Below are 57671 nucleotides of genomic sequence, written 5' to 3'. Positions count from 1 at the left end.
ACAACAACGGTGAGTCCGTTGAGTAATAATGCGGGAATTTGATAGCACAGGGATTTGCCGCCACCGGTGGGCATAACGACCAGGCAGTCGCGACCAGAGAGCACGGTGTCGATAATTTCTTCCTGGCCTGGGCGAAACTGTTGGTAGCCAAAGGTTTCCTGCAAAACCTGTTTAGCGCCCATTTCCAGATTCAACACTTCCGCCTGCGCCACATTAACCCCATTAACCTGAAATAAAAACAGGCGCTATTTTCAGCGCCTGAGAAAGAAACTGCAATGATTAAAATACTCTCAATATCTGTCAGAAGATATCGTTAAGCATTACACCCACGCCAACACGGGTCTGATTGAAGTTGTAGTCAATCAGCGATTCTCCGTAACCACTGTAGACCTGGGTGTAGAGACGAACATGCTTCGTAATAGGATAGCTTGCCCCTAACTCTGCGCCGCCGTAGCCGGTGTTCCAGTTGTACTGACCTTTTACGCTGATAACGGCGTCGCCCAGGTGATACCCCATTTTCAGCTGATAATAGCCCATGTATTTGGTGATGTCGGGGTTATCATCGGTACTGCCAATGACGTACCACGGCTTTACTTCCACCAGCCAGTTGCCGTTTTCTGCCATCAGGCGGGTATACAGGCGGTTCCAGCTACGTGAAGTGGGGTCGGAGCGCCCGTTGGAATCATGGTTATAACCCATTTCGACATCACGTAGCGTCCACCCGGCAAAGCGATAGTCGGTGGCGAAACCAAGGAACAACTGCGGCTCGTAGTTGGTTTCGCGAAACGGTGAAGATTCTTCACTGTTCGAAAGCTGCCACCAGGATTTCTGCGTATAGGAACCGCCAAGAACCGAGTTCGGACCCAATATTCCTCGCCAAAGGGGAAACGCCAGGCTTAGCTGAAACTTCACCTCATCTTTGCGCGCATTGTCCGACCAGCTATAGCTGCTGATCGCCTCTTTGTTCATGTCGCTGGTATTGGTGTAGATAAGGTAGTTGGTGTCATAAGGGTAAAGCGTGAAAGGGTTGTCATGCTCTTGCAGCATATTAGCGATGATACTGCCCCGAACTGCTGGTGCATCATGAATCTCTTTTACTGTCGCTTCCTGCGCATACGCGGTCAACGGCAGCATGACTGCTGGTAGTAACCATCCCAGAATCGCCCGCATCGGTAATGTTCTCCTGAACCAAAATATTGATGAATTGTATAATTTTCTGACAAGCATTCTACATACTTAGCTCGTTCCTCGTTAGTTATCCCGTCCTAAAGTAGAAAACAACAAATAATAAGCATAATATCAACATTTCATTAACCAATAAGGTATTAAGATCGTATGTCTGCTGTACTGACCGCTGAAGAAGCCCTGAAGTTAGTGGGTGAAATGTTTGTTTATCATATGCCGTTTAACCGTGCGCTGGGGCTGGAACTGGAACGCTATGAAAAAGAATTTGCGCAATTAGCGTTTAATAATCAACCGATGATGGTCGGTAACTGGGCGCAAAGCATTCTGCATGGCGGAGTGATCGCCTCAGCACTCGACGTCGCCGCCGGACTGGTGTGTGTAGGCAGCACGTTGACCCGTCACGAAACGATCAGTGAGGACGAACTGCGTCAGCGAATGTCACGTATGGGCACCATCGATTTACGCGTTGATTACCTGCGCCCGGGGAGAGGGAATCGCTTTACCGCCACCAGCAGCCTGCTGCGGGCAGGTAATAAAGTAGCCGTTGCGCGTGTTGAACTGCATAACGAAGAACAGCTCTATATCGCCAGCGCAACCGCCACTTATATGGTGGGGTAAGCGCTTAAAAAAAGGTAAACTGCTGTTACATTTCTGCAATGAGTTTTCCCGATGGATGCTAAACAAACGCGGCAGGGCGTGTTACTCGCTCTGGCTGCCTATTTTATTTGGGGTATCGCTCCCGCCTACTTCAAACTGATTTACTATGTCCCGGCGGATGAGATCCTGACGCACCGCGTCATCTGGTCATTTTTCTTTATGGTGGTGCTGATGAGCATCAGCCGCCAGTGGTCGGGTGTTAAAACGCTGCTACAAACGCCAAAGAAGATCTTCCTGCTGGCGCTCTCTGCGGTGCTCATCGGCGGAAACTGGCTGCTGTTCATTTGGGCGGTCAATAATCACCATATGCTGGAAGCCAGTCTCGGCTATTTTATTAACCCGCTGGTGAATATCGTGCTGGGGATGCTTTTCCTCGGCGAGCGCTTTCGTCGCATGCAGTGGTTGGCGGTACTGTTAGCCGCCTGCGGCGTACTGGTACAGCTGTGGACCTTCGGCTCATTGCCGATAATCGCGCTGGGACTGGCGTTCAGCTTTGCTTTTTATGGTCTGGTGCGTAAGAAGATTGCCGTTGAAGCGCAAACCGGCATGTTGATTGAAACCCTGTGGCTCTTACCCGTTGCCGCTATCTACCTGTTTGGCATTGCGGATAGCCCAACCAGCCATATGGGGCAAAACCCGATGTCACTCAATCTGCTACTGATTGCCGCCGGTATCGTGACCACCATTCCGCTGCTGTGCTTTACCGGCGCAGCGACACGTCTGCGTCTTTCAACACTGGGTTTCTTCCAGTATATCGGACCCACGTTGATGTTCCTGCTGGCGATCACCTTTTACGGTGAAGTGCCGGGAGCGGATAAAATGGTGACGTTCGCCTTTATCTGGGTGGCGCTGGCGATTTTCGTGATGGATGCGATTTATACGCAACGCAGAACGCGTATGGGGATGTGAAGGCTTTTTGCCTGATGGCGCTACGCTTATCAGGCCTACGGGACCTGTAGGCCTGATAAGACACCGCCATTAAAGCCAGTTCTTACGTTTAAAGTACAGATACGGCGCCAGACCTGCGAGCATCATAAAGACAATCGCGCCAGGATAACCGAAGCTCCAGTGCAGTTCCGGCATAAATTCAAAGTTCATGCCGTAGCTGGAAGCCACCAGCGTCGGCGGCAGAAATACCACCGAGACCACCGAGAAGATCTTGATGATGCGGTTCTGCTCAATATTGATAAAGCCCATCGCCGCCTGCATCAGGAAGTTAACCTTCTGGAACAGCGATTCGTTATGCGGCAGCAGAGACTCGATATCGCGCAGGATCTCACGCGCCTGCTCCAGTTGACCACCCGGCAGACGCGCTTTACGCACCAGAAAGTTCAGTGCGCGCTGGGTATCCATCAGACACAGGCGTACCTTCCAGCCGATATCTTCCTGTTCCGCCAGCGTGGAAAGCGCTTCGTCGTATTCATCGCCCTGACGCCCTTCCATGATCACACGGCTGAGTTTTTCCAGGTCGCTATAGATGTTTTCAATCTCATCCGCCAACTGTTCAATTTTGGTTTCGAACAGATCGAGTAGCAGCTCGTAGGCGTTACCATCCACCATCGCCTGGTTACGCGCACGCATGCGATACAGACGAAACGCCGGCAGTTCGCGTTCGCGCAGGGTAAACAGGCGGCCTTCGCGAATGGTAAATGCGACGGTTGAGTTACCCGCGTGATCGTCGGCGTCTTCATAGAAGAAGAAGGAGTGAATGTGCAGTCCATCCTCGTCTTCAAAAAAACGTGCGGATGCTTCGATGTCTTCCAGTTCAGGGCGCGTGGCCAGATTCTGGCCCAAGTCCTTTTGCACACGGTTTCGTTCTTCGTCATCCGGCTCGACTAAATCGACCCAAACCGAACTGGCCAGGTGCTCGATCTCGTCTGCCTCAAGGCGAGTTAAACGATTGTTTTCCAGTTGAAATGCGCTCAGCATGACCGGGACTCCCAATGCAAAAAATTATCGGACAGTTCGGAGGGCACACAGAAACAAATTGGGTTTCAGACCATTAAACAGCCTGACTCAGCGCGACGGGAAAAAACAGAAGGTCGCTGACAACCGCGAAGGCTATCAGCAAAAAGGGATAGCCTTAGGAGTTGATCCTGGATGACAGGATAATGAGCCAGTATCTACTGGGTGTGTCCAAGGCGAATGTCCTCTTAGCGTAATCGTGCGCGCATGTTACGCCAGCAAAATTTTGACGTCAACACGCAACGGATGGCGAAAAAGTAATAATTTCCCCTTATACAGAAAGGTTAGCAGAGGGGAATTATTTATCTATGATTTCAGAATATTAACCGACAGATAGCCGAATGGCGGCTTCGCCTTATCCGGCCTACAAATCAAAATGTTACCCGGTCAGTAGATCTGATACGCGCAACGACATCAGGCGATCACACCGTTTCCAGTCTGGCGTAAGCCGCCACCAGCCATTTAATGCCCTGCCCCTGGAACGCGACCTGCAAACGACTGTGCTCACCGCTACCTTCGAGGTTGACGATGGTGCCCTCGCCGAACTTCGCGTGGCGTACCCGCTGGCCAAGTTTGTAGCCGGTATCGTTTTCCGCCATTGGCGTGCCCATCCGCTGATGGCTCACCGGACGGCTAACCGTGGCGCGCAGACGCACCTCTTCAACGCACGCTTCCGGCAGTTCGCCGATAAAGCGCGACGGACGATGGTAAACCTCTTTACCGTACAAACGACGCGTTTCGGCGTAGGTGAGCGTCAGTTTCTGCATCGCGCGGGTGACGCCGACATAGGCCAGGCGACGTTCTTCTTCGAGACGGCCGCCTTCATCCAGCGACATCTGGCTCGGGAACATGCCTTCTTCCATACCCACGATAAATACCTGCGGGAACTCCAGCCCTTTCGCCGAGTGCAGGGTCATCAGCTGTACCGCGTCCTGCCAGGTATCCGCTTGCCCTTCGCCTGCTTCCAGCGCGGCGTGGGAGAGGAACGCCTGCAGCGGCATTAAGTCTTCGTCTTCTTCGTTGTAGCTGAACTGGCGCGTTGCCGTCACCAGTTCGTCTAAGTTTTCGATACGCGTCTGACCCTTCTCGCCTTTTTCCTGCTCGTACATCATGCGCAGGCCGGAATCTTTAATCACCCGGTCAGTCTGCACGTGCAGCGGCATATCAGCGGTCTCTTGCGCCAGCGCGTCAATCAGTTCCATAAAGCGCTGTAAGGCGCTGGCGGCGCGACCGGCCAGGGCTTTTTCCTGCAGCAGTTCACGACAGGCCTGCCACAGCGTTAGCTGGCGGTCACGGGAAGTCTGGCGCACGACATCTAAAGTACGATCGCCAATCCCGCGCGTTGGCGTATTCACCACACGCTCAAACGCGGCATCGTCATTGCGGTTAGCGATCAGACGCAGGTAGGAGAGCGCGTCTTTAATTTCCTGACGTTCAAAGAAGCGCATACCGCCATAGATACGATACGGCATGCTGGCCTGTAGTAAGGCTTCTTCCAACACGCGTGACTGGGCGTTGCTACGATACAGAATCGCGCACTGTTCCAGCGCGCCGCCGTTGTCCTGCCAGGTTTTGATGCGATTGACCACGAAGCGCGCTTCATCAAGTTCGTTGAAGGCGCAATACAGCGAGATCGGCTCGCCGTCGACGCCGTCGGTCCACAGTTTTTTACCCAGGCGCCCGTTGTTATTTTCAATCAGGGCGTTAGCTGCGCTAAGAATATTGTTGGTCGAACGGTAGTTCTGCTCCAGACGAATGGTTTCTGCGCCCGGGAAATCATTGAGGAAGCGCTGAATGTTCTCCACCTGCGCGCCGCGCCAGCCGTAGATCGACTGGTCATCATCGCCCACGATCATCACCTTGCCGGTGTCGCCCGCCAGCAGACGGATCCAGGCGTACTGAATGTTGTTGGTATCCTGGAATTCGTCCACCAGGATATTGGTAAAGCGTTCGCGGTAGTGCTGCAGAATGTGCGGCTTGTTGAGCCACAGTTCATGGGCGCGCAGCAGCAGTTCGGCGAAATCCACCAGCCCCGCGCGATCGCAGGCTTCCTGATAAGCCTGATAGACCTTCTGCCAGGTCTGTTCGACCGGGTTGCCGTAGCTTTGCAGATGGTGCGGGCGCAGCCCTTCATCTTTCTGGCTGTTGATAAACCACATTGCCTGACGCGGCGGCCACTGCTTTTCGTCAAGGTTCATCGCTTTGATCAGGCGCTTGAGCAGACGCAGTTGGTCCTCGCTGTCGAGGATCTGGAAATCCTGCGGCAGGTTGGCATCCATATGGTGCGCGCGCAACAGACGGTGCGCCAGGCCGTGAAAGGTCCCCACCCACATTCCGCCCTGGCTGGTTCCCATGATCTGACCAATACGGTGGCGCATTTCCGCCGCCGCTTTGTTGGTAAAGGTCACCGCCATAATGGAGTACGGCGAGTTGTTCTCTACCGTCAGTAACCAGGCGATACGATGCACCAGTACGCGAGTTTTACCACTCCCCGCGCCTGCCAGAACCAGCATGTTGCTGCGTGGCGCGGCCACCGCTTCACGCTGTTTATCATTAAGGCTGTCGAGCAGGTAAGAAACGTCCATTGGCACCGCCGCGTAAAAGTAGGTAAGGCGGAGAAGCGTAGCGCCATCCGCCAAAAAAGCTGGGTATATATACAGAGTTCTGCTGGTGATTATATCAGCGAGGTCAGAGATGCCAACTGTGAAATTTCAATATGCGGCAGCAAACGGCTGTCTGCGGTTTGCATCAGGTCGGCATTTTCCGGTTTGATCCAACAAGCCTGCATACCACAACGAATAGCGCCTGCAACGTCTGTCGTCAGATCATCACCCACATGCAGAATTTCACCTACCGGCATTTTCAGTTTTTCCGCCGCCAGCGCGTACATGTCGCTGAACGGTTTTGAGCGCCCGTCGGGACCGGCGCGCAGCACAAACTCAAAATAATCACCCAGACCAAACAGTTCCGGCTGCGCGTTACCATTGGTGATCGCCACCAGCGGCCATTTGCGGGCCAGCGCCTTCAGCGTGTCATGCGTCGCCTGCGGAACATCAATGCGGCTACGCCATTTGGCGAAATTCATCATCGCCGCATTCGCCCCCATCAAGGCTTCTGCCGCTGACAGACCTGCCTCCAGCATAGCGCGCTCTACGGCGCGGTGGCGCCATTGGGTAACGTCGTGGTAGATTTCCGGCTCGGCGTCACGAACGGCCTGACGTAAGCGCTGCAGGTCGCTATTTTGCAGCGAATTCAACGCCGGATGATAATTCTGTACAAACGCGAGCGCTTCCTGCTCGGTGCGTGTGATAACGGGACGGTTATCGTAAAGGGTGTCATCAAGGTCAAAGGTGAGCGCAGAAATACGCCCCAAAGGCCGGTAAAAACGCATTATTTCCCCCGTTTGGCGCGCGGATGCGCCGCATCGTACACTGAAGCCAGGTGTTGAAAATCAAGATGGGTATAGATTTGAGTAGTGGAGAGATTGGCATGACCCAATAACTCCTGCACTCCGCGCAGATCGCCGCTCGACTCCAGCATATGCGTCGCAAAAGAGTGGCGCAATTTGTGGGGATGGACGTGGCTGTTCAGCCCCTGTTTGATACCCCATTCCGCAAAGCGTTTCTGCACGTTACGCGCAGAGATGCGCTTGCCCAGTTTAGACAGGAACAACGCATCGTCATCCCCGCCAAATAAACCGCGCAGATCCAGCCAGTGCTCAATCCACGCCACCGCATTGCGGCCGATCGGCAGACGACGTTCTTTACTCCCCTTGCCCATCACCCACACTTCGCCGGTGTCGAGATCGAGATGTTTAATATCCAGCCCAACCAGTTCAGATAAACGCAGTCCCGCGCCGTACATCACTTCCAGCATCGCCCGGTCGCGCACGGCAAGGGGATCGTTGAGATCGATATCCAGCAGACGATTAACATCATCGACGTCGATATTTTTAGGTAAGTGGCGTGGCGCTTTCGGCGCGGAAACGCTTTTTGCCGGGTTGGCTTTCAGCTCGCCCTGATTAACCAGCCAGTCGAAGAAACTGCGTAGTGCGGAGAGACGCAATGCCAGACTCGCCGCTCCCAGCCCTTTTCGACGGCTGCGCACAGCAAAGCTGCGTACCATTGCAGCGTCACATTGTTGCCAGCTTTGCAGACCGGTTTCTCCGGCTAACGTGATGATGGCATCAAGCTGACGCTGATAATTGAGTAGCGTGATCGGGCTAAGCTGGCGCTCAACGCCCAGATAGCGCAAAAAGCGCGCCACATCCTGAGAAAGGGGTGAATCGGTCATACGCGTTCAATCCAGCGCTCCAGCAGCTCCGGCAACATCAGCGAGATTTCTTGCAGTAATTGTGTACCTTGCCCCTGCTGGTAATGGTTAACGTCACGGCTGCTGAACAGCATCACGCCCAGGGAACCATCTTGCCCCAGCATCGACATCGCCACCGAGCCTATCGCTTTCGCCTCCGGCATCATAACCAGCAATTCCGGACCATTGAGTGGCCCAAGATAGTGCTGCGACTGTCCCAGACGCTGAATACGCAACGGTTCAAAGGTCTGACGGCTTAATGCCAGATGCGTAAATTTGGATGGCGCGCCAAGTCGCCACCGGTCCGGAAACAGACGCACCGTCGCGCCGGCCAGCCCCAGCTCACGCGCCCAGCGATGAAATCGCATCAGCATATCGTCAAGACTGCTGGCCGACACCAGGCGACTTTGCAGATTTAGCAGACGATAGAACAGGCTTTCATTGGCGTTGGCTTGTTCCATCAATAACGCCATGTTCTCTTCAAGCACATTAATATGATTACGTGCCCGCGCCATATGCCATTCAACTAAAGAGATCGTGCCCCGCACAGGGTGTGGGACGCGCATCGCTTCAACTGCCCGGGCATTACGGATAAAAAACTCAGGATTACGTTGCAGGTAATCGACGACCGCCCGATCGTCGAGCTCCATGAGCGTTTCCTGTAGTTCTTCCCCTGGTTGCTTCATAAGTGAATAAATCCGTCGTAGACATGTGCCGCCGGGCCAGTCATATACAGCGGATGACCCGGACCTTTCCAGGCGATATCAAGTCGACCGCCAGGTAACTCCACCCTCACCTCTTCTGCCAGCAGGCCCTGCTGAATACCTACCGCAACAGCGGCGCACGCTCCGCTGCCGCAGGCCTGCGTTTCACCCGCCCCGCGTTCATAGACGCGCAGCCGGATATGCTCGCGCTTTACCACCTGCATAAAGCCGATGTTGGCGCGTTCAGGAAAGCGTTCGTGGCTTTCCAGCACCGGTCCCAGCGTTTCCACCGTGGCCGTATCAACATCATCAACCTGAATCACGCAGTGCGGGTTCCCCATTGAAACCACGCCGCACAATATTGTCTGTTCGGCCGCGCGCATAATATAGGTCTTCTCTGCTTTGTTGGCGCGAAACGGAACCTGCGAAGGTTCAAAGTTGGGTTCCCCCATATTCACCCGCACCAGTTCGTCGTCGGTTACGGTTAACACCATACGACCATTCGCGGTACTGACGCGAATATCACGTTTATTGGTCAGCCCTTTCAGGCGAACAAAGCGAGCAAAACAACGGGCGCCATTGCCACACTGTGACACTTCACTGCCGTCGGCATTAAAAATACGGTAGTGGAAATCCAGCTCCGGATCATACGGAGGTTCAACCACCAGCAACTGATCAAACCCAACGCCGAGATGCCTGTCGGACAGGCGGCGGATCAGCTCTGGTGAGAAAAAGACATTCTGCGTTACCGCGTCGACGACCATAAAATCGTTGCCAAGGCCATGCATTTTAGAGAATTGCATCATTCACTCCGTTCACGCGGGTACAGAAATGTAAATCTATTCCTGCCGTCAGTAATTCACCTGAGAAGGGCCGTCGCTAATCCCACGATCGTTTTTCTCAGGCGTGGTGGATTGCGATTGCGGCTGAACGCTCTTGGTCGGAGGCGGCGCGGTTTTATCTGCTGGCGGGAAATAGAGCGGGCCTTTTAGCCCACACCCCGTCAGGCTGAACAGAGTTAAAATGACAGCGAGTGGCTTTAACACGTTTTTCATTATGGATTGCCTGTAAAGTTCATGCTTTCTGTTTTCTATCATCGCAGGAGAAGGCGTAAAAGCAAGAGTTAGCCTGTAATCTGCAACGCGTTTTGTTTCAGGTTATACTGCCATCATCACGAAAAACAGGATAAGAAAATGAACGACAGTGAATTTCATCGCCTTGCCGACACCCTGTGGATGACCATTGAGGAGCGTCTGGATGACTGGGACGGCGACAGCGATATCGATTGTGAGATCAACGGCGGCGTGCTGACCATCAGCTTCGAAAACGGCAGCAAAATCATTATTAACCGTCAGGAGCCGCTGCACCAGGTGTGGCTGGCAACCAAACAAGGCGGCTACCACTTTGACCTGAAAGGCGACGAGTGGATCTGCGACCGTAGCGGCGAAACGTTCTGGGATTTGCTGGAGCAGGCGGCAACGCAGCAGTCGGGTGAAGAGGTGAGCTTCCGTTGATTTTTTGCCGGATACGCTTTGCTTATCCGGCCTACAGTAGGCCCGGTAAGGCGTAGCCGCCACCGGGCGAAAAGCCTCAGGAGAAATACTGCTGCAACATCGGCGTGTCGTTATCCTGATTAGCTGGCGGGACTGGGTTGAGCGGCTGGGTACGGAACGGAATCACCTGCGCACGTCCGTCGGTTTTCACAATCTGATAGAACTGCGGCAGGTTAAAGTTGATGAAGCTGGAGCCGTAGGTAAAGCGATCGTGCGACGATGAATAGAAGCGGCTGACATCACGTACCAGCTCTTCTTTGCTTCCCTCGCAGTGGTGATACACCTCCGCACGGTTACTCTCATCCAGTATATAAATATTAAAGCCCTGCTCATCGCCCGTTTCTTCGAAAAAGAACTGAATGATCCCTTCACTGGCAAAGCCATCCACCACCGACGGGAGTTTCACGTGGTTCGTTTCAACCTGGACGGAAAGGCCGTGCAGTTTGTTGTGTGAAATCGCCCCATAGAATTCGATGGCGTTTTCCAGTTTCTGTACCGATACGTTCAGACGCTCGAAGAACAGTCCCCACGTCTGACCAGACACGCGCAGCGCTTTGAAACGCCCGGTTTCCTGGCGGGTACTGGAAAGGCGCAGCTGGATACACTCAGAAACCAGTTGCTGCACGCGGGTACGGATTAACCCACGCAGATGCTGGCTGTAGCAGAACACTTCGACGCTATCCGGCGGCGCGGCATCCTGGTGCATTTTGCCCAGAATCGTTTTTAACGCTTCAATCATCGCCTGCTCGCCGTTGAAGTGCAGCGTACGTACTTCATTCCACGAGTTGCGGTACAGCAGGTCGACGCTCCCTACCAGGCAATTTTGCTCTTCGCCAAAGCTGAAGACGTCCAACTTACGGAAATCAAAATGCACCACCTGATTACGGAATGCGGTCGTCGGGTCATATTCAAGGTTAACGATAATCGCCAGATGGCGAATTTCGCACGGACTGTAGAGCGCTTTCGGCGTTGGTGCCGGCAGGCGCAGCGGGAAGTGGTGCGATACATCGGCGACCATCTCCTGCAGCTTCGGCAAATCGACAATACCGTTGCCCTTAATAAACAAATGCGTACGCGATGTCAGCAGACCGTTGAACCAGGCCCACGCCACCAGCTTGTTAAGGTAGCGGTTATATTCCAGTGGCTGATGGCTGATGATCGAATCCATATTTGGCGCGCGGTTGTAGAGATACCAACCCGAACGGTTGGCGCGGCCCGGCGGCACATGGATAAAGGTCAGGTTCGGTTCTGAGAGGTCCGGAGATATTTGCGGGTTCACCAGCGTTACCTTACCCGGCAACGCTTCAAACGCGGCATACAGCTTACGGGTCAGCACGCCGATATCCTGCGGACTGGCGCTAACGCTGAGGTTATTGCGCCGCGCAAAGCGGATCAGATTACGATAGCTCTGCATCATCGCATCAAGCAGTTCGTTATGCGCTTCACGTACCTGATCAATCTTCCAGTTAGCGCGGTTATCCAGCATTGTCAGACGGGCTTCGTCCCAGCCCCATTCTTGCACTAACTGACTTAATACTTCACGACGCCAGCCCACGCAGGCGCGCTCGCGGCTCAGTTTCTCACACACTTTTAAGTAGAAACATCGACGCACTAAATCCAGGCGCGTCGGGTCTTCGATCGCCGTGAGATATTCGGTCACACGCTCCAGCATCATGCAGTAGGGATCGAGACCAAAAGAGACGATCTCGCCATCGTGCAGGCGCTGTTTAATGTCTTTCGCCAACAGGCGAGGATTGGGATATTCCCAGGAGTAGGCTTCCAGCAGCAGCGTCTTCAGCACCGCTTTGTACGGGGAATCGATACTTTTGTATAACTGCCAGAGGCTGGCGCCAAAGTACTCTTCGGCGGAGAGCGAACTGAGTCCGCCGAGATCCAGCCATTCGTTTGGCGTTAATACGCCCTGCGCGTAGAGCTTCATGACGTAATCGTCGTAATGCTCTTCTTCGTCGCCCGGCACCATATTCCACAGAATACGTTTGCCCGCGAGGCGCACAGCGGTGCGATAGAATTCATCAAGCAACAGGATATGCTGCGTCGAGCCACAGTCTTCACCACCAAGACTGCCGCTTTCATTGTGACGGAAACGGTTTTCATCAATCAGGAAGAAACTGACTTCCACGCCCAGCGAAGCGGCCCAGCTTTCGAGCAGGCTACATTTACGCTGCAACAGCTGGCGCTCTTCGCTATCCAGCCAGGATTGGTGGCAGACCCAGATATCGAGGTCGGAAGAACAGCTTTGCCCTACCGAAGAGGTGCTGCCCATTGAGTAGACGCCGGTGATCGGCAGTTCGCCCTTGGGAGGTTCCTGCGGTGACATACCGCGGTACAGTTCGAGTTCATTGAGGTAGTGGCGTTGGGTTTCATCAGGCGTGTAAAAGCATATGCCTTTGGGAACGTTACCATCGAGGTAACCCGGCATCAGAGGGTGGTGGTAGTGCAATAATGTCGGCAGCAGACTGTATACCTGCTGGAAAGCAGGTCCCATGGCAGCAAGCGCGCGATCCACACGCAGTTGATTTATGGCATCCAGTCTCTGTTTCAGAGTCTCAATATAGAGGTACAAGACGTATCGCCTGATGTTACTATCCGTCATGCTGTCGATTACTGCGGCGCAAGCGCTCACAATAATCGTCATCAATTCGGATAAACCGTATGTCAAAAATAACCGTTACCTGTTTTTCGCCCGTATTTTTTTGTGCGGTACAGCCGAAAAAATGGTCTAAAACGTGATCAATTTAACACCTTGCTCATTGACCGTAAAGAAAGATGCGCTACATACAAGTGTAGCACCGTTCGTTACGTGTAAATTCCTTCATACGGTCGGAAGGTTTCTCGTCATTATTCACTGCCACTGATGATGCAGCAGCTTTTCCTCTCACTTACGTTTGAGCGTAACGCTGACATCCCTTTGATAAGGATGTTAGGATGGTCAATGATTGATAATGACGGTAACAAGCATGTTAGACAATGTTTTGAGAATTGCCACACGCCAAAGCCCCCTTGCGCTCTGGCAGGCACATTATGTCAAAGACGCCTTAATGGCAAATCACCCCGGTCTGATCGTGGAACTGGTTCCTATGGTAACCCGTGGCGATGTGATCCTTGATACCCCGCTGGCAAAGGTCGGAGGGAAAGGGTTGTTTGTTAAAGAGCTGGAAGTCGCGCTGCTGGAAAAACGCGCCGATATCGCCGTGCATTCCATGAAGGATGTGCCGGTTGAATTCCCTGACGGTCTTGGACTGGTCACCATTTGCGAGCGAGAGGATCCGCGTGATGCTTTCGTCTCAAATAAGTACAACACGTTGGATGACCTTCCCGCAGGTAGTATTGTCGGGACATCCAGTTTGCGTCGCCAGTGCCAGTTGGCAAAGCGTCGCCCGGATCTCGTCATCCGTTCGCTGCGCGGCAACGTCGGTACGCGTCTCGGCAAATTGGATAACGGCGATTATGACGCCATTATTCTGGCGGTCGCCGGGTTAAAACGTTTAGGGCTTGAGTCGCGAGTCCGTACCGCACTGCCGCCGGAAGTCTCCCTGCCCGCAGTCGGGCAAGGCGCCGTCGGCATAGAGTGCCGACTGGACGATATGCGTACTCAGGCATTGTTAGCGCCGCTCAACCACGAAGAGACCGCGCTACGTGTAACAGCCGAACGCGCCATGAACACTCGCCTCGAAGGGGGATGTCAGGTGCCTATCGGCAGTTATGCCGAACTCATCAACGGTGAGATTTGGCTACGCGCGCTGGTCGGCGCGCCTGACGGATCGCAGATGGTATGCGGGGAACGTCGCGGCGCCGCGCAGGATGCTGAACAGATGGGCATCTCTCTGGCAGAAGAGCTCCTGGAGAATGGTGCGCGCGCCATTCTGGCTGAAGTTTATAACGGAGAAGCACCCGCATGAGTATTCTGGTCACCCGCCCGTCTCCCGCAGGGGAAGAGTTAGTGAGCCGTCTGCGCACACTGGGGCAGGTGGCCTGGAGTTTTCCGCTCATCGAGTTTTCCCCGGGTCGGGAACTGGCAACACTCGCCTCCCGACTGTTGGCGCTGACGGATAACGATCTGGTTTTTGCCCTCTCGCAGCACGCTGTCACCTTTGCCGATGCCGAACTTCAGCAACAAGGGAAAAGCTGGCCTTCCCTTCCGCATTATTTTGCCATTGGTCGTACAACGGCGCTGGCGCTGCATACTGTTAGCGGCTGCAATATTCACTATCCTCTGGATCGGGAAATCAGCGAAGTCTTGCTACAATTACCTGAATTACAAAATATTGCGGGAAAACGCGCGCTTATTTTACGCGGTAACGGCGGTCGGGAACTGATAGGTGAAACCCTGACGGCGCGCGGAGCCGATGTTGATTTTTGTGAATGTTATCAACGCAGTGCAAAAAATTACGATGGTGCGGAAGAAGCAATGCGCTGGCAATCTCGCGGCGTGACCACGGTGGTGGTCACCAGCGGTGAGATGTTACAACAGCTCTGGTCGCTCATTCCGCAGTGGTATCGTGAGCACTGGTTACTACGCTGTCGGCTGCTGGTCGTCAGTGAGCGTCTGGCGCACCTCGCCCGGGAACTGGGCTGGCAAGATATTAAGGTCGCTGATAACGCCGACAACGATGCGCTACTACGCGCATTACAATAACTCTCATAATGGGATGCCATAATGACGGAACAAGAAAAATCCTCCGCCGTGGTTGAAGAGACCAGGGAGGCCGTGGAAACCACAGCACAGCCAGTCAATACTGAAAAAAAGGGTAACAACAGCACGGCGCTGATTCTGAGCGCGGTGGCGATTGCTATTGCGCTGGCAGCAGGTGTGGGTCTGTATGGCTGGGGGAAACAGCAGGCAACAACGCAGACGGCAACCAGCGATGCGCTGGCGAACCAGCTGACGGCGCTGCAAAAAGCGCAAGAAAGCCAAAAAGCTGAGCTGGAAGGCATCATTAAACAGCAGGCAACGCAGCTTGATGAAGCCACTCGCCAGCAAGCCGCGCTGGTCAAACAGCTTGATGAAGTACAGCAAAAAGTCGCCACTATCTCCGGCAGCGATGCTGGGACATGGCTGCTGGCGCAGGCTGATTTTCTGGTAAAACTGGCTGGTCGTAAATTATGGAGCGATCAGGACGTTACCACCGCCGCGGCGCTGCTGAAAAGCGCCGACGCCAGTCTGGCGGATATGAACGATCCGAGCTTAATTGCCGCCCGTCGCGCGATTACTGACGACATCGCGAGCCTCTCCGCGGTAACTCAGGTCGACTATGACGGCATTATCCTGAAAGTGAATCAGCTCTCTAACCAGATTGATAACCTGCGTCTGGCCGACAACGACACCGACGATTCACCGATGGACTCCGACAGCAGCGAGCTGTCCAGCTCAATTAGTGAATGGCGCGTCAACCTGCAAAAAAGCTGGCAGAATTTTATGGACAGCTTTATCACTGTTCGCCGACGAGATGAAACCGCCGTCCCGCTGCTGGCGCCGAACCAGGACGTTTACTTACGTGAGAACATTCGTTCTCGCCTGTTAGTAGCCGCCCAGGCCGTACCGCGTCATCAGGAAGAGACATACCGCCAGGCGCTGGAAAATGTCTCCACCTGGGTACGCGCCTACTACGATACCGACGATGCAACCACCAAAGCTTTCCTGGAAGAGGTAGACCAGCTGAGCCAACAAAGCATCAGTATGGATGTGCCGGAAACACTGCAGAGCCAGGCTATTCTCGACAAATTAATGCAGACCCGCGTGCGTAATTTACTGGCGCAGCCTGTCACAGCGCCGGTTGCCGCCGCTCCTGCTCCTTCGGCAGACACCCCGGCAACCGCGCCGCAAGGAGAATAATGATGCTAAAAGTATTATTACTCTTTGTACTGTTGATTGCCGGGATCGTCGTTGGTCCAATGATTGCCGGTCATCAGGGCTACGTGCTGATCCAAACCGATAATTACAACATTGAAACCAGCGTGACGGGCCTGGTGATCATCCTGATCGTCGCGATGGTCGTCCTGTTTGCGATTGAATGGCTGCTGCGCCGAATTTTCCGCACCGGCGCGCATACCCGCGGATGGTTTGTCGGCCGTAAACGTCGCCGCGCCCGCAAGCAGACTGAACAAGCGCTGCTCAAGCTGGCAGAAGGCGATTATCAGCAGGTTGAAAAGCTGATGTCGAAAAACGCCGATCACGCTGAGCAACCGGTAGTGAATTACCTGCTGGCGGCAGAAGCGGCCCAGCAACGTGGCGATGAAGCGCGTGCGAATCAACACCTTGAGCGTGCAGCTGAACTGGCCGGGAATGATACGATCCCGGTAGAAATCGCTCGCGTTCGTCTGCAACTGGCGCGTAATGAAAATCACGCCGCGCGCCACAGCGTAGATAAGCTGCTGGAGGTGACGCCGCGTCATCCGGAAGTGCTGCGTCTGGCTGAGCAAGCCTACATTCGCACCGGCGCATGGAGTTCGTTACTGGATATCATTCCATCTATGGCTAAAGCGCATGTGGGTGATGAAGAGCACCGCGCAATGCTGGAACAACAGGCATGGGTGGGTCTGATGGATCAGGTTCGCGCCGATCAGGGCAGTGAGGGGCTACGTACGTGGTGGAAAAACCAGAACCGTAAAACCCGTCATCAGGTTGCCCTGCAGGTCGCGATGGCTGAACATCTGATTGAGTGCGACGATCACGATACGGCGCAGCAGGTCATCATTGACGGTCTGAAACGTCAGTATGACGACCGTCTGGTGCTGCCGATCCCGCGCCTGAAAACCAACAACCCGGAACAGATAGAAAAAGTGTTGCGCCAGCAGATTAAGGCCGTTGGCGATCGCCCGTTGCTGTGGAGCACGTTGGGGCAATCGTTAATGAAGCATGGCGAATGGCAGGAAGCCACGCTCGCCTTCCGTGCTGCGCTCAAACAGCGCCCGGACGCCTACGACTACGCCTGGCTTGCTGACGCGCTGGACAGGCTGCATCAGCCGGAAGAAGCCGCCACCATGCGCCGTGATGGCCTGATGTTGACGCTGCAGAACAACAATCCCCCGCAGTAATTCCCTCTTGCCCGGTGGCGCTTCGCTTACCGGGCAATTGTATACACAAAATCATTCAAGATGCATCAAGGCGGCAAGTCTGGGAATCCCCAAGAGCTTACATAAGTAAGTGACTGGGGTGAGCAGACGTAGCCAACAAAGAGGCAGCTTGAAGGATGACGTGTATATGCATAAAAAAACGCCCGCTCGGTAAGGAGCAGGCGTTAAACAGGTCTGTATGACAACATAATGGGTGCTTCACTCAACGTTATGTCCATGGTGTTTGATGAGGCCTGAGCGACATCTGTCTGTGGACGATAAGCACCGTAAACGGCTCTGCATCATTCCTGAGTTTATGAGGCCTGATGGCGAACATAAGAGATGGAATGAGCATCTACCCGTATATTATTGCACAACGCATGCCACGATTGCACTGCAAAAACTACGGATTCGAACTTTTTAAGACATCAGGTAATTCGCGGGAATAAAGGCTGAGGAGGGAAAATCAGAAAACAAAAAACCCCGCCGAAGCGGGGTTCAAAATTGGTCGGCGAGAGAGGATTCGAACCTCCGACCCACTGGTCCCAAACCAGTTGCGCTACCAAGCTGCGCTACTCGCCGTTTTACTGCTTTTTGAATTTTTAGTTCAATTCTTTAAGTCGTGGTGCGAGGGGGGGGACTCGAACCCCCACATCCTAAGGACACTAACACCTGAAGCTAGCGCGTCTACCAATTCCGCCACCTTCGCATTTCACAACTTTAAATTAATGGGGTGGCTAATGGGATTCGAACCCACGACAACTGGAATCACAATCCAGGGCTCTACCAACTGAGCTATAGCCACCACTGCAAATCTTTTACGCGGTATTAAAACCACCGCAGCTCCGGCACCTAACTAAATGGTGCGCCCGACAGGATTCGAACCTGAGACCTCTGCCTCCGGAGGGCAGCGCTCTATCCAGCTGAGCTACGGGCGCTTAGCGCCGTTGCGGGGCTGGATATTACGGAGGTCTCGGTCTTCTGTCTAGTGCTTTTTTAAAATAAATTATCGTTTGGTCATGGTTTGTGCGTTTTGTCGCTTATTCCCGCAATTTATGGGCTGTGCCATGACGATTCAGACCAAAAACCTTATAAATGAGCGTCACAGCCAGTAAGAAGATAATCCCAACAAACAGCGACATTCGGGTATCTTCATTAAAGTACATACCGATTAATACGCAAATCAGGAACGCCATCGTCAAATAATTCGCCCACGGGAACAGAATCGAGCGGAAAGGATGACTGGCGATCGCCGCTTTATGCGCCTGACGGAAACGCAACTGGCTTATCAGGATCACAAACCACGGCACCATCCCCGGCAACACACTGGCACTATAGACATAAACGAACACCCGTTGCGGATTGGGAATGATGTAGTTCAGGCACGAACCAATCAGCAGGATCGCGATAGAAATCGCTACACCGGCAACCGGCACGCCATGGCGAGAGACTTTTCCAACAACGGCTGGTAGCTGGCGATTCTTTGCCAGCGCGTAGAGCATACGCCCACAGCTGTACATGCCGCTGTTACAGCCAGACAGCGCCGCCGTCAGGACCACAAAGTTAATAATCCCTGCCGCAGCGGTAATACCAATCTTGGCAAAGGTGAGAACAAACGGGCTGCCGTTGCTGCCAATCTCGTTCCACGGGAAAATAGTGACGATAACAAAGATCGCGCCGACGTAGAAAATCAGGATACGCCACAGCACCTTCCCCACCGCGCTACGCAGCGTGACCTGGGGGTTCTTCGCCTCACCCGCAGTAATGCCGATCAGCTCTACACCCTGGTAGGAAGCCACGACAATACACAATGCCGTAAGGAAGCCCTTCCAGCCGCCGGCAAAGAAGCCGCCGTGGTCGGTCAGGTTGCCAAAGCCAATCGCCTGGCCACCGTTGCCAAAGCCGAAGAAAATGACCCCTAACCCAATAACGATCATCACAATGATGGTGGTCACTTTGATCATGGCAAACCAGAATTCAATTTCACCATACAGGCGAACCGCAGCGAGGTTTGCCAGCGCAACCAGCCCGACAGCAATCAGGGCGGGTATCCATTGCGCCATTTCCGGGAACCAGAACTGTACGTACACCCCGATGGCGGTAATCTCTGATATCCCTACCGCCATCCACATAAACCAGTATGACCAGGCGGTGAGATAGCCAAAGAAGGGACTCATGTAACGGTGCGCGTAAACCGCGAATGAACCGGCAACCGGCTCGAGGAATAACATCTCCCCCATGGAACGCATAATGAAAAAGACGAACAGCCCCGCGACAATATACGCCAGCAGGACCGAAGGCCCCGCCCATTTCAGGGTACTGGCGGCGCCCATAAACAGTCCGACGCCAATAGTGCCTCCAAGGGCAATTAATTCGATGTGACGAGCCTCCAGCCCACGCTGTAGCTCAGGTTTGTTCTCGGCCATAAATCCTCTTGATGTGTTTGCATGCTGTCCGGTATTACCGGTTCTCGTTATGGGTACATCTTGTTATTCCATAACAGGCCATACGGCACCGACCGCTTAACGGTTGGCGCCAAAAACACCACGGCACTGTAATGATTGTTGCGAATGGTTTCCTAAAATCGCTTAAATGGCAATTAAAGCATTCAAAAAATGAATAGATTGTGCGAGAAAGCAGCGATTATGTTGTGAATAAGTAGCGTGATGAGCAGATCACGCTACTTATCAGAGGAGAGAGCATCAGAGGTTGCCGGTATAGTGCCAGCGGAGATAGCGCAACAAACGAAGTTGACGGGTGATACGGCTCGGCTGTGACAGTAAGCGATACAGCCACTCCAGCCCCAGATTTTGCCAGAGTTTAGGCGCACGCTTAACGTGACCGGTAAAGACATCGTAGGTCCCCCCCACCCCCATATACAGCGCTTCAGGGTGGATCTTCCGGCAATCACGCATAAAAATTTCTTGTTTCGGCGATCCCATCGCTACCGTCACAATTTGCGCACCGCTGGCGTGGATACGTTCAAACAATGCCTGACGCTGCTCCGGCGTAAAATAACCGTCCTGGCTACCCACAATGTTCACATGCCACTGCGCACGCAATTTAGCTTCGGTTTGCGCCAGAACCTCAGGCTTGCCGCCAATCAGGAAAACCGGCGTTCCCTCCTGCCCGGCTCTCGCCATTAGCGCTTCCCAGAGATCGGCCCCCGCTACGCGTGAAATCTGAGCCTGCGGGAATTTTTTACGCACCGAACGCACCACGCTAATACCATCCGCATATTTGAACTCAGCGGCGTTAATCAGATCCCGCACTTCAGGGTTATCTTCAGCCGTCAGCATTTTCTCGGCATTGATAGCCACCAGCGTCCCAGGCCTGAGGCGTCCTTCGGCAAACAGGTAATTTAGCGCGTGTTGCATATCGCGCCAGCCAATCAGTTGTAGTCCGCGCAGCGAATAGAGTGGCGCAGTTGTGTTATCCGTCATTACGATCCTTCAATCTGTGTCCGGGGCAGCGATTTAATTCGTTTATGGATAAGTCCCGCGCTATCGAATAGCCAGAACAGCAGTTTTGCCACCAGCAGACAAACGCCAAAAATCACGAGGAAAAAGACCACTCGCGAGACAAACGAATCCAGTCCTTCACGTGCCAAAACGATCATATTGAAAATGGCGCCAAAACAGAAACTGTGCAAAATGGCCGCCTTGTAGCGATTGGTTTCGCGGTTACCTAATTCATATAGCCAGTCGAACCATTTAATGATTAACCCGACGACAATCGCGCCTAACGGTATAAACAGCGCCCCGCCCATCACCACCAGCGAACCAATTAACGTGGGTGAAATCGCCAGCCCCGAGTGGTTGTTCAACACTTCCCAGGTAAAGTAGTTCGCGGAGTTGAGAACGATACTCGGCCGCCCGGGCCACAGCCAGGTGGGGATAAAGACGTAGAAATCACGGACGATCGGCGCCAGCCCCTGGAACTCAATATTGTGGTAGTTCTGCAGCAACAGCGCCAGGTTTTCCCACGGCGAGAAAGTATCACGCGTCAGGTACAGGAACGTATAGAACGCCTCGTCACCACTCACGTTCATCCCGTAGCGTTTCAGCGCCAGCCAGAACATACCGACGATGCCCAACACGCCTGCGGCGGCCAGCATCCACAGCGAAATCCAACCGCGAATAATGCCGATAAACAGGAAGATGGCAAACGCGATAATAATATTGGCGCGCGTTCCGCCGACAATCATATAGGTCAACAAGCCAAACGCGACGGTGCTTACCAGGAAGAACAGCCACGCTTTGCTATCCTGACGCAGAAAGTAGACCACCAGCATCGCCGGAATGAAGAAGTAGAAGAAGCGCTTTAACGCCACGCCAGAGACTTCACTGGAAAAAATCTGGCTGTAGGATTGCAGTCTGAACAGCAGGAACCCATTGTGCATAAAGAAGACGCCCACGCTCACCAACGCAATCGCCATCAGAATAACCCAGGTTAAATGGGCTTCAACGCGATTGATGGTAAATAGCGGCCTGCGCGGCTTATCCTCTACGCGCTTACGTAAACGCGTTTTATACGTCACGTAGTAAACGGCATAGAAGCAAGCGGCTGACAGCAAAGCCTGCAGCAGGATCTCCGGGGGCGCTACCGCCACATCAAAACGAAACACCAGGATGCTGGTCAGCGGGAATCCGAAGAAGAACGTTAGCAAAAACAGCAACGAGAAAAAGACGTTGAAGTTAAAACGCACGCGGCGGAATTCAAACCAGGTCAGCGTGGCGATAAACAAAGTGGAGAGCAGCCAGACCACCAGCAGCCCGCTGAATTGCATCAGGCTCATTTAGTTTCTCCTGAAGCAATGCGCAGCGCGTTATGCCACGGCTGCAGATAATTCGGACTAAAGAAGGTGATCGTATTTTTATCTACCAACGCCAGTTGCCGCTGCGCTTCGCGTACGAGACCTTCATTGAGTTGATCTGTCGTAAACAGAACCGGGATATTTTGCTCTGCCATATCCTGCCAGAAAGGATTTTCACGGTTGAGCACGCACGGGATACCGGCCTGGATCAACAAACATAAGGTGCCGATCCCTTGCTGACGGGCAAAAATAAAGTAGCCCAGATCGCACTGACGCAATAGTGCCAGATAGGCATCAAACTCCAGTTTTTCACTCAATATTTGCAAATTATCCGCGCTAAATAATGCCAGACCCGCCTGACGCACCTCGTCGATATAGGCCGTATTATTGGCAGGATACCCCATTGGCACTATCACATTCACCGTGTCACCAAACTGCTGGTGAACGGCACGTAGCGCGGCAATATGCTCATTGCTGCGATCGCCAGAGTTGCCAACCAACACCGTCATCTTACCGCTGCGCTGGCTTTCACTGCTCATATTATTGAGCGAGGGATCCATCCGCGTTGGGAAATAGAGCAGTTCGCCGCGAACGTGCGGATGCTGCCCGGCGAAATAACGTAAATCGCCTCGCGTAGCAAACACGCAGCCCACGCGATTCTGCGCCATGCGACGAATCGGGTAAAACAGGCGGAATTTCAGCCCACTGGAAACTTCATATAAATCCGCGCCCCAGATGTGCCAGTAAAACTGCTCCGGTTTAATTCCCCCGCTCAGCAGCGCCAGCCACAGGCTGGTGTTGAACTGACCATGAAAGTAGAAGCGCTGTTGGCGATCCGCTTTCGCCTTCGCAATAACCGCCCGGGCCAGCGCCTTTTTTCCGTCGTAGAAACTCAGCGATAACGCCGGGCAGCTCTCACTGAACCCAGCATCCTGGCCTGCAACCATAAACGTGCGCGCGTGCTCGCTCGTCGCAGCCAGCGAATCGTTAAAAAACCGCAGCACGGTGTGGTTATGGTGAGGGATATCCGATCCCAGAACGTGAATCAGTACAGTCATGCCCGCCTACGCCAGAGTAAAAACACGCCACAACAAAGAGAAAAATAGACGATGTATGTTGCCATATACGCCTGCGCTGCGCCCAGAGCACCCTGTGCCGGGATCAGCCAGTGGGCAAACGCCGTCAATAACATGAACTGGCTAATTTCAGCCAGAATATAAAACCGCAGCGACGCTTTCGCGATCACCAGATAACCAAAAACGTAGGCGCCAACTTTCAGTACATCGCCGACCAGTTGCCAGGCAAACAGGTCGCGCATGGCGGTAAATTTTGCGGAAAAGAGCAGCCAGATCGCAAAATCACGCAATAGCCAAACGGTAAAGCTCGCGGCGGCAACCGCCGGCAGCACGAACTTCAGCGACTTAATGACCTCGCGGGTAATGTCATGCTTTTCTGTCAGCCGCGACAACGTCGGCAGCAAGTAAACGCTGAATGAGGCGGTAATAAATTGCAGATACGCATCGGAGATACTGCTGACCCCCTGCCAGATCCCCACATCATCCCAGCTGTACTGTGCCGCCAGCAGGTTTCGCATCATCACGTATGCCACAGGCAGCGTAACAGAGGTAATCAGCGCCATCAGCGTAAACTTGCTTAACTGCCCTGCCAGACCATTGTCCCACGAGGGCTTCAGGTAATGCAGCGGAATAGTTCCACGCTTAAGCAGCATAATAATGGCAGGGATAACGACCAGCGCAGGCACCAGAGCCAGGCCCAGCAAGGCGCCTTCATAGCCCCCCAGGCGATAGCAGCCATAGTAAGCCACTACGCCAACCAGGCTACCCACAATCAGCGACAGCGCGTTGCCTGCCGCATCGCGGAAGCCTTTCATTAGCGCCAGTAGCAGGTTCGCCCAGGCGATGCCCATCTGCACCAGCGCAACCAGTCGAACCAGCCCCTGATAATGCGTATGGCCAAACAACCCCTGACTGATCGGCGCGGCCGCCAGCAGAAAAACCGCCGCCATCAGCGTAGAGAATCCCAGCACCATTGCGGAAGATGTACCGACCACCATACGGAGCCGGGCCGGATCGTCATGGTGCTGCGCAACGTATTTCGTGACGCCGTTGAAAATGCCTGCTCCCGCCAACACGCCCAGCACGGTGACCATTTGGCGAAAATTACCCGCCTGGCCCACACCTGCCGGGCCAAAGGAGACGGCCAATAACTTCACCACCAGCAAACCCGCCCCAATTTTTACCAGCGTACTGGCCGCCGTCCATAAGGACGCTTTAGCAAGCGACATATCAGGAGAAGTAATTGAGTAAGGTCGAAATTACCGTTCGCTGGTTAACCGGTGACAGGTTATAGAACAGCGGTAAACGCAGCAGACGCTCGCTCTCTTTGGTGGTGTAACGATCAACACCGGCAAACTCGCCAAATTTATCGCCAGCCGGGCAATCATGTAGCGGGATATAGTGGAACACCGCCATAATTTCGGCTTCTTTGAGGAAATTAATCAACGCGGTGCGATCGTCGATATCGCGCAGCTTGATATAAAACATATGGGCATTCTGCACGCAGTTTTCCGGGACAGCAGGCAGCTCAATACGTCCGGCACGCGCCAGCGGTTCGAGGGCATCATAGTAATTCTGCCACAGCGCCAGACGCTGCTGGTTAATACGGTCGGCCGCTTCCAGTTGCGCCCACAAATAGGCAGCCTGCAGATCGGACATCAGATAGCTGGAGCCGATATCGCGCCAGGTATACTTATCTACCTGGCCACGGAAAAATTGACTACGGTTTGTCCCTTTTTCACGAATAATCTCCGCACGTTCGACTAATTTTTTATCATTAATCAGCGTCGCGCCGCCTTCACCGCCTGCGGTATAGTTTTTAGTCTCATGGAAGCTAAAACAGCCGATGTGACCAATTGTCCCCAGCGCCCGACCTTTGTAGGTCGACATCACGCCCTGAGCCGCATCTTCGACCACATACAGGTTATGTTTGCTGGCCAGCGCCATAATGGTATCCATTTCGCAGGCCACGCCCGCGTAATGTACCGGCACAATAGCGCGGGTTTTGTCGGTGATCGCCGCTTCAATCAGCGTTTCGTCAATGTTCATGGTATCCGGACGGATATCAACAAAGACGATTTTCGCCCCGCGTAAAACGAATGCGTTAGCCGTGGAGACAAATGTGTAGCTCGGCATGATGATTTCATCGCCGGGCTGAATGTCCAACAGCAATGCCGCCATCTCAAGCGATGCGGTACAAGATGGCGTCAACAGAACTTTCTCGCTGCCAAAATGCTGCTCCAGCCACTGCTGACAGCGACGGGTAAAGCCGCCGTCGCCACACAGTTTGCCGCTGTTCATCGCAGACTGCATGTAATCGAGTTCAGTTCCCACCACCGGCGGTGCATTAAATGGAATCATCGTGTCACCTGTATAACCAATACGCGGTGCTTTCCACATTCGCACCACTGTCTATGTAACGTTTAAGCGCAGCGGTGTTACCCATTTGGGTTGCCACGCGCAATATTGTTTTACCGCGGGCCTGCGCCCAGCAAAGCGCAGCCAGCATTAGTTCTTCACCCGCGCCACGCCCAGCCAGTAGGCCTATTCGCGCCTCGGTCGCATTCAGTTCGCGCAGCGAGACATAACCACGAATTTCACCTGTCGGCGTGCGTAAAACGAGGCATTGATGATCGAACGTCCCCAGCACCGCATTTTCAATCCACTGCGCATAAAAACGCGAACTGGCATCTGCGGCGTACCACGGAGCGCGAAAACGGCTTTGTGCGAATGCCTGTTCTGCCAGGCAGCGTAATGCCGGGATATCCGTAGTTTGCGCGATCTGCGCGTCAGAGTTGCCGCTGGCACACGTCACTGGCAGTACAAAATCCACTTCGCCTTCGACCAGTGAGAAACCCAACCGCTGCAAGGCATCCAATTCATGGGTATTTGCGGCAGGAATTTTTGCCTGTACCCGCGACCAGGGACGTAACGCATCCACCGTCAGAACCGGCGCGTGTTGGTCAAAACGTATAATGGCGCTATTCACGCCAAAAAACGTATTTTCCCAGCTAAGCGGCTCAATACTGGCGCGGACGAGCACGGAGCAGCTCCAGCAAATATTGGCCATAGCCCGTTTTAGCCAGCGAGCTGGCGGCACGTTTCACGCCTTCATCATCCAGCCAACCGTTACGCCAGGCGATCTCTTCCAGACAGGCTATTTTAAAACCCTGACGTTTTTCTACCGTCTGCACAAAAGTACTCGCTTCGATCAGACTGTCATGCGTACCGGTATCCAGCCAGGCGAAGCCACGTCCAAGCAATTCCACCGTCAGATGCCCATCATCAAGATACATCTGGTTGATCGACGTAATCTCCAGTTCTCCACGCTCAGAAGGTTTCACGCGTTTTGCGTATTCCACCACTTTACTGTCATAGAAATAGAGCCCTGTTACCGCCCAGTTAGATTTCGGTGCTTTCGGCTTCTCTTCCAGAGAGATAGCGCGAAAATTGTCGTCAAACTCCACAACACCAAAACGTTCAGGATCCATGACCTGGTAACCAAACACCGTCGCACCTTCTGTGCGGGCGGCTACATGACGTAGTTTTGGACTGAAGCCCTGACCAAAGAAGATATTATCCCCTAATACCAGACATGACGGTTCACCGTTAAGGAACGTTTCACCAATGATAAATGCCTGCGCTAATCCATCCGGGCTGGGTTGCTCGGCATAGTGCAATTCAATGCCGAACTCAGAGCCATCGCCTAACAAACGCTGGAAATAACCTTTATCTTCCGGCGTGGTAATAATCAGAATTTCGCGAATCCCCGCCAGCATTAGCACCGATAGCGGGTAGTAAATCATCGGCTTATCGTAAATAGGCAATAGCTGCTTCGATACGCCACGCGTAATGGGATACAGGCGAGTACCTGAACCGCCCGCCAGAATGATACCTTTCATGCGTTGTCTCCTCCGGGAGCCAAAACCAGGCTGTTAGCCCTTCAGACCTAAACGTTCACCCTGATAGCTGCCATCCTGCACGGGTTTCCACCATGCCTGATTATCCAGATACCACTGCACGGTTTTGCGCATTCCGCTTTCAAACGTTTCCTGCGGCATCCAGCCTAATTCACGCGCAATCTTCGACGCGTCAATGGCATACCGCACATCATGACCCGGGCGATCGTCAACAAAAGTGATCAAGTCTCGGTACTGTGCAATGCCTTGTGGTTTTTGCGGCGCCAGCTCTTCCAACAGGCTGCAAACCGTTTCGACAACATCCAGGTTTTTACGCTCATTGTGACCACCAATATTATAGGTTTCCCCAATCGCGCCCGTTGTCGCCACGCAATAGAGCGCCCTGGCATGATCTTCTACATACAACCAGTCGCGGATCTGTTGCCCATTGCCGTATACCGGCAGCGGTTTCCCAGCCAATGCGTTGAGGATCATCAGCGGGATGAGTTTTTCCGGGAAATGGTAGGGGCCATAGTTGTTAGAGCAGTTGGTAATGAGCGTTGGCAGGCCATAGGTTCGCAACCACGCGCGTACCAGATGATCGCTGCTGGCTTTCGACGCGGAATAAGGGCTACTCGGCGCATAAGGCGTGCTTTCAGTAAAGAAATCATCTGTCGAATGGAGATCGCCATACACCTCATCAGTTGAGATATGGTGGAAGCGAAACGCCGATTTTTTCTCGCTGGCCAATGCACTCCAGTAAGCGCGTGCCGCTTCCAACAGCGTGTAGGTGCCCACAATGTTGGTTTCGATAAAAGCAGCCGGACCATCAATGGAGCGATCGACATGGCTTTCTGCCGCCAGATGCATCACGCAGTCTGGCTGGTAGTGTTGAAACACCTCGTCGAGCGATGCCCGATCGCAGATATCCACTTTCTCAAAGGCAAAACGGTCATTCTGTGCAACCGGCGTCAGCGACATCAGGTTTCCGGCATAGGTCAGCTTATCGACCACAACCACCGCATCCTGGGTCTCTTGAATAATATGGCGTACAACCGCCGAGCCGATAAACCCCGCGCCACCGGTAACCAGAATTCGTTTCATTAGCGCCAGACCCCTTTGGTATCAACAATGTACTGCTGAAGAACCGCATCGCCTTTAATGGCTTTAAATTCATTATGGTCGACCAGCATGACCAGCACATCGGCGCTTGCCAGCGCATCGTCCAATGTCGCCAGTTGGCAAATGCCGTCCAGTTTTTTCGGCAGTTGATGGATATTCGGTTCCACCACCAGCATTTCACCTTTGTGCCAATGCGCGATGCTTTGCGCAATTCCCATCGCCGGGCTTTCACGTAAATCATCAATATTCGGTTTAAAAGCCAAACCAAAGCAGGCGATTTTCACTTCACTGGCCCGTTTGTTGGTATCTGCCAGACAGTCGGCCACAGCGGCTTTTACCCGCTCGACGACCCAATGGGGCTTACCATCATTAACTTCGCGTGCGGTACGGATCAGTTTCGCCTGCTGCGGGTTCTGCGACACGATAAACCACGGATCGACCGCGATACAGTGTCCACCAACGCCAGGTCCTGGTTGCAGAATATTGACTCGCGGATGACGGTTTGCCAGGCGAATCAGTTCCCAGACGTTAATCCCCTGATCGGCGCAAATTAGCGATAATTCATTCGCAAAGGCGATATTAACGTCGCGGAAGCTATTCTCAGTCAGCTTGCACATTTCCGCGGTGCGGGCGTTGGTCACGACACATTCGCCCTCAAGGAAGATGTTATACAACTCACTGGCACGCGCGGAGCAGACGGCGGTCATCCCGCCGATCACGCGGTCGTTTTTAATCAGTTCGACCATGACCTGGCCTGGCAGCACGCGCTCCGGACAATACGCAATATTCACATCGGCCTCTTCACCGACCTGCTGCGGGAAAGTCAGATCAGGCCGCATTTCTGCAAGCCATGCGGCCATCTGTTCAGTTGCCCCGACCGGTGACGTCGATTCAAGTATCACCAACGCGCCTTTTTTCAGCACTGGCGCAAGAGACTTCGCCGCAGCTTCAACGTAGACCATATCGGGTTCATGCTCTCCCTTGAACGGGGTAGGCACAGCAATCAGATACGCATCAGCGTCTACGGGAGTGGTGGTTGCACGAAGAAATCCGTTTTCGACCGCCGTTTTCACCACAGCGGCCAGATCGGGCTCAACGATGTGAATTTCGCCGCGATTAATGGTATCCACTGCATGTTGATTTACATCTACGCCAATTACATGTTTTTGACGGGAAGCAAAGGCAGCCGCCGTTGGCAGTCCGATATAACCCAGCCCAATGACAGAAATGGTCGTAAAACTCATAGCGATACCCGATTATTTTTTAACGCGTGTAAAATGCGGCCACACGCCAGCCCGTCACCATATGGGTTATGGGCACGGCTCATGGTCTGATATTCATTGTCGTCATGCAGCAAACGCGTGACTTCTTCTACGATACGCTGTGGGTCAGTCCCCACCAGGCGTACAGTGCCTGCGGTAATAGCTTCAGGCCGTTCCGTTGTTTCACGCATCACCAGCACAGGTTTCCCCAGGGATGGGGCTTCTTCCTGAATCCCGCCGGAATCGGTCAGGATCAGCCAGGCGTGATTCATCAGCCAGACAAACGGCATGTAGTCCTGCGGTTCAATCAGAATCACGTTTTCAACGTGCCCCAGGATGCGGTTGACCGGCTCGCTGACGTTAGGATTCAGGTGTACCGGATAGACAATCTGCACATTCTGATTAGCCGCGGCAATTTCCGCCAGCGCGTGGCAAATGTTTTCAAAGCCGCGACCGAAGCTTTCCCGACGATGACCGGTCACCAGTATCATCTTTTTGTCAGCGTTGAGGAAAGGGTAATGTTCTGCCAGTTCAGCCCGCAATGCATCACTCGCCAGTACGCGGTCGCGTACCCAGATCAACGCATCAATAACCGTATTGCCGGTGATGAAAATACGATTATCAGGAATAGCTTCCCGTAACAAATTTTGCCGCGAGTTTTCTGTTGGCGCAAAATGATACATAGCCAAATGCCCGGTCAGCGTACGGTTCGCCTCTTCCGGCCAGGGAGAGTAAAGATCGCCAGTACGTAAACCTGCCTCAACATGCCCCACCGGGATGCGCTGATAAAACGCAGCCAAACTGGTAGCAATAGTGGTCGTAGTATCACCGTGCACCAACACCACATCAGGTTTGAAATCAGCCAGAATTGGCTTTAACCCTTCAAGGATTCGGCAGGTAATTTCTGTTAGCCCCTGACCTGGCTGCATAATATTGAGATCGTAGTCAGGTACTATGGAAAAGAGGTTCAACACCTGATCGAGCATTTCCCGATGCTGCGCTGTGACGCAAACTTTTGCCTCAAAATCAGGATCTTTTGCCAACGCATGAACCAGAGGTGCCATTTTTATAGCCTCCGGTCGCGTGCCAAATACAGTCAGTACTTTCACATCGATTCTCTTCGGATTGGCAGCGAGGGCCCAGCCCCTCACTGCAACGGTATTACTAAATCGCGCGGCGACGGGTTAATGCGACGCCAGCACCGATCAGAGCTCCAACGATGCCCCACATAATCATCAGGAAGGCACGGCGTGGGCTGTCACGTTTTACCGGCTCTTCCGGCGTACGCAGATAACGATAGGTCTGAAAACGCGGATCCAGAGTTGGCCCAACGTTTAGTGTGTTAAGCATGGCTCGGTTTTGGAAGTAGTCCAGATCAAAGTCCGGACCAACGGACTGTAGGTTTTCGAGTCGCGCCTGCAGCATAGGGCGTCCGAGCAAGAACAGTTCAGAATCCGGCAATTCATCAGCAGGAACATCAGTGGAGGTACGCGAAATGTTATGCTGTTCGGCAATTTTGAGTGCCTGCTCAATGTTGTGAACACGGCGGGAGAATAGTGATTTCGCCACTTCTTCCTGGCGTTTAACCTGCGCCTTCATCTGCACGGTGCGTGCAGCCCAGGCCCCTTTTAACTCTTCATTAAGATGACGCGCCGCACGCTGACTGGCAAAGGCGACGTACTGACGCAGCAAATTGTTGGCATCAGGAGCCGTCTCCGCAATCAGCTTCACACTGTCATTGGTATTACGTAATGCATCGCCTGGCATAAACTGGATGTTACCAATCAGTTCATCCAGCATCGCCGCATCGGCTTTACTGTTACCCACCATACGCTGCTTATAGTAATCAGTCTGCTGCCAGAATTCACGACGCGTATCCCAGGAGGCGAGCTGCATGATGAATTCTTTGTAAGCTTCATCCATCACTGACGGTTGGTCCGCAGATGCAAGACTGGCCTTAATATCCAGGTTACGCAAAAACTGCTGTTGAGAGTAGTAACCGCCCAACATATTAACCGTTGGCTTGTCTGAAATCGCCGTAGCACTCCACTCCTGACGTGCAAAAAATGTATAGGCGAGAGCGACTATCGCAAAGGCAAGCGCGATACCAATAATCCACACTTTCCCTGCCCACAAGGTACGAAACAACCCACGGATGTCCAGTTCATTCTCAGCGCTCACGGCGTGTTCCCCCGGTAATGGTTGTGTCATCGTACCCTCAATTTATTTGGTTAAGTTTGGTTTACTTTCACGGTTTCTACGCAGCTTGCGTTTCAAGCGTTTGATAAATCTCGCTACCTTCCAGGCACGTTTAATACAATAGTCGTACAAAACAAATGCCAATAAAAAGAGCACCAGCATCACCCATTCAGGGACTATATGAGAATATTCAGCCAGTACGCCAATAGAGGCCAGGATCGCTGCAGCCAGCGTGATCAGAACAAATGCCTGTCGGGAGGTAAATCCGGCGCGCATGATTAAATGGTGAATATGTTGGCGGTCCGGGGAGAAAGGACTCATGCCCTTACGTAAACGACGATACATAATCGCCACCATATCCATTAACGGAATGGCGATAATCCACAGTGCGGTGACCGGGCTAATTGGATGCGTTTTCCCTTGAGTGGTCTCCAGCAGGATCCAAATTACTGTAAAGCCAATCAGCGTACTTCCCGCATCGCCCATAAAGACTTTATAGCGGCGTCCAAGAATGCCCAGATTCAGCATGATGTAAGGCAAAATGGCGGCAATCATGGCAAAACACCAGATAGCCAGGCTTGTCTGATCATCGAACCACAGGATAAGCCCCATTGCCGCAAATGAGACGCTGGATAACCCACCTAACAGACCATCAATGCCATCAACCATATTGAAGGCATTAATCGCCGCCCATACGGCAAAAAGGGTAAGGAAATAACCAAATGGACCGAGAACCATCTCCCAGGGACCAAAAATATACCCCAGGCTTAGCAGATACAGTTTACCAACCGCCATCATAATGATGCCGATAATGGCCTGAATGGTTGCGCGGATTTTTACACTGATATCATAACGGTCGTCCAGGGCACCGATCAATACCAGTACCCCAGCACAGGCCAGGTAGAGAGTAGCATGCGGGATGTAGTAATCTGCGATGAGGAACGTAAAGCAAATGCCTGCGTAAACCGAAATCCCCCCAACCAGCGGAATCAGTCCCTGATGACGTTTGCGAAAGTTGGGTTTATCCACCAATCCTATCTTTTTCGCAACCTTGCGGGCAAAGAAAAGAAACAGCGTTGTGAATAAAAAAATACTGATGAGATCAGTACTTGCTGTCAGTAAATTCACTATACATACTCTCAAAGAATATCAATATACGAAGTATAACCATCAAGGCGAATATTCAGAAGAGAAACCCGATTCCATATCAGGTGGTTCTGTATGATTATTAACCACAAAATACGAATTACTACCCTTCTTCGCCTGGCGGTATGTCATACCGGATTATTGTTATTGTGTCGTTAAGATTACATCTACAAAAGCAAAACGCCACGTAAAAACGTGGCGTTTTCAGATGATGCCAGAATCAGGAACGCTTCATCATATCGAAGAAGTCGTCGTTGGTCTTGGTCATCGCCAGCTTATTAATGAGGAATTCCATCGCGTCGATTTCACCCATCGGATGGATGATTTTGCGCAGGATCCACATTTTCTGCAGCTCTTCCTGGGTGGTGAGCAGCTCTTCTTTACGGGTACCGGAACGGTTGTAGTCGATAGCCGGGAAGACGCGTTTTTCAGCAATCTTACGAGAGAGGTGCAGTTCCATGTTGCCGGTACCTTTAAACTCTTCGTAGATAACTTCATCCATTTTAGAGCCGGTATCGATCAGCGCAGTCGCGATGATGGTCAGGCTGCCGCCCTCTTCCACGTTACGCGCAGCACCGAAGAAACGTTTCGGACGGTGCAGGGCGTTAGCGTCCACACCACCAGTCAGAACTTTACCGGAAGCCGGAACTACGGTGTTATAAGCACGCGCCAGACGGGTGATGGAGTCAAGCAGAATGATAACGTCTTTCTTGTGTTCAACCAGACGCTTCGCCTTCTCGATGACCATTTCCGCAACCTGAACGTGACGGGAGGCGGGTTCGTCAAAAGTAGACGCAACAACTTCACCTTTCACCAGACGCTGCATCTCGGTTACTTCTTCCGGACGTTCGTCAATCAGCAGCACCATCAGCACACAGTCTGGATGATTGTAAGCAATGCTCTGTGCGATGTTCTGCAGCAGCATGGTTTTACCCGCTTTCGGCGGAGCGACGATCAGACCGCGCTGACCACGACCGATCGGCGATGCCAGATCCAGTACGCGCGCCGTTAAGTCTTCAGTAGAACCGTTACCACGTTCCATACGCAGACGAGAGTTTGCGTGCAGCGGGGTTAAGTTCTCAAAGAGGATTTTGTTACGGGCGTTTTCTGGTTTGTCGTAGTTAACTTCGTTAACTTTCAACAGCGCAAAGTAGCGTTCACCTTCTTTCGGCGGGCGAATCTTACCAGAAATGGTATCACCAGTGCGGAGGTTGAAACGGCGGATTTGGCTGGGAGAAACGTAGATGTCATCAGGACCGGCGAGGTAGGAGCTGTCTGCAGAGCGGAGGAAACCAAATCCGTCCTGCAATATCTCCAGCACACCGTCACCAAAGATATCCTCGCCACTCTTTGCGTGCTGCTTCAGGATGGCAAAAATAATGTCCTGCTTGCGCATACGAGCCAGGTTTTCAAGGCCCATATTTTCGCCGAGAGTGATCAGCTCAGAAACCGGCGTATTCTTTAATTCGGTAAGATTCATAATGGTGTGAGTTCTTAAACTTGGGGTAAATCTCGAACTTAATGTTGTGAATGGTATGGCAGGGTCATCCATGCCTGTTTACGGCCATCGACTCATGTCTGTTCGCTGTCTGGTCACAGGAAAGTACGCAGAACTGAAACGACAAGACGGATTGAGTGATAAGGCCCTGAATCTGTCCACTTCTCGCGCGAGAAACTACGGGAAGTATGGGATATAACCAGATTCAAACTTAATAAGGTATGTTTAATACGAAGTCAACACTAACTTAGCACGACTCAAGTCGGGCGTCCAGTCATCCGAATCAATTCGAAGTATGGTCGCCCGATCATGAGACTTCCTTACGCCAAATTCGCGTCGAGGAATTCTTTCAACTGACCTTTGGACAGTGCGCCGACTTTAGTCGCCGCTACTTCGCCGTTTTTAAACAACAGCAGGGTCGGGATACCACGAATACCATACTTCGGCGCGGTGCCTGGGTTTTGGTCAATGTTCAGTTTAGCAACCGTCATTTTGCCCTGATATTCGTCAGCGATTTCATCCAGAATCGGAGCGATCATTTTGCACGGACCGCACCACTCTGCCCAGAAATCAACAAGGATCGCTCCGTCCGCTTTGAGTACATCCGTGTCAAAACTGTCGTCAGTCAGGTGAATAATTTTATCGCTCATATATAACTCCACAGGAATAAGCCTGGCGTGTTGGTGTAGGCTGTTGGTGTAGCATTAACCAACTAAAGGTTGACTTTATTTCACCGGATACGCTTTCGTAAAGCAATAGTAAGCTGATATTCTACCACACTATGAGCAAAACACATTTAACAGAACAGAAGTTTTCCGACTTCGCCCTGCACCCAAAGGTGATAGAAGCCCTTGAAAATAAAGGGTTTCATAACTGCACGCCCATTCAGGCCCTCGCGCTGCCGCTAACGCTGGCAGGTCGTGATGTTGCAGGGCAGGCGCAAACCGGTACCGGAAAAACGATGGCGTTCCTGACGTCAACGTTTCATTATCTTCTCTCTCATCCCGCGATTGCCGATCGCAAGGTGAACCAACCGCGTGCGTTAATTATGGCGCCAACGCGTGAGTTAGCCGTGCAAATCCACGCCGATGCCGAGCCGCTGGCACAGACCACCGGTCTGAAATTAGGCCTGGCTTATGGCGGCGACGGTTACGACAAACAGCTGAAAGTGCTGGAAAGCGGCGTCGATATTCTTATCGGCACCACCGGTCGTCTCATTGACTATGCAAAGCAGAACCACATTAACCTGGGCGCGATTCAGGTCGTGGTGCTGGATGAAGCCGATCGTATGTACGATCTGGGCTTTATTAAAGATATCCGTTGGCTGTTCCGTCGTATGCCGCCAACCACCCAACGTCTGAACATGCTGTTTTCTGCAACCCTCTCTTATCGCGTCCGCGAACTGGCGTTCGAACAAATGAATAACGCTGAGTATGTGGAAGTCGAACCAGAGCAGAAGACAGGTCACCGCATTAAAGAAGAACTCTTCTATCCTTCCAACGAAGAAAAAATGCGTTTATTGCAAACGCTGATTGAAGAAGAGTGGCCAGATCGCGCCATCGTCTTTGCTAACACCAAGCATCGTTGTGAAGATATCTGGGGCAGCCTCGCTGCGGATGGTCATCGCGTCGGCCTGCTGACCGGTGACGTGGCGCAGAAAAAACGCCTGCGTATCCTGGATGAGTTCACCCGTGGCGATCTCGACATTCTCGTTGCGACTGACGTGGCCGCGCGTGGCCTGCATATCCCAGCCGTAACGCACGTCTTTAACTATGACCTGCCGGATGACTGTGAAGATTACGTTCACCGTATCGGTCGTACGGGTCGTGCTGGCGCAAGCGGTCACTCTATCAGCCTGGCCTGCGAAGAATACGCGCTGAATTTACCTGCAATCGAGACCTATATCGGCCACTCGATTCCGGTCAGCAAGTACAACCCGGATGCGCTAATGACCGATCTGCCGAAGCCGCTGCGCCTGACGCGCCCGCGTACAGGTAATGGTCCACGTCGTACCGGTGGCGCTCCGCGTAATCGTCGTCGTTCAGGTTAAGAAAAGTTATGCCATACACAAAATCATTCAGCCTTTATCAAGGCGGCAAGAAAACGAATCCCGATGAGCTTACTGTAAGTGATTCGGGTGAGAGAACGCAGCCAACACAGATACAGGTTGAAGGATGAAGTGTATGAACTCTACCTCGTTGTATGCGGCAATCGATCTCGGCTCCAATAGTTTTCATATGCTGGTCGTACGCGAGGTGGCGGGAAGCATCCAGACGCTCACGCGTATTAAACGCAAAGTGCGTCTGGCCGCTGGACTCAATAGCGACTACGTTCTCTCCGCAGAGGCGATGGAGCGCGGTTGGCAATGTTTGCGCCTGTTTGCTGAACGCCTGCAGGATATACCTCAACCACAAATCCGCGTGGTCGCCACGGCAACATTACGCATCGCCGTAAATGCCGATGTGTTTATCACCAAAGCGCAAGATATCCTCGGCTGTCCTGTCCAGGTCATTAGCGGCGAAGAAGAAGCACGACTGATTTATCAGGGTGTAGCCCACACTACCGGCGGGGCCGATCAGCGTCTGGTCGTTGATATTGGCGGCGCCAGCACTGAACTGGTTACCGGCTCCGGCGCACAAACGACGTCCTTGTTTAGCCTGTCAATGGGCTGCGTCACCTGGCTCGAACGGTATTTTACCGATCGTAATCTGGCGCAGGAAAACTTCGACCAGGCCGAGCAGGCTGCGCGCGAAGTGCTGCGTCCGGTCGCTGACAAACTGCGTTTTCATGGCTGGAAAGTCTGCGTTGGTGCTTCTGGTACCGTCCAGGCGTTGCAGGAAATCATGATGGCGCAAGGCATGGATGAGCGTATCACGCTGGCGAAACTTCAGCAGCTAAAGCAGCGAGCCATTCATTGTGGCCGTCTGGAAGAGCTGGAAATTGAAGGCTTAACGCTGGAACGTGCGCTGGTTTTCCCCAGCGGGCTGGCGATCCTGATTGCCATTTTCACCGAACTGAATATTCAGTGCATGACCCTTGCTGGCGGCGCATTACGTGAAGGGCTGGTCTATGGCATGCTACATCTGGCGGTGGATCAGGATATTCGCAGCCGCACGTTACGTAATATCCAGCGTCGATTCATGGTCGATACAGAGCAAGCGCATCGCGTTGCCATGTTAGCAACGAAATTCCTCGATCAAGTCGAAAATAAGTGGCATCTGGAAGCAATTAGCCGCGAACTGCTGATTAGTGCCTGCCAGCTGCATGAAATTGGGTTGAGCGTTGATTTTAAACAGGCACCACAGCATGCGGCTTATCTGGTGCGCAATCTCGATCTTCCAGGTTTTACGCCGGCGCAGAAAAAACTGTTAGCCACGTTGTTACTTAACCAGACCAATCCGGTCGATCTCTCTTCGCTCCATCAGCAAAACGCCGTGCCACCGCGCATCGCGGAGCACCTTTGCCGTTTGCTGCGTCTGGCGATTATTTTCGCCAGCCGTCGCCGCGATGATTTGGTGCCGGAAATTCAGCTGGATGCAAGAGATGAGCACTTGACGGTCATACTGCCTGAAGGCTGGCTGGAACATCACCCGCTAGGTAAAGAGCTCATCGATCAGGAAAGCGAGTGGCAAAGCTATGTCCACTGGCCGCTGGAAGTACGTTAATCGTTGATTTGCCGGAAGGCGCTTGCGCTTATCCGGCCTACGGCTTCGCTTTCGCCTTTGCCATCATCGCCCGAATATTGGCAATACTGGCCTGCCCTTTTTGCATCCGTTCCTCAGCGCTTACCACTTTACGCTCCTGTTCCCAGATAACGTCATCCTGTGGCAGTTCTAACAGGAAACGGCTCGGTTCCGGGCGTACCAGCTCACCGTACTGACGGCGTTCTTTACACAGGGTAAAGATGAGCTCTTTCTGCGCGCGAGTAATCCCTACGTAAGCCAGACGACGCTCTTCATCGATATTGTCTTCATCAATGCTGCTCTGGTGCGGCAAAAATCCTTCCTCCATTCCCACCATAAACACGTACGGGAACTCCAGCCCTTTCGAAGCATGCAGCGTCATCAACTGCACCTGATCCAGTTCTTCTTCGCTCTCTCCGCGCTCCATCATGTCACGCAGGGTAAAACGAGTAACCACCTGGGTCAGGGTCATTGGCTCTTCCAGCTCGCTGCCTTCCAGCATCTCTGTCATCCAGCTAAACAGCGTGTTGACGTTCTTCATGCGCATTTCTGCCGCTTTCGGACTCGGCGAGGTTTCATACAGCCAGGACTCGTAATCAATACCGTGGATAAGATCGCGTACGGCCGCAACGGGCTCACGCTCTGCCAGGCGCTGAATTTCACCCAACCAGTGCGTAAAACGGGTCAGTGAATCATATCCGCGTCCGGTCAGCGTCGAGCTCAGGCCCATGTCAAAACTGGCGGTAAACAGGCTTTTATTACGCGTCATCGCCCATTCGCCCAATTTCTGCAGCGTCGCCGGGCCAATCTCGCGCTTCGGCGTATTAACGATGCGCAGGAACGCGCTGTCGTCATCCGGGTTGCTGAGTACGCGTAGATAGGCCAGCAAGTCTTTAATCTCCGGACGAGAGAAGAACGAGGTACCGCCGGAAATTTTGTACGGGATGCGGTTCTGCATCAGGAATTTTTCAAACACCCGCGACTGATGGTTGCCGCGATACAGAATCGCATAGTCCTTATACTGCGTCTTATTAACGAAGTGATGGGCAATCAGTTCACCGGTGACGCGCTCCGCTTCATGCTCTTCGTTATTGGCGCTCAATACCTTAAGCTCCGCACCATAACCCAGCTCAGAAAAGAGCCGCTTTTCAAACACATGCGGGTTATTAGCGATAAGAATATTCGCCGCCTTGAGAATGCGCCCGGAGGAGCGATAGTTCTGCTCCAGTTTAACCACCTGTAAGGTCGGGAAGTCTTTACTCAGCAGCACCAGGTTCTGCGGGCGTGCGCCGCGCCAGGAGTAGATCGACTGATCGTCATCGCCCACGACGGTGAAGCGTGCCCGTTTCCCCACCAGCAACTTCACCAGCTCGTACTGACTGGTGTTGGTATCCTGATATTCATCCACCAGCAGATAGCGGATTTTATTCTGCCAGCGCTCGCGCACTTCTTCATTGCGCTGAAGCAGCAGCGTCGGGAGCAGGATCAGATCGTCAAAATCGAGAACGTTACACGCCTTCATATGGGCGTCATACAAACCATAGCAGTGGGCAAAAATACGATCGCGTTCGCCCTTCGCGCTGGCTGCCGCCTGCGCCGGGGTCATCAGATCGTTTTTCCAGTTGGAGATTGTCGAGATCAGCTGTTGGAGAATAAGCTTATCGTCTTCAATTAGCCCTTCGGTCAGTTCCTTAAGCAGGGCCACCTGGTCGGTATCGTCAAACAGCGAGAAGTTCGACTTCATCCCCAGCGCCGCATATTCGCGCTTAATGACATCCAGTCCCAGTGTGTGGAAAGTGGAGATCATCAACCCACGTGCTTCTTTACGCCCCAGCGTTTGCGCCACGCGCTCTTTCATCTCGCGCGCAGCCTTATTGGTAAAGGTTACGGCCGCAATATGTCGTGCCTGGTAGCCACATTCACGAATCAGATGCGCGATTTTATTGGTGATAACACGCGTCTTACCGGAACCAGCTCCCGCCAGCACCAGGCAAGGTCCGGTGACGAATTCGACGGCTTGTTGTTGTCCGGGGTTCAAACGCATAGAGGATTGCTCAATCTGTAAACACGGGGAGGTGGATTGTAGCAGAAAGAGGGGGAGAAAGAGTAACTGGCTACCCCTACGGGTAGCCAGAAAATCGGGTCAATCAGGAGACCGTCGCGGCAAGCGGTGTATAGCCATTTCGCTGCGCACTTTTGATCCAGCCGTACGCTCCCATGACAGCAATCGCAGTCAGGAGGACATACTCAAGCGACATGGCGTAAACGCCCTGCACCGCGTATATAACCACGCTAATGACATCGATAAGTACCCATAGCAGCCAGTTTTCAACATATTTACGCGTCATCAGTACCATGGCCGCAATCGACAATACCAGCATGGTGGAATCCCAGAACGGGAAGGCATCGGGCTGGAGGTCAGGCATAGCGACCTGCATACCAAATGTTTGCAGCAGGGCAATCATGATGCGGGTGAGCGCCGAAAACACCGGGTCGATAAACAGCGTCATCAGAACTATCGCCACCGCGCATACGCTGCCCAGTACCAGGGTTTGCTGGCGGGAAAGCCAACGTACTTTGAGCGCAGCTTCCTGCGCCTCGTTTTGCCGGCTCCACGCATACCAGCCGTAAATGTTAGCGGCGAAGAAAAACACCTGCAGCAGCAGGCTGGCATAGAGCTGAATCTGGAAGAAAATCGCCGCAAACAACGTGACGTTAATCAAGCCAAACAGGTAATTGATGATTTTTTCCCGGCTGGCACACCAGATACATAACAGACCAAATACGGTACCAATGGCTTCAATCCACGATAGCGCATACCCGCCTTCGCCGAGAGGAATGTTGACCATCACATTGTTAATGCTAAAAAAGTCCATCACTGACCTCCTGACTGGCTGACGGAATAAATGGCGCGGAGCGCCAGGGCAATTTGCCGTTCTTCACCCTGCTGGCACAACGCGTCCTGCTGGACATAATCATTGATGCTGCTATCCAGACAACCGTTGTGGGCCACCACCACGTTGAGTAATGACGCCGTACGTAACCCTCGCAGCGCGCCGATAGTCATCAGAGCGGCGCTCTCCATATCCGCGCCCAGAACGCCGAGCGCCGACCACTGCGCATCCAGTTCTGCTTCCCGATCGGTATAAAAACTGTCGTGGCTACGCACCAGGCCGCACACGGCGGGGATATTCATCTGGCGAGCCTGCGCCATCAGTTCCCAGGTTAACTGCGGGTCGGCGCAGGCCGGATAGCCTGCTGGCGCATAGGTACGGCTGGTCCCGTCATCCGTTACTGCGGCATGGGCGATAATCACGTCACCGAGCGCAAGATTATCCTGCAACGCCCCACAGCTACCGATACGAATCAGGGTTGTTAGGCCGATCTGGCGCAGTTCTTCAATGGCAATCGCCGTAGACGGCCCACCGATCCCGGTAGAGAGCACCAAAATCTCGACGCCCTGATACCAACCTCGCGCGGCGCGAAACTCCCGGTTTTGACCAAGCTGTTCTGGGTTATCAAGAAAATTGACGATGCGGTCCACCCGCAACGGATCGCCCGGCAGCAGCGCATAGCGTGCGCCGGTCATCTCCTTGCTTAACTGGATATGGGGTTGCAGCGACATTCTCGCGCCTCCTTCACTCTTGCGGTTATCCGATATCAGCCTCCTGCTTTAACTTTTCAGGGACTAACAACACAATGCTTTCACCATCGGTATCAATAATCTGTAACGCTTTCAGATCATGTAAAATACGATTAATACTACGGGTCGTCGCCGCCAGCTCCTCGCTGAGGTTTAGCTTATCCAGCAAGATTGCGTTGGTGCCATCTTGTTGATAACGCAGCCATAACGCCTGACATACTCGCTGATGCAGCGAGTAAAGATTGTCGCTGCTGGCCTTTTTTGACAGCTGATAATATTGCTGACTAAAGAAGCGCAGCATCCGCTGGTTAAAATGGTTATCTAAGGCCAGCCAGCAGCAAAAATATTCCTGCGACAAACTCAGGAGCTGCACATGCCCTACCGCCACCACCGAACAGATGTAATGACGTGACTCAAAGATCTCGAGCTCACCCAGCATGTCGCCTTTCCGGTAGCGGGCCTGACGATAACGACGTCCATCTTCAGCCTCATAGAACACATCCACTTCGCCGGCAATAATCAGCGAAAAGCGCTGACATATTTCCCCCTGCCGGCAAATAAAGTCTCCACGCGGGATCTCTTCAAAGCGCCATTGCTGCATGATTTCCAGAGGGCAATATTTCAGTAATTCATAAAGCTGTGGATCGCGAACAATATCACTAAGCCCGGAAAGCCAGCCGACTGAAAATTCAGGTTTTTTCATTGTATCCATGTTATCTCGCTCCACAGCGGTAGGGACAGGACGGCTGTCCGTGACAAGAAGGAACAGGACAGATAAAAATGTCGCTCATCTCTCGCTTCCATACATCAGGCGAGACATCTGTCCCGTGATGGCGAAGAGTATATGTTCACGGCGAAGGCGGATGATAAAGTAACGAGATATCTTTGAGACATGAGAACAAAATAATGGCTAAGAGCGCGGCAGCCCTGCACATCCTGGTAAAAGAAGAAAAACTTGCTCTGGAGATCCTGAGCAAGCTGGATCGCGGTATTAGCTTCGATCACCTGGCAAAACGCTACTCTCGCTGCCCATCCGGGCGCAACGGCGGCGATTTGGGTGAGTTCAAACAGGGGATGATGGTCGGGCCATTTGATGCCGCCGTGTTTAGCTGCCCACTGCTTAAACCTTACGGGCCGGTCAAAACCAAATTCGGCTATCACATCATCAAGGTGCTGTATCGCCGATAAGCCATGCTAAAATCGCCAGCCTTATATATTCCCTTTTGAAGGCACGATCATGGCAAAAACAGCAGCAGCAGTGCATATCCTTGTAAAAGAAGAGAAACTGGCACTGGATCTTCTGGAGCAGATTAAAAACGGCGCCGACTTCGGCAAACTGGCTAAGAAGCATTCCATCTGCCCATCGGGCAAACGCGGCGGCGATTTAGGTGAATTCCGCCAGGGCCAGATGGTGCCGGCGTTCGACAAAGTGGTCTTCTCCTGCCCGGTGCTGGAGCCGACCGGCCCGCTGCATACCCAGTTCGGTTACCACATCATCAAAGTGCTGTACCGTAACTAATAAAAAGCCCGGTGTGTTTAAACACCGGGCTTTTTTTTGCCGGATGGCGCAACGCTTATCCGGCCTACGTAATGGTCACTTTATTGTAGGCCGGATAAGGCGTTCACGCCGCCATCCGGCGATTCCAGCAGCCTCTTATCCAGCTACCGCAATGCGCTTCATATCGGTCATGTAGCCACGCAGCTTCTGGCCTACTTTCTCAATAGCATGACCGCGAATCGCGTCGTTCACGTCGCGCAACTGCGCGTTGTCTACCGCGCCTTCGGCAATCGCTTTGCCCAGATCGCCGGTCTGCAGCGTAGTCATAAACTCTTTCAGCAGCGGTACGCAAGCGTAAGAGAACAGGTAGTTACCGTATTCTGCGGTATCGGAGATAACCACGTTCATTTCATACAGGCGCTTACGGGCGATGGTGTTGGCAATCAGCGGCAGTTCGTGCAGTGATTCGTAGTAAGCAGATTCTTCGATGATGCCGGAATCGACCATGGTTTCGAACGCCAGCTCAACGCCCGCTTTCACCATCGCAATCATCAGCACGCCTTTATCGAAGTACTCCTGCTCGCCGATTTTACCTTCATACTGCGGCGCGGTTTCGAACGCGGTTTTGCCGGTCTCTTCACGCCAGGTCAGCAGTTTCTTATCGTCGTTGGCCCAGTCAGCCATCATGCCGGAAGAGAATTCGCCGGAGATGATGTCATCCATATGCTTCTGGAACAGCGGCGCCATGATCTCTTTCAGCTGTTCAGACAGCGCGTAAGCACGCAGTTTCGCCGGGTTAGACAGACGGTCCATCATCAGGGTGATACCACCCTGCTTCAGCGCTTCGGTGATAGTTTCCCAGCCGAACTGAATCAGTTTTTCGGCGTATGCCGGGTCGGTGCCTTCTGCCACCAGCTTGTCGAAGCACAGCAGAGAACCGGCCTGCAGCATGCCGCACAGGATGGTCTGCTCGCCCATCAGGTCAGATTTCACTTCCGCCACGAAAGAAGATTCCAGTACGCCCGCACGGTGACCGCCAGTGGCCGCAGCCCAGGCTTTAGCAATCGCCATACCTTCGCCTTTCGGATCGTTTTCCGGGTGAACGGCGATCAGCGTCGGAACACCGAAACCACGTTTGTACTCTTCGCGGACTTCGGTACCCGGGCATTTCGGCGCCACCATCACTACGGTGATGTCTTTACGGATCTGCTCGCCCACTTCGACGATGTTGAAACCGTGGGAATAGCCCAGCGCCGCGCCATCTTTCATCAGCGGCTGTACGGAACGCACCACGTCAGAGTGCTGTTTGTCCGGCGTCAGGTTAACCACCAGGTCAGCCTGCGGGATCAGCTCTTCGTAGGTACCCACTTTAAAACCGTTTTCGGTCGCTTTACGCCAGGAAGCACGCTTCTCAGCAATGGCTTCTTTACGCAGGGCATAAGAAATATCCAGACCGGAGTCACGCATGTTCAGGCCCTGGTTGAGACCCTGAGCGCCACAGCCGACGATGACCACTTTTTTACCCTGAAGGTAGCTCGCGCCGTCGGCGAATTCGTCGCGGCCCATAAAGCGGCATTTACCCAGCTGCGCCAGCTGCTGGCGCAGATTCAGTGTATTAAAGTAGTTAGCCATGATGGTGTACTCCGTGATGTTGTGTGTCGTTACTCTATGGATTTCGAGTTACAGGAAGGCGGCAAGACAGCGATTCCCCGGGAGCTTACTCAAGTAAGTGACTGGGGTGAGCTGACGCAGCTAACGTGCCTGCAACTTGAAAGACGACGAGTATATTGTTCGGTTCGCTTTTGCGAGAATGTACCCACATTACAACAGGAAATTTATTGCGGAAATTGATATATTCACAACGTTACGTTGCAATTTATGCAATATAGAACCGTGAGGTGAAATAGGTGGATTTACGCGATCTGAAAACCTTCCTGCATCTGGCGGAAAGCCGCCACTTTGGCCGCAGCGCGCGGGCGATGCACGTCAGCCCCTCCACGCTCTCCCGGCAAATTCAGCGGCTGGAAGAGGACCTCGGTCAGGCGCTGTTTGTGCGTGATAACCGCACGGTCACGCTGACCGAAGCAGGGGAAGAACTGCGGGTATTTGCCCAGCAAACGTTGTTGCAGTATCAGCAACTGCGCCACACCCTCGATCAGCAGGGGCCATCACTTTCTGGTGAACTGCACATTTTCTGTTCGGTGACGGCGGCTTATAGCCATCTGCCGCCGATCCTCGATCGTTTTCGCGCCGAGCATCCCTCCGTCGAAATTAAGCTCACCACCGGCGACGCCGCCGACGCCATGGACAAAGTGGTCACCGGCGAGGCCGATCTGGCGATTGCCGGTAAGCCGGAAACGCTGCCCGGCGCGGTGGCGTTTTCCATGCTGGAGAATCTGGCGGTGGTGCTGATCGCCCCGGCGCTGCCCTGCCCGGTGCGCAATCAGGTTTCCGTCGATAAGCCCGACTGGTCAACCGTGCCGTTTATCATGGCCGACCAGGGGCCGGTGCGCCGTCGTATTGAGCTGTGGTTCCGTCGCCACAAAATCAGTAACCCGCAGATTTACGCCACCGTCGGCGGCCATGAGGCGATGGTCTCGATGGTAGCGCTAGGCTGCGGCGTGGCGCTGCTGCCGGAAGTTGTGCTGGAAAACAGCCCGGAGCCGGTGCGCAATCGCGTGATGATTTTAGAGCGCAGCGACGAAAAAACGCCGTTTGAACTGGGCGTCTGCGCGCCGAAAAAGCGGCTGCATGAGCCGCTGATCGATGCCTTCTGGAAGATTGTGCTGGAGCGTAAAATCGCCGAGTAGTGCCAGCGTCTGGCCTAAAATCAGTGGTAGATTCAGTATTGGCACTCCTTTTCTGTATAATGTCCCGTGCCATAATAGATGTGGGGGGCTTGTTAACCATGTCGTTAAGCAAGCCAGAACAGACGGTGTCATTGCGCACTTGACAGCGAAAATACAAACTTAATTAGCCATCATTATGATAATCAAACCAAAAATTCGTGGATTCATCTGTACAACGACCCATCCGACTGGCTGCAAAGTCAATGTGGAAAAACAGATCGAGTACGTTAAGCAAAACGGGAAAATTGAGAACGGTCCTTCCCGCGTGCTGGTGATCGGTGCTTCCACCGGTTACGGCCTGGCATCCAGAATTTCCGCCGCCTTTGGCAGCGGTGCCGCCACTATCGGCGTATTTTTTGAAAAACCGGGCACGGAAACCAAACCAGGTTCCGCGGGCTGGTATAACTCTGCCGCCTTCGATGAGGCTGCCAAACGTGAAGGTCTGTACTCCAAAAGCATCAACGGCGACGCGTTCTCTGACGAGTGCCGCGATGAAGTTATCAAACTGATCAAAGAAGATCTTGGCCAAATCGACCTGGTGGTTTACTCACTGGCGTCCCCGGTGCGTAAAATGCCGAAAACCGGCGAAATCGTTCGTTCTGCGCTGAAGCCGATCGGCGAGGTTTACACCTCTAAAGCGATTGATACCAACAAAGATCAGATCATCACCGCCAGCATTGAGCCGGCAACCGAAGAAGAAGTTCAGAACACCGTTACCGTCATGGGCGGCGAAGACTGGGAACTGTGGATGGGTGCGCTGAGCGAAGCAGGCGTGCTGGCTGACGGCGTGAAAACCGTGGCTTATTCCTACATCGGTACCGACCTGACCTGGCCAATCTACTGGCACGGCGCGCTGGGCAAAGCGAAAGAAGACCTCGACCGCGCGGCGGGTGAACTGCGTAAGCAGCTGGCACCGCTCAACGGTTCCGCTAACGTTGCCGTCCTGAAATCGGTTATCACGCAGGCATCTTCTGCTATTCCGGTGATGCCGCTGTACATCTCCATGGTCTTCAAGCTGATGAAAGAGCAAGGCATTCACGAAGGTTGCATCGAGCAGATCAACCGTCTGATGACCACCAGCCTGTACGGCGATAAAGTGGCGCTGGATGACAATCAACGCATCCGTATGGATGACTGGGAACTGCGTGACGATATTCAGCAAGCCTGCCGCGACCTGTGGCCGCTGATCACCACCGAAAACCTGACGCAGGAAACTGACTATGCAGGTTACAAGCAGGAATTCCTGAACTTGTTCGGTTTTGCCCTCGACGGTGTGGATTACGATGCGGACGTGAACACCGAAGTCGAATTCGAAGTCATCACGCTGTAATACTCTGATTCAGATATAAAAAAGGGTTCATGTCTCCATGAACCCTTTTTTTATGGCCGCCGTTAGCCCGCGAGGAAGAAGCGGAACGCCGGGTTATTCGTCTCGTCGTGGCACTCATAGCCCAGTTCATTGAGCCGGGTTTCAAAGTCCGGTTCATTCTCGCCCAGTTCAAACGCCGCCAGTACACGGCCATAGTCGGTACCGTGGCTACGGTAGTGGAATAGCGAGATATTCCAGTGCGTTCCCAGGGTGTAGAGGAACTTCAGCAGCGCGCCCGGTGATTCCGGGAACTCAAAGCTATAAAGGCGCTCTTGCAACGGCTTAGAAGGACGGCCGCCGACCATATAGCGCACATGCAACTTGGCCATTTCATCATCTGACAGATCCACCACGCTGTAACCGCCGTCTTTGAGTAGGCTAAGGATTTCCTTGCGCTCCTCAACGCCACGGCTCAGCCGCACGCCCACGAAGATGCAGGCATCTTTGGCGTCAGCAAAGCGATAGTTGAACTCGGTCACCGAACGCCCGCCCAGCAGTTGGCAGAACTTCAGGAAGCTGCCCTTCTCTTCCGGAATCGTCACCGCCAGCAGCGCCTCGCGCTGTTCGCCCAGCTCGCAGCGTTCGGAAACGTAGCGCAGACCATGGAAGTTCACATTAGCGCCGGACAGCACATGCGCCAGACGTTCGCCGCGAATATTGTGCTGGGCGATGTATTTCTTCATCCCCGCCAGCGCCAGCGCCCCGGAAGGTTCCGCCACCGCGCGTACATCTTCAAACAGGTCTTTCATTGCCGCACAGATAGCATCGCTATCGACTGTGATAATGTCGTCGAGATACTCCTGGCACAGACGGAAGGTTTCATCGCCGATGCGTTTGACCGCCACACCTTCAGCAAAGAGACCGACGCGTGGCAGATCCACCGGATGACCGGCATCCAGCGCCGCTTTCAGGCAGGCTGAATCTTCGGCTTCGACAGCGATCACTTTGATCTGCGGCATCAGCTGTTTAATCAGCACCGCCACGCCCGCCGCCAGACCACCGCCGCCAACTGGCACAAAGACGCGGTCAAGGTGAGCATCCTGCTGAAGTAACTCCAGCGCCAGCGTGCCCTGCCCGGCAATCACCATCGGGTGATCAAACGGCGGCACCCAGGTAAAGCCCTGCTGCCGGGAAAGCTCAATCGCTTTGGCTTTGGCTTCATCAAAGTTGGCGCCGTGCAGCAGAACTTCACCGCCGAAGCCGCGAACGGCGTCGACTTTGATATCCGCGGTCGCCACCGGCATCACAATCAGCGCCTTCACGCCTAATCGCGCAGAGGAGAAAGCCACACCCTGTGCGTGATTACCTGCCGATGCGGTAATGACGCCATGCGCTTTTTGCTCTTCAGTCAGGCCTGCCATCATCGCGTAGGCCCCGCGCAGCTTGAAGCTGTGCACCGGCTGTCTGTCTTCGCGCTTGACCAGAATCACGTTATCGAGGCGCGAAGAGAGTTTTTCCATTTTTTGTAGCGGCGTTACCTGCGCCGCTTCGTAAACCGGCGCGCGCAGTACCGCTCTCAGATACTCGGCGCCCTCAGGGGCACCGGACAAGGGTTGTGAATCCGCCATGGTCATTAACCTCCCAGCTTCGATTTATCGCGCACCGCGCCTTTGTCGGCACTGGTGGCCAGACTGGCATAGGCGCGAAGGGCAAAGGAGACCTGACGCTCACGGTTCTTCGGCGTCCACGCCTGATCGCCGCGGGCTTCCTGCGCTTCACGACGGGCGGCGATTTCCGCATCACTCAGTTGCAGTTGAATACCGCGATTCGGGATATCGATAGCAATCATATCGCCGTCTTCGATGATCGCGATGTTGCCGCCGCTGGCCGCTTCCGGGGAAACGTGGCCGATAGACAGGCCGGAGGTGCCGCCGGAGAAGCGGCCATCGGTGATCAGCGCACAGGCTTTACCGAGGCCCATCGATTTCAGGAACGTGGTTGGGTAGAGCATTTCCTGCATGCCCGGCCCGCCTTTCGGCCCTTCGTAGCGAATCACCACCACGTCGCCTTCGACCACTTTACCGCCGAGGATAGCCTCAACCGCCTCGTCCTGGCTTTCGTAGACTTTCGCCGGGCCGGTAAATTTGAGAATACTGTCGTCAACACCTGCGGTTTTTACGATACAGCCATTTTCCGCGAAGTTGCCGTACAGCACCGCCAGACCGCCATCCTTGCTGTAAGCGTGCTCCAGCGAGCGGATACAGCCTTCGGCGCGATCGTCATCCAGCGTATCCCAACGGCAATCCTGCGAGAACGCCTGGGTGGTGCGGATGCCCGCCGGACCAGCGCGGAACATTTTTTTGACCGCCTCATCCTGGGTCACGGCGATGTCGTACTGCTCCAGCGTCTGCGGCAGAGAGAGACCAAGGACGTTTTTCACGTTGCGGTTCAGCAGCCCAGCACGATCCAGCTCACCTAAAATGCCCAAGACGCCGCCGGCGCGGTGAACGTCTTCCATATGGTATTTCTGCGTACTTGGCGCCACTTTACACAGCTGCGGCACTTTACGAGACAACTTGTCGATATCACTCATGGTGAAGTCGATTTCTGCTTCCTGCGCCGCCGCCAGCAGATGCAGAACGGTGTTAGTGGAACCGCCCATCGCGATATCCAGCGTCATGGCGTTCTCAAACGCCGCTTTACTGGCAATGTTACGCGGCAACGCCGAGGCATCATCCTGCTCGTAATAACGTTTGGTCAGCTCAACGATGCGTTGACCTGCGGTGAGGAACAGCTCTTTACGGTCGGCGTGAGTCGCCAATAGCGAGCCGTTGCCCGGTTGTGACAGGCCCAGCGCTTCGGTCAGACAGTTCATCGAGTTGGCGGTGAACATCCCGGAGCAGGAGCCGCAGGTTGGGCAGGCGGAACGTTCAACCTGCTCACTCTGCGAGTCGGAGACTTTCGGGTCCGCGCCCTGAATCATCGCGTCAACCAGGTCAAGCTTGATGATTTTGTCGGAAAGCTTGGTTTTCCCGGCTTCCATCGGACCGCCAGAGACGAAGATCACCGGAATATTCAGGCGCAGCGAGGCCATTAACATACCGGGGGTGATTTTGTCGCAGTTGGAGATGCAGACCATCGCGTCGGCACAGTGGGCGTTAACCATGTACTCAACGGAGTCGGCGATCAGCTCGCGGGACGGCAGTGAATAAAGCATGCCCCCGTGGCCCATAGCGATACCATCATCCACCGCGATGGTGTTGAACTCTTTCGCCACACCGCCTGAGGCTTCGATTTGTTCGGCAACCAGCTTACCGAGATCGCGCAGGTGTACGTGACCCGGCACGAACTGGGTAAAGGAGTTCACCACAGCGATAATCGGCTTGCCGAAGTCGGCGTCGGTCATCCCGGTGGCGCGCCACAGTGCGCGGGCACCCGCCATATTGCGGCCGTGGGTGGTGGTGGCAGAACGATACTTAGGCATGCTTGATTAACTCCCGTCTGTCTTTCCCCTGCATACTTCACGCCGCAGGTGCGTTGGCTGCCTCGCTCACCCCAGTCACTAACTACAGTAAGCTCCTGGGACTTGCTGCGTTGCCGTCTTCCTGCAACGTGAATTATTTTGGGGAAATATTAATATTGTTATTGGTTTACTGAATCCAACCAGCCGTATTTGTCTTCCGTTTCACCGGTAAAGAGGCCGAAGAAGGCCTGCTGGATGCGTTTGGTGACCGGACCGCAGCGGCCTTCGCCTACCTGAATACCATCTACGCTGCGTACTGGCGTGATTTCCGCCGCGGTACCGGACATAAACACTTCGTCGGCCAGGTAAAGCGATTCACGGGACAGCACCTGCTCACGCACTTCGATATCAAGATCTTTCGCCAGTTTAATGATGGCATCACGGGTGATACCCGGCAGCGCGGAAGAGGTAAATGGCGGGGTAAACAGAATGCCATCTTTAACTTCAAACAGGTTCTCGCCCGCGCCTTCGGAAATGTAGCCATTCACGTCCAGCGCAATACCTTCCTGATAACCATGACGACGCGCTTCGCTACCCACCAGCAGCGAAGACAGATAGTTACCGCCCGCTTTAGCAGCCGTAGGGATGGTGTTCGGCGCAACGCGGTTCCAGGAAGAAACCATCGCATCGATCCCCTGTTCCAGCGCTTCTGCGCCGAGGTATGCCCCCCACGGGAACGCGGCGATGATCACATCAGTGGTGTAACCCGCTGGCGGGTTAACGCCCATCCCGACATCGCCAACAAATACCAGCGGACGAATATAGGCGCTGGTCAGGTTGTTTTTGCGGATCACTTCGCGGCAGGCTTCCATCAGTTCATCAACGCTCTGAGAGACCGGAAAACGGTAGATCTTGGCTGAATCACGCAGACGCTGCATATGTTCACGATGACGGAACACCACCGGCCCTTTGTGAGAATCGTAGCAACGGATGCCTTCAAATACAGAAGTACCGTAGTGCAGAGCGTGGGACATCACGTGAACCTTCGCGTCTTCCCAACGAATCATCTCGCCATTAGACCAAATGTAATCAGCTTTTTTCGTCGTCATTTTTCTTCCTTTTGCGCTCAGGCGCGGATTTGTTGTGATGTGGTTGTGCTCTGGCAGATAGCAACATGTGCAACGTCTACCAGCTTACTTAACTGACTAAACAGTAAGTCGACCGACCGGGGGCTGGCAACGGTCAATTCGATATTTATATTCTGCGCATCGCTGGCGGCTGCCATATTCATGGAGCACACCTGAAAACCACGATGGCGTACCACGCGTAAAACACGTTCTAACGTTTCCGGATTGAAACGAGCCTCAACGGCGACCTGATGTTGCATCATGATAATTTCTCCAGCATTTCTGAGTTACTGGCGCCAGGCGGCACCAGAGGCCAGACATTCTCAAGTTCGTCGATTGAGACATGAAGCAGGTATGGCCCCTCGCTGTTCAGCATGGTGTCGAGTGCCGCTTCAACCTGGTCTTTACGGGTGATGTGCTGACCAGGTATGCCGAAGGCGCTGGCCAACATGAGAAAATCGGGGTTATCGGTAAGGGTGGTTTCGCTATAACGTTCCTGGAAAAACAGCTGCTGCCATTGTCGCACCATGCCCAAGCGCTGGTTGTCGAGTAAGACTATCTTCAGCGGCAACTGCCTGCGTTTTACGGTGCCCAGTTCTTGTACATTCATCATGAAAGAACCGTCACCGGAGATACAGATTACCGTATCGTTCGGACGAGCCACCTGCGCGCCAACAGCAGCTGGCAGGCCAAAGCCCATCGTACCCAAACCGCTGGAGGTGATGAAATTTTCCGGGCGGGTATAGGTCATATGCTGCGCGGACCACATTTGATGCTGACCAACATCCGTCGTCACCACGCTATCTGCTGGTTTGCGTTCAGACAGCTGTTTTAACAACAGCGGCGCGTAGATAGCGTCACCCGGATGATCATAGCGCCAGGCATGTTCTGCGCGCAGCTCTGCACAGAACTGACGCCATGCGTCGATCTTCAGCGGTTGTTGTAATGCCGGCAACAGCGAATTTAAATCGCCCTGCAACGCGACGTGTGCCTGACGCAGCTTATTCATTTCTGCCGGGTCGATATCCATATGGATGACGCTGGCGTTAGGCGCGAAAGTATTCAGCTTACCGGTTACCCGGTCATCAAAACGTGCGCCCACTGCGATCAGTAAATCACTCTCTTGCACCGCGAAATTCGCCGCCTTAGTACCGTGCATTCCCAGCATGCCCAAATAGTACGGGTAGTCAGCATTTACTGCGCCCAGGCCTTTCAGCGTGCAAGCGACCGGTATTTGGGTAAGCGCGATAAACTCACGCAGGGCAGAGACCGCCTGCGCCATACCCACGCCACCACCTACGTACAGGATGGGTTTTTGCGCCTGAGCCAGCATTTTACGCGCCTGCTCAACGTCAGCATGCGGGAAAGTCTCTACGTTTCCGACGGTCGTGAAATACGGTTCCAGCGTACCGCTGGCTAACTGGATATCTTTTGGGATATCGACCAGAACGGGGCCCGGACGACCAGAGTTCGCCACGTCGAAAGCTTCTGCCATGATGCGCGGCAGTTCCTCCAGTGACTGCACCAGGAAACTGTGCTTGGTGCAAGACAGAGACATACCGAGAACGTCCACTTCCTGGAACGCATCCGTTCCGATGAAAGGTGATGCAACCTGGCCGGTGATCGCCACAACGGGGACAGAATCTAACAGCGCATCGGCAAGACCGGTGATCAGGTTGGTCGCGCCTGGGCCGGACGTAGCGATACAAACACCGGTTTTACCCGTAGCACGAGCATAACCAATCGCCGCCATCGCCGCGCCCTGCTCATGTCGACACAACAGGTGTTCTACGCCGCCGTCATATAACGCATCATAAACCGGCATAATTGCGCCACCGGGATAACCAAAGACGGTTTGAACCCCTTGTGCACGCAACGCATGTACCACCCACTGTGCCCCATTCATAGTTACATCCCCGCCGTAAATCTTGAGAAACAGAATTTTATGCTACCGTTCACTTTCTGCTCCTCGTGTATGTTTTTAAGGTCAAAAAAAACCCCCGGACCTTTCGGTGCGGGGGTCTTAGTTCGTTAAGGCTTGTTTTCTAAGCCTTTCCTCGTCCAAGTGCAGCCCCGCACGGTGGGATAATAATCACCACCACGCTAATCACGACCAGGCTAATCACTCGTAGAAGGGCTGTCATTTTTATATTTTCTTGCATCTTGTTCGAAGGAATACCTAAAGAGTTACCATAGAATTTGCAAATAACACAAGAATTTTTTTTATTCGTTTTTCTGACCCCGGTAACGGTTTTGATAAATCGCCTTGTTTTTTATATAAAAAATTAAAAAATGAAAATATTTCACGTTTCAGGTCATGCTTGAGCACACACTCCCCCGCGACAACACCTCATAAATACGTTTGCGAGCGTTATCCCTGGTTTCATGCAAAAGATTTAATTTGCAGAAAAATACGTGAATCAGCACCTAAAATCCGCGATAAAGTTAAATTTTGCCGTGATGCATTACCGCATAATGCCTTCATCAGGAGGGGTTATGTCACTATCGATTGTTCATACACGCGCCGCGCTTGGCGTGAATGCGCCAGCCATTACCATTGAGGTACATATCAGCAATGGTCTACCTGGTTTAACCATGGTGGGATTGCCAGAAACAACGGTGAAAGAGGCCCGCGATCGGGTTCGCAGCGCGATTATTAATAGTGGGTATGAATTCCCGGCGAAGAAGATAACCATTAACCTCGCTCCTGCCGATCTTCCCAAAGAAGGAGGGCGATATGATTTACCTATCGCAGTTGCGCTTCTGGCCGCTTCTGAGCAGCTTACAGCCCATAATCTCGATACCTACGAGCTTGTAGGCGAACTAGCGCTTACAGGCACGCTACGCGGCGTTCCAGGAGCGATTTCAAGCGCAACCGAAGCAATACGAGCAGGCAGGAGAATTATTGTCGCAAAAGAGAATGCCGCTGAAGTTGGACTGATACATGGTGAAGGGTGTCTGATTGCCGATCACCTACAGTCCGTATGCGCATTTCTCGAAGGGAAGCATGATTTAGACAGACCGTTATCTGCAGACTTCACACCAGAGCCATTAGCCGATGATCTGAGCGATGTCATCGGTCAGGAACAAGGCAAACGCGGGTTGGAGCTCACTGCGGCTGGCGGTCACAACCTGCTGCTTATCGGCCCTCCGGGGACGGGAAAGACCATGCTGGCCAGTCGCCTCAGAGGACTACTCCCGCCGCTTAGCAACGATGAGGCACTAGAAAGTGCTGCGATACTCAGCCTGGTCAATTCCACTACGATACAAAAACAGTGGAAGCAGCGCCCCTTTCGCTCACCGCATCACAGTGCTTCATTAACCGCCATGGTAGGTGGCGGGTCTATTCCTGCGCCGGGAGAGATCTCTCTGGCGCATAACGGCATACTATTCCTGGATGAATTACCTGAGTTTGAGCGACGTACGTTGGATGCCCTGCGTGAACCTATCGAGTCCGGGCAGATCCATTTATCCCGCACTCGGGCTAAAATAACCTACCCTGCACGCTTTCAACTCATTGCTGCAATGAATCCAAGCCCAACGGGTCATTATCAGGGGAACCATAACCGCTGCACCCCAGAGCAGACGCTGCGTTACCTCAATCGATTATCAGGACCGTTTCTTGACCGTTTCGATCTCTCCCTCGAAATCCCTTTGCCTCCGCCAGGCATACTCAGCCAGAGTGCGATGAAAGGGGAAGATAGTGCAACGGTGAAGCAACGCGTTATCGCCGCACAAGAGCGTCAGTATCGGCGGCAAAATAAGTTAAACGCGCATCTGGACAGTCAGGATATACATGAATATTGCCGACTTCGCAGTGATGATGCGCAGTGGCTTGAAGAGACATTAGCGTATCTCGGATTGTCTATCCGCGCCTGGCTGCGATTGATAAAGGTCGCCCGAACCATCGCGGATCTCGAGCAATGTGATCATATTACCCGTCAGCACTTGCAGGAGGCCGTTGGGTATAGAGCGATAGACAGGTTACTCATTCATTTGCAGAAACTACTGACATAAAAAAAGGGCTTTCGCCCTTTTTTATTAATCATCAGATTCGGTGTAGTCTTCTGCACCTTCCACCTGAGGTTTCCCACCAGACAACGTATGGAAACGTTTTGGACGCTTAATACGCGTCATATACTTAGACCATACGCGTTCGGCTTCGGTAACCGGTTCACGTTCACCACGGCATACCGCAACAAACAGTTTTTCTTCTTCCGTTACCGGCTCACGTTTGCCCAGATCCAGCTCGTTGAAAGCATAACCGTGACGCTCAAGCAGTTGTGCTTCTTTAATGGTGAAATCACCATGACGGGAGAATCCGCGGGGATAATATTTATTGTCGAAATATCGATTAGTCGTCGTAAAGCTTTCCGCCATCCTGCACGCTCCTAATTCTTTGGCCGAGCTATTTATGGCGCGGAGTATTAGTTACGCTTGACAGAGCGTCAAACAAAAGATTTAAATCATCACGACAAATAATTTTATGGAGCGAGTTGTGGATACGGAATTGTTAAAAACTTTCCTGGAGGTTAGCCGGACACGCCACTTTGGCAGGGCTGCTGAAGCGCTCTATCTGACCCAATCGGCGGTTAGTTTTCGGATCAGACAACTGGAAAATCAATTGGGTGTAAATCTGTTCACCCGACACAGAAACAATATCCGTTTAACCGCGGCGGGTGAGAAATTATTGCCTTACGCTGAAACGCTGATGAACACATGGCAAGCAGCGCGCAAGGAGGTCGCGAATACCTCGCGGCATAACGAGTTTTCAATTGGTGCCAGCGCATCCCTTTGGGAATGTATGCTTAATGACTGGTTAAGGCGTTTGTATCAGTCACAGGAACCACAAACCAGCCTGCAGTTTGAAGCGAGAATCGCTCAACGGCAGTCGTTAGTAAAGCAGCTACATGAACGACAGCTTGATCTGCTGATCACCACCGAAACGCCCAAAATGGACGAATTTAGCAGCCAACTGTTGGGATATTTCACGCTGGCGCTCTATTGCAGTTCACCTTCACAAACCAAAGATGAACTGAATTACCTACGCCTGGAATGGGGACCCGATTTTCAACAACACGAAGCAGGACTGATCGCGGGGGATGAAGTGCCGGTACTTACCACCAGTTCGGCAGAACTGGCCAGGCAGCAACTTTCTGTCCTTAAGGGCTTTAGTTGGTTGCCCGTTAACTGGGCTAAAGCCAAAAGCGATCTACACACGGTTACCGACAGCACAACGCTGTCACGTCCTTTATATGCAGTCTGGCTGCAAAACAGCGACAAACATGCCCTTATTTGCGATCTGCTAAGAACAAGTATTCTGGAAGATTAAAGAAAGCACTGGCAAGGATGCCGGAAGCAATACAGCAGAAAGGCACAGCTCAAATTGCAGATAAAAAAAATCCTTAGCAAGGATGCTAAGGATTGTTTCTGGCAGGGGCGGAGAGACTCGAACTCGCGACACCCGGTTTTGGAGACCGGTGCTCTACCAACTGAGCTACGCCCCTAAATTTTTTTATCATTAAGCCTGCTTAGTAGCAGGCTTAATTTTCTAATAAGTGGCGGAACGGACGGGACTCGAACCCGCGACCCCCTGCGTGACAGGCAGGTATTCTAACCAACTGAACTACCG

54 protein-coding genes and 5 tRNA genes (1 of these 59 running past the window's edge) are annotated in these 57671 nt (G+C 53.3%); 15 read left to right on the top strand and 44 right to left on the bottom strand.

The features are described 5' to 3' along the window. Both recQ and pldA read right to left on the bottom strand, forming a co-directional pair. On the bottom strand, positions 1–212 hold the 5' portion of the coding sequence (gene recQ, locus OGV69_RS02185) for an ATP-dependent DNA helicase RecQ (RefSeq protein ID WP_038634489.1). 1618 nt of this gene lie to the left of the window's left edge; 212 of the gene's 1830 nt are visible here — the first part of the coding sequence; it begins with the start codon at positions 210–212; the stop codon falls past the left edge of the window. Between the two features lie 88 nt (positions 213–300). Continuing rightward, complete coding sequence (gene pldA / locus OGV69_RS02180; protein ID WP_038634493.1) at positions 301–1170, bottom strand: phospholipase A; 870 nt, start codon at positions 1168–1170, stop codon at positions 301–303. Between the two features lie 165 nt (positions 1171–1335). On the opposite strand from pldA, the gene yigI reads away from it, so the two are divergent. Both yigI and rarD read left to right on the top strand, forming a co-directional pair. Then, a complete protein-coding gene (gene yigI, locus OGV69_RS02175; protein ID WP_003017917.1) occupies positions 1336–1803 on the top strand; it encodes an acyl-CoA thioesterase YigI in 468 nt (155 codons plus the stop codon). Between the two features lie 51 nt (positions 1804–1854). Continuing rightward, complete coding sequence (rarD, locus tag OGV69_RS02170) at positions 1855–2751, top strand: EamA family transporter RarD (protein ID WP_038634496.1); 897 nt, start codon at positions 1855–1857, stop codon at positions 2749–2751. Between the two features lie 69 nt (positions 2752–2820). Here the strand turns inward: rarD and corA are convergent, their stop codons facing one another. From corA to lptM, 8 genes are all read right to left on the bottom strand, one after another. Continuing rightward, positions 2821–3771, bottom strand: coding sequence for a magnesium/cobalt transporter CorA (gene corA / locus OGV69_RS02165; RefSeq protein WP_038634499.1), 951 nt, complete (start codon positions 3769–3771; stop codon positions 2821–2823). A 154-nt stretch (positions 3772–3925) separates the two neighbouring features. After that, positions 3926–3982 carry a YsgD/CorL family protein gene (ysgD, locus tag OGV69_RS02160; protein WP_212723238.1) on the bottom strand — a complete coding sequence of 19 codons (57 nt, stop codon included), beginning with the start codon at positions 3980–3982 and terminating at the stop codon, positions 3926–3928. A 247-nt stretch (positions 3983–4229) separates the two neighbouring features. After that, positions 4230–6392, bottom strand: a complete 2163-nt coding sequence (gene uvrD / locus OGV69_RS02155) for a DNA helicase II (RefSeq protein ID WP_038634502.1) — start codon at positions 6390–6392, stop codon at positions 4230–4232. Between the two features lie 89 nt (positions 6393–6481). Then, positions 6482–7198, bottom strand: coding sequence for a 5-amino-6-(5-phospho-D-ribitylamino)uracil phosphatase YigB (yigB, locus tag OGV69_RS02150; RefSeq protein WP_069325085.1), 717 nt, complete (start codon positions 7196–7198; stop codon positions 6482–6484). After that, the gene (gene xerC / locus OGV69_RS02145) at positions 7198–8100 is read right to left on the bottom strand and encodes a tyrosine recombinase XerC (RefSeq protein WP_069325086.1); all 903 of its coding nucleotides are present in this window, start codon (positions 8098–8100) and stop codon (positions 7198–7200) included. Before xerC ends, yigB begins: the two co-directional genes overlap by 1 nt. Continuing rightward, positions 8097–8804, bottom strand: coding sequence for a DUF484 domain-containing protein (locus OGV69_RS02140; protein WP_069325087.1), 708 nt, complete (start codon positions 8802–8804; stop codon positions 8097–8099). The genes xerC and OGV69_RS02140 overlap by 4 nt, the downstream gene beginning before the upstream one ends. Beyond that, positions 8801–9625: a diaminopimelate epimerase gene (dapF, locus tag OGV69_RS02135; RefSeq protein ID WP_038634512.1), complete on the bottom strand. Its 825-nt coding sequence runs from the start codon at positions 9623–9625 to the stop codon at positions 8801–8803. Before dapF ends, OGV69_RS02140 begins: the two co-directional genes overlap by 4 nt. 48 nt (positions 9626–9673) lie before the next feature. Continuing rightward, positions 9674–9877: an LPS translocon maturation chaperone LptM gene (gene lptM / locus OGV69_RS02130; RefSeq protein WP_032940199.1), complete on the bottom strand. Its 204-nt coding sequence runs from the start codon at positions 9875–9877 to the stop codon at positions 9674–9676. Positions 9878–10015: 138 nt separating this feature from the next. On the opposite strand from lptM, the gene cyaY reads away from it, so the two are divergent. After that, positions 10016–10336, top strand: coding sequence for an iron donor protein CyaY (cyaY, locus tag OGV69_RS02125; protein ID WP_038634515.1), 321 nt, complete (start codon positions 10016–10018; stop codon positions 10334–10336). A gap of 76 nt (positions 10337–10412) precedes the next feature. On the opposite strand, the gene cyaA is transcribed toward cyaY, so the two are convergent. Further along, entirely contained in the window at positions 10413–12959 is a 2547-nt protein-coding gene (gene cyaA, locus OGV69_RS02120) for a class I adenylate cyclase (protein WP_286469047.1), read from the bottom strand. A 394-nt stretch (positions 12960–13353) separates the two neighbouring features. Between cyaA and hemC the strand changes: the two genes are divergently transcribed. The 4 genes from hemC to hemY are packed head-to-tail and all read left to right on the top strand — an operon-like array spanning position 13354 to position 17431. Continuing rightward, a complete protein-coding gene (hemC, locus tag OGV69_RS02115) occupies positions 13354–14295 on the top strand; it encodes a hydroxymethylbilane synthase (RefSeq protein WP_038634520.1) in 942 nt (313 codons plus the stop codon). After that, a complete protein-coding gene (gene hemD / locus OGV69_RS02110) occupies positions 14292–15032 on the top strand; it encodes a uroporphyrinogen-III synthase (RefSeq protein WP_038634523.1) in 741 nt (246 codons plus the stop codon). The genes hemC and hemD overlap by 4 nt, the downstream gene beginning before the upstream one ends. Before the next feature lie 21 nt (positions 15033–15053). Beyond that, positions 15054–16229 (top strand): uroporphyrinogen-III C-methyltransferase, encoded by a 1176-nt coding sequence (gene hemX / locus OGV69_RS02105; RefSeq protein WP_038634526.1) that lies wholly within the window; start codon positions 15054–15056, stop codon positions 16227–16229. Positions 16230–16231: 2 nt separating this feature from the next. Then, positions 16232–17431, top strand: a complete 1200-nt coding sequence (gene hemY, locus OGV69_RS02100; protein WP_038634530.1) for a protoheme IX biogenesis protein HemY — start codon at positions 16232–16234, stop codon at positions 17429–17431. A 523-nt stretch (positions 17432–17954) separates the two neighbouring features. On the opposite strand, the gene OGV69_RS02095 is transcribed toward hemY, so the two are convergent. The 20 genes from OGV69_RS02095 to trxA all read right to left on the bottom strand — a co-directional run bounded on the left by OGV69_RS02095 (position 17955) and on the right by trxA (position 35117). Further along, positions 17955–18031: transfer RNA gene (locus OGV69_RS02095), tRNA-Pro, on the bottom strand. A gap of 41 nt (positions 18032–18072) precedes the next feature. Continuing rightward, a tRNA-Leu gene (locus tag OGV69_RS02090) sits at positions 18073–18158 on the bottom strand. A 20-nt stretch (positions 18159–18178) separates the two neighbouring features. Continuing rightward, positions 18179–18254, bottom strand: a tRNA-His gene (locus OGV69_RS02085). A gap of 56 nt (positions 18255–18310) precedes the next feature. Further along, a tRNA-Arg gene (locus tag OGV69_RS02080) sits at positions 18311–18387 on the bottom strand. A 102-nt stretch (positions 18388–18489) separates the two neighbouring features. Continuing rightward, positions 18490–19875 carry a bifunctional threonine/serine APC transporter ThrP gene (gene thrP / locus OGV69_RS02075; RefSeq protein WP_038634533.1) on the bottom strand — a complete coding sequence of 462 codons (1386 nt, stop codon included), beginning with the start codon at positions 19873–19875 and terminating at the stop codon, positions 18490–18492. 276 nt (positions 19876–20151) lie between these two features. After that, positions 20152–20892 carry a lipopolysaccharide N-acetylmannosaminouronosyltransferase gene (wecG, locus tag OGV69_RS02070; protein WP_069325088.1) on the bottom strand — a complete coding sequence of 247 codons (741 nt, stop codon included), beginning with the start codon at positions 20890–20892 and terminating at the stop codon, positions 20152–20154. Further along, a complete protein-coding gene (gene wzyE, locus OGV69_RS02065) occupies positions 20892–22247 on the bottom strand; it encodes an ECA oligosaccharide polymerase (RefSeq protein ID WP_038634539.1) in 1356 nt (451 codons plus the stop codon). Before wzyE ends, wecG begins: the two co-directional genes overlap by 1 nt. After that, positions 22244–23323, bottom strand: a complete 1080-nt coding sequence (locus OGV69_RS02060) for a TDP-N-acetylfucosamine:lipid II N-acetylfucosaminyltransferase (protein WP_069325089.1) — start codon at positions 23321–23323, stop codon at positions 22244–22246. Before OGV69_RS02060 ends, wzyE begins: the two co-directional genes overlap by 4 nt. After that, positions 23320–24570: a lipid III flippase WzxE gene (gene wzxE, locus OGV69_RS02055; protein WP_227409116.1), complete on the bottom strand. Its 1251-nt coding sequence runs from the start codon at positions 24568–24570 to the stop codon at positions 23320–23322. The genes OGV69_RS02060 and wzxE overlap by 4 nt, the downstream gene beginning before the upstream one ends. 1 nt (position 24571) lies before the next feature. Then, positions 24572–25702, bottom strand: a complete 1131-nt coding sequence (rffA, locus tag OGV69_RS02050) for a dTDP-4-amino-4,6-dideoxygalactose transaminase (RefSeq protein ID WP_069325091.1) — start codon at positions 25700–25702, stop codon at positions 24572–24574. A gap of 4 nt (positions 25703–25706) precedes the next feature. Further along, positions 25707–26384 carry a dTDP-4-amino-4,6-dideoxy-D-galactose acyltransferase gene (gene rffC, locus OGV69_RS02045; protein ID WP_069325092.1) on the bottom strand — a complete coding sequence of 226 codons (678 nt, stop codon included), beginning with the start codon at positions 26382–26384 and terminating at the stop codon, positions 25707–25709. Next, on the bottom strand, positions 26362–27243 hold the full coding sequence (gene rfbA / locus OGV69_RS02040) for a glucose-1-phosphate thymidylyltransferase RfbA (protein WP_038634554.1): 882 nt from the start codon (positions 27241–27243) through the stop codon (positions 26362–26364). The genes rffC and rfbA overlap by 23 nt, the downstream gene beginning before the upstream one ends. 33 nt (positions 27244–27276) lie before the next feature. Continuing rightward, positions 27277–28344, bottom strand: a complete 1068-nt coding sequence (gene rffG / locus OGV69_RS02035; RefSeq protein ID WP_069325093.1) for a dTDP-glucose 4,6-dehydratase — start codon at positions 28342–28344, stop codon at positions 27277–27279. After that, positions 28344–29606: a UDP-N-acetyl-D-mannosamine dehydrogenase gene (wecC, locus tag OGV69_RS02030; RefSeq protein WP_069325094.1), complete on the bottom strand. Its 1263-nt coding sequence runs from the start codon at positions 29604–29606 to the stop codon at positions 28344–28346. Before wecC ends, rffG begins: the two co-directional genes overlap by 1 nt. Beyond that, on the bottom strand, positions 29603–30733 hold the full coding sequence (wecB, locus tag OGV69_RS02025; protein ID WP_038634562.1) for a non-hydrolyzing UDP-N-acetylglucosamine 2-epimerase: 1131 nt from the start codon (positions 30731–30733) through the stop codon (positions 29603–29605). Before wecB ends, wecC begins: the two co-directional genes overlap by 4 nt. Positions 30734–30788: 55 nt before the next feature. Further along, positions 30789–31835, bottom strand: coding sequence for an ECA polysaccharide chain length modulation protein (gene wzzE / locus OGV69_RS02020; protein WP_069325095.1), 1047 nt, complete (start codon positions 31833–31835; stop codon positions 30789–30791). A gap of 12 nt (positions 31836–31847) precedes the next feature. Beyond that, entirely contained in the window at positions 31848–32951 is a 1104-nt protein-coding gene (gene wecA, locus OGV69_RS02015) for a UDP-N-acetylglucosamine--undecaprenyl-phosphate N-acetylglucosaminephosphotransferase (protein WP_069325096.1), read from the bottom strand. 238 nt (positions 32952–33189) lie between these two features. Further along, positions 33190–34449 (bottom strand): transcription termination factor Rho, encoded by a 1260-nt coding sequence (gene rho, locus OGV69_RS02010; protein WP_002437993.1) that lies wholly within the window; start codon positions 34447–34449, stop codon positions 33190–33192. A 78-nt stretch (positions 34450–34527) separates the two neighbouring features. After that, positions 34528–34629 carry a rho operon leader peptide gene (locus OGV69_RS02005; RefSeq protein WP_110496374.1) on the bottom strand — a complete coding sequence of 34 codons (102 nt, stop codon included), beginning with the start codon at positions 34627–34629 and terminating at the stop codon, positions 34528–34530. Between the two features lie 158 nt (positions 34630–34787). Beyond that, positions 34788–35117, bottom strand: a complete 330-nt coding sequence (gene trxA / locus OGV69_RS02000) for a thioredoxin TrxA (RefSeq protein ID WP_069325097.1) — start codon at positions 35115–35117, stop codon at positions 34788–34790. A 131-nt stretch (positions 35118–35248) separates the two neighbouring features. Here trxA and rhlB point away from each other — a divergent pair, with 131 nt between their 5' ends. Together rhlB and gppA are read left to right on the top strand one after the other, a co-directional pair. Next, complete coding sequence (gene rhlB / locus OGV69_RS01995; protein ID WP_003829013.1) at positions 35249–36517, top strand: ATP-dependent RNA helicase RhlB; 1269 nt, start codon at positions 35249–35251, stop codon at positions 36515–36517. Positions 36518–36650: 133 nt separating this feature from the next. Then, entirely contained in the window at positions 36651–38132 is a 1482-nt protein-coding gene (gene gppA, locus OGV69_RS01990) for a guanosine-5'-triphosphate,3'-diphosphate diphosphatase (RefSeq protein WP_069325098.1), read from the top strand. Between the two features lie 37 nt (positions 38133–38169). On the opposite strand, the gene rep is transcribed toward gppA, so the two are convergent. The 4 genes from rep to OGV69_RS01970 all read right to left on the bottom strand — a co-directional run bounded on the left by rep (position 38170) and on the right by OGV69_RS01970 (position 42505). Continuing rightward, on the bottom strand, positions 38170–40194 hold the full coding sequence (gene rep / locus OGV69_RS01985) for a DNA helicase Rep (protein WP_069325099.1): 2025 nt from the start codon (positions 40192–40194) through the stop codon (positions 38170–38172). Between the two features lie 103 nt (positions 40195–40297). After that, positions 40298–41026 carry a nicotinamide riboside transporter PnuC gene (gene pnuC, locus OGV69_RS01980; RefSeq protein WP_069325100.1) on the bottom strand — a complete coding sequence of 243 codons (729 nt, stop codon included), beginning with the start codon at positions 41024–41026 and terminating at the stop codon, positions 40298–40300. Next, positions 41026–41775, bottom strand: coding sequence for a nucleoside phosphorylase (locus OGV69_RS01975; RefSeq protein ID WP_038634590.1), 750 nt, complete (start codon positions 41773–41775; stop codon positions 41026–41028). Before OGV69_RS01975 ends, pnuC begins: the two co-directional genes overlap by 1 nt. A 25-nt stretch (positions 41776–41800) precedes the next feature. Next, complete coding sequence (locus OGV69_RS01970) at positions 41801–42505, bottom strand: Crp/Fnr family transcriptional regulator (RefSeq protein WP_069325101.1); 705 nt, start codon at positions 42503–42505, stop codon at positions 41801–41803. Between the two features lie 194 nt (positions 42506–42699). On the opposite strand from OGV69_RS01970, the gene ppiC (OGV69_RS01965) reads away from it, so the two are divergent. Beyond that, positions 42700–42981: a peptidylprolyl isomerase PpiC gene (ppiC, locus tag OGV69_RS01965; RefSeq protein WP_038634595.1), complete on the top strand. Its 282-nt coding sequence runs from the start codon at positions 42700–42702 to the stop codon at positions 42979–42981. Between the two features lie 49 nt (positions 42982–43030). After that, positions 43031–43312, top strand: coding sequence for a peptidylprolyl isomerase PpiC (ppiC, locus tag OGV69_RS01960; protein WP_003017999.1), 282 nt, complete (start codon positions 43031–43033; stop codon positions 43310–43312). 135 nt (positions 43313–43447) lie between these two features. On the opposite strand, the gene ilvC is transcribed toward ppiC (OGV69_RS01960), so the two are convergent. Beyond that, positions 43448–44923: a ketol-acid reductoisomerase gene (gene ilvC, locus OGV69_RS01955; RefSeq protein WP_069325102.1), complete on the bottom strand. Its 1476-nt coding sequence runs from the start codon at positions 44921–44923 to the stop codon at positions 43448–43450. Positions 44924–45198: 275 nt separating this feature from the next. Here ilvC and ilvY point away from each other — a divergent pair, with 275 nt between their 5' ends. Further along, on the top strand, positions 45199–46101 hold the full coding sequence (gene ilvY / locus OGV69_RS01950) for an HTH-type transcriptional activator IlvY (protein WP_038634600.1): 903 nt from the start codon (positions 45199–45201) through the stop codon (positions 46099–46101). A gap of 175 nt (positions 46102–46276) precedes the next feature. Further along, complete coding sequence (gene fabV, locus OGV69_RS01945) at positions 46277–47470, top strand: enoyl-ACP reductase FabV (RefSeq protein WP_038634603.1); 1194 nt, start codon at positions 46277–46279, stop codon at positions 47468–47470. Between the two features lie 62 nt (positions 47471–47532). On the opposite strand, the gene ilvA is transcribed toward fabV, so the two are convergent. The 6 genes from ilvA to ilvL form a co-directional block, all read right to left on the bottom strand. After that, positions 47533–49077, bottom strand: coding sequence for a threonine ammonia-lyase, biosynthetic (gene ilvA / locus OGV69_RS01940; protein ID WP_038642902.1), 1545 nt, complete (start codon positions 49075–49077; stop codon positions 47533–47535). Between the two features lie 5 nt (positions 49078–49082). After that, positions 49083–50933, bottom strand: coding sequence for a dihydroxy-acid dehydratase (ilvD, locus tag OGV69_RS01935; RefSeq protein WP_038634606.1), 1851 nt, complete (start codon positions 50931–50933; stop codon positions 49083–49085). A gap of 158 nt (positions 50934–51091) precedes the next feature. Continuing rightward, positions 51092–52021 (bottom strand): branched-chain amino acid transaminase, encoded by a 930-nt coding sequence (locus tag OGV69_RS01930; protein WP_003829030.1) that lies wholly within the window; start codon positions 52019–52021, stop codon positions 51092–51094. A 17-nt stretch (positions 52022–52038) separates the two neighbouring features. Further along, positions 52039–52302: an acetolactate synthase 2 small subunit gene (gene ilvM / locus OGV69_RS01925; protein WP_038634609.1), complete on the bottom strand. Its 264-nt coding sequence runs from the start codon at positions 52300–52302 to the stop codon at positions 52039–52041. Further along, positions 52299–53945, bottom strand: coding sequence for an acetolactate synthase 2 catalytic subunit (gene ilvG, locus OGV69_RS01920; RefSeq protein WP_069325103.1), 1647 nt, complete (start codon positions 53943–53945; stop codon positions 52299–52301). The genes ilvM and ilvG overlap by 4 nt, the downstream gene beginning before the upstream one ends. 139 nt (positions 53946–54084) lie before the next feature. Next, positions 54085–54183, bottom strand: coding sequence for an ilv operon leader peptide (gene ilvL, locus OGV69_RS01915; protein WP_001311244.1), 99 nt, complete (start codon positions 54181–54183; stop codon positions 54085–54087). A 352-nt stretch (positions 54184–54535) separates the two neighbouring features. Between ilvL and OGV69_RS01910 the strand changes: the two genes are divergently transcribed. Beyond that, on the top strand, positions 54536–56056 hold the full coding sequence (locus OGV69_RS01910; RefSeq protein WP_069325104.1) for a YifB family Mg chelatase-like AAA ATPase: 1521 nt from the start codon (positions 54536–54538) through the stop codon (positions 56054–56056). Between the two features lie 24 nt (positions 56057–56080). On the opposite strand, the gene maoP is transcribed toward OGV69_RS01910, so the two are convergent. Beyond that, positions 56081–56419 (bottom strand): macrodomain Ori organization protein MaoP, encoded by a 339-nt coding sequence (gene maoP / locus OGV69_RS01905; RefSeq protein WP_003018025.1) that lies wholly within the window; start codon positions 56417–56419, stop codon positions 56081–56083. A 106-nt stretch (positions 56420–56525) separates the two neighbouring features. On the opposite strand from maoP, the gene hdfR reads away from it, so the two are divergent. After that, the gene (gene hdfR / locus OGV69_RS01900) at positions 56526–57371 is read left to right on the top strand and encodes an HTH-type transcriptional regulator HdfR (protein WP_087856748.1); all 846 of its coding nucleotides are present in this window, start codon (positions 56526–56528) and stop codon (positions 57369–57371) included. 99 nt (positions 57372–57470) lie between these two features. Here hdfR and OGV69_RS01895 read toward each other — a convergent pair. Next, positions 57471–57546: transfer RNA gene (locus OGV69_RS01895), tRNA-Trp, on the bottom strand. Positions 57547–57671 lie beyond the last annotated feature (125 nt).

It is taken from the genome of Citrobacter sp. Cc139 (assembly GCF_030334645.1).
Taxonomy (GTDB): domain Bacteria; phylum Pseudomonadota; class Gammaproteobacteria; order Enterobacterales; family Enterobacteriaceae; genus Citrobacter; species Citrobacter werkmanii.
Note: the sequence above shows the minus strand (reverse complement) of the source record. Positions and strands in the feature narration are given on the sequence as shown.

Coding starts and splice junctions, on each gene's coding strand:
- wecG (WP_069325088.1), bottom strand. CDS start 20,892: ATGACGGATAACACAACTGCGCCACTCTATTCGCTGCGCGGACTACAA.
- ppiC (WP_003017999.1), top strand. CDS start 43,031: ATGGCAAAAACAGCAGCAGCAGTGCATATCCTTGTAAAAGAAGAGAAA.
- ilvA (WP_038642902.1), bottom strand. CDS start 49,077: ATGGCGGATTCACAACCCTTGTCCGGTGCCCCTGAGGGCGCCGAGTAT.
- uvrD (WP_038634502.1), bottom strand. CDS start 6,392: ATGGACGTTTCTTACCTGCTCGACAGCCTTAATGATAAACAGCGTGAA.
- yigI (WP_003017917.1), top strand. CDS start 1,336: ATGTCTGCTGTACTGACCGCTGAAGAAGCCCTGAAGTTAGTGGGTGAA.
- hemY (WP_038634530.1), top strand. CDS start 16,232: ATGCTAAAAGTATTATTACTCTTTGTACTGTTGATTGCCGGGATCGTC.
- ilvG (WP_069325103.1), bottom strand. CDS start 53,945: ATGAATGGGGCACAGTGGGTGGTACATGCGTTGCGTGCACAAGGGGTT.
- rffG (WP_069325093.1), bottom strand. CDS start 28,344: ATGAAACGAATTCTGGTTACCGGTGGCGCGGGGTTTATCGGCTCGGCG.
- OGV69_RS02140 (WP_069325087.1), bottom strand. CDS start 8,804: ATGAAGCAACCAGGGGAAGAACTACAGGAAACGCTCATGGAGCTCGAC.
- OGV69_RS02060 (WP_069325089.1), bottom strand. CDS start 23,323: ATGACTGTACTGATTCACGTTCTGGGATCGGATATCCCTCACCATAAC.
- rarD (WP_038634496.1), top strand. CDS start 1,855: ATGGATGCTAAACAAACGCGGCAGGGCGTGTTACTCGCTCTGGCTGCC.
- hemC (WP_038634520.1), top strand. CDS start 13,354: ATGTTAGACAATGTTTTGAGAATTGCCACACGCCAAAGCCCCCTTGCG.
- OGV69_RS01930 (WP_003829030.1), bottom strand. CDS start 52,021: ATGACGACGAAAAAAGCTGATTACATTTGGTCTAATGGCGAGATGATT.
- pnuC (WP_069325100.1), bottom strand. CDS start 41,026: ATGGACTTTTTTAGCATTAACAATGTGATGGTCAACATTCCTCTCGGC.
- trxA (WP_069325097.1), bottom strand. CDS start 35,117: ATGAGCGATAAAATTATTCACCTGACTGACGACAGTTTTGACACGGAT.
- ppiC (WP_038634595.1), top strand. CDS start 42,700: ATGGCTAAGAGCGCGGCAGCCCTGCACATCCTGGTAAAAGAAGAAAAA.
- ilvM (WP_038634609.1), bottom strand. CDS start 52,302: ATGATGCAACATCAGGTCGCCGTTGAGGCTCGTTTCAATCCGGAAACG.
- thrP (WP_038634533.1), bottom strand. CDS start 19,875: ATGGCCGAGAACAAACCTGAGCTACAGCGTGGGCTGGAGGCTCGTCAC.
- wzyE (WP_038634539.1), bottom strand. CDS start 22,247: ATGAGCCTGATGCAATTCAGCGGGCTGCTGGTGGTCTGGCTGCTCTCC.
- wecC (WP_069325094.1), bottom strand. CDS start 29,606: ATGAGTTTTACGACCATTTCTGTCATTGGGCTGGGTTATATCGGACTG.
- yigB (WP_069325085.1), bottom strand. CDS start 7,198: ATGCGTTTTTACCGGCCTTTGGGGCGTATTTCTGCGCTCACCTTTGAC.
- hdfR (WP_087856748.1), top strand. CDS start 56,526: ATGGAGCGAGTTGTGGATACGGAATTGTTAAAAACTTTCCTGGAGGTT.
- dapF (WP_038634512.1), bottom strand. CDS start 9,625: ATGCAATTCTCTAAAATGCATGGCCTTGGCAACGATTTTATGGTCGTC.
- OGV69_RS01910 (WP_069325104.1), top strand. CDS start 54,536: ATGTCACTATCGATTGTTCATACACGCGCCGCGCTTGGCGTGAATGCG.
- wzzE (WP_069325095.1), bottom strand. CDS start 31,835: ATGACACAACCATTACCGGGGGAACACGCCGTGAGCGCTGAGAATGAA.
- ilvC (WP_069325102.1), bottom strand. CDS start 44,923: ATGGCTAACTACTTTAATACACTGAATCTGCGCCAGCAGCTGGCGCAG.
- maoP (WP_003018025.1), bottom strand. CDS start 56,419: ATGGCGGAAAGCTTTACGACGACTAATCGATATTTCGACAATAAATAT.
- ilvL (WP_001311244.1), bottom strand. CDS start 54,183: ATGACAGCCCTTCTACGAGTGATTAGCCTGGTCGTGATTAGCGTGGTG.
- pldA (WP_038634493.1), bottom strand. CDS start 1,170: ATGCGGGCGATTCTGGGATGGTTACTACCAGCAGTCATGCTGCCGTTG.
- corA (WP_038634499.1), bottom strand. CDS start 3,771: ATGCTGAGCGCATTTCAACTGGAAAACAATCGTTTAACTCGCCTTGAG.
- hemD (WP_038634523.1), top strand. CDS start 14,292: ATGAGTATTCTGGTCACCCGCCCGTCTCCCGCAGGGGAAGAGTTAGTG.
- rffA (WP_069325091.1), bottom strand. CDS start 25,702: ATGATTCCATTTAATGCACCGCCGGTGGTGGGAACTGAACTCGATTAC.
- fabV (WP_038634603.1), top strand. CDS start 46,277: ATGATAATCAAACCAAAAATTCGTGGATTCATCTGTACAACGACCCAT.
- rhlB (WP_003829013.1), top strand. CDS start 35,249: ATGAGCAAAACACATTTAACAGAACAGAAGTTTTCCGACTTCGCCCTG.
- rfbA (WP_038634554.1), bottom strand. CDS start 27,243: ATGAAAGGTATCATTCTGGCGGGCGGTTCAGGTACTCGCCTGTATCCC.
- wzxE (WP_227409116.1), bottom strand. CDS start 24,570: ATGTCGCTTGCTAAAGCGTCCTTATGGACGGCGGCCAGTACGCTGGTA.
- OGV69_RS01975 (WP_038634590.1), bottom strand. CDS start 41,775: ATGTCGCTGCAACCCCATATCCAGTTAAGCAAGGAGATGACCGGCGCA.
- xerC (WP_069325086.1), bottom strand. CDS start 8,100: ATGACCGATTCACCCCTTTCTCAGGATGTGGCGCGCTTTTTGCGCTAT.
- gppA (WP_069325098.1), top strand. CDS start 36,651: ATGAACTCTACCTCGTTGTATGCGGCAATCGATCTCGGCTCCAATAGT.
- lptM (WP_032940199.1), bottom strand. CDS start 9,877: ATGAAAAACGTGTTAAAGCCACTCGCTGTCATTTTAACTCTGTTCAGC.
- rep (WP_069325099.1), bottom strand. CDS start 40,194: ATGCGTTTGAACCCCGGACAACAACAAGCCGTCGAATTCGTCACCGGA.
- cyaY (WP_038634515.1), top strand. CDS start 10,016: ATGAACGACAGTGAATTTCATCGCCTTGCCGACACCCTGTGGATGACC.
- hemX (WP_038634526.1), top strand. CDS start 15,054: ATGACGGAACAAGAAAAATCCTCCGCCGTGGTTGAAGAGACCAGGGAG.
- OGV69_RS01970 (WP_069325101.1), bottom strand. CDS start 42,505: ATGGATACAATGAAAAAACCTGAATTTTCAGTCGGCTGGCTTTCCGGG.
- ilvD (WP_038634606.1), bottom strand. CDS start 50,933: ATGCCTAAGTATCGTTCTGCCACCACCACCCACGGCCGCAATATGGCG.
- rho (WP_002437993.1), bottom strand. CDS start 34,449: ATGAATCTTACCGAATTAAAGAATACGCCGGTTTCTGAGCTGATCACT.